Source organism: Pseudomonas oligotrophica, from assembly GCF_021726475.1.
Classification (GTDB): domain Bacteria; phylum Pseudomonadota; class Gammaproteobacteria; order Pseudomonadales; family Pseudomonadaceae; genus Stutzerimonas; species Stutzerimonas oligotrophica.
On the sequence record NZ_JAKJRU010000002.1, the window covers coordinates 612,249 to 653,857 of the forward strand.

Genomic DNA, 41,609 nt, shown 5'->3' on the forward strand with positions numbered 1-41,609 from the left:
AATGCTCTTCCACGATCGAATAGACCAGCGCAAGGCCCAGGCCGGTGCCTTCGCCGGGATCCTTGGTGGTGAAGAACGGCTCGAACAGGCGGTCCTGGATGGCCTTGGGAATCCCGCAGCCCTCGTCCTCGACGATCAGGTAGACGGTCTGCTCGGCCTGCTCGCTGCTGACGCGAATGGTGCCGCCGGCGGCGGAGGCGTCGCGGGCGTTGGACAGCAGGTTGATCACCACCTGGGCCAGGCGCTGGGCATCGCCCTCGGCCAGGTGCCCGGCGTCGCAGAGGTTGACGAAGTTGACCTCGGTGCGCTCGCGGTTGAGCGAGAGCAGGGCGATGGCTTCCTGGGTGATGTCGCGCAGGCTCACCGGGTACAGGCTCTGCTGGCGCCCGCCGGCATGGGCGAAGCTCATCAGCGATTGCACGATGCGCGAGACGCGCTTGGTCTGCTCGATGATCTGGCTGCTGATCTCGGTGATCTCGCCGTCGTCCTCGCGCTCTTCACGCAGGTTCTGCGCCAGGCAGGCGATGCCGGTGATCGGATTGCCGATCTCGTGGGCGACCCCGGCCGCCAGCCGGCCGATGCTGGCCAGGCGCTCGGAGTGCACCAGGCGGTCCTCCAGCTCCTGGGTTTCGGTGAGGTCCTCGACCAGCAGCACCAGGCCGCTGTTGCCCGGCGCCAGGGGCTCGGCGATCGCCGCCTTGTGCAGGTTCAGGCAGCGCCGCGCGCCGTCGAGCGAGAGGCGCTTCTTGTGCAGGTGCTCGTCGGGCTGGTCGATGAAGTCGGCCAGCAGGCTGCGCCAGGGTTCGGCGATAGTCGGCAGGCGCGAGCCCACCACCTGCAGCGCAGGAATGCCGGTCAATTCTTCCAGCGCGCGGTTCCACATGAGGATTTCCTGGTCCTTGGCCAGCGAGCAGACGCCCATCGGCAGCTCCTGCAGGGTCTGGCGATGGTAGCGGCGCAGGGCGTCGAGTTCGGCGGCCAGGCCGGTGAGGCGCGAGTGGTAGTCCTCCAGGCGGCTCTCGATGAAGTGGATGTCCTCGGTGACGTAGCCCTCGGCGCCGTTCTTGTAGGGCAGGAAGGTCTCGACGAGGTCCTGGGCGACGCTGGGGCCCATCAGGCCCGAGAGGTTGGCCTCGAGGCGGTCGCGCAGGCGACGCAGGGCGTAGGGGCGATGTTCGTCGAAGGGCATCTGCAGGTCGCGCAACGCCTGCTCCACCTCGCGCTGGGCGATCTTGGCCCCCAGCGGCTTGGCCAGCTGGGCGGCGAACTCCTGCGGCGAGGCGGCCATCAGTTCGCGGCGCTGCGGACGACGCAGGTTCTCCACGGCGCAGGCTTCGGCGGCGCTCTGTTCCTCCGTGCTGCTGTCGGTGAACAGCGAGACCAGGGTGAAGGCCAGCACGTTGACCGCCAGCGAGGCGATCGCTGCCAGGTGCCAGCTGGTGTCGTCGAGCACGTAGACCAGGTTGAACAGCGGGATGTAGAAGCCGTCCAGGTTGCCCACCAGCGGCAGCAGCATGGTGGTGATCCAGACGCCGATCCCGGCCACCAGCCCGGCGATGAAGCCGCGGCGGTTGGCGGTCGGCCAGTAGAGCACCGAGAGCACGCCGGGAAGGAACTGCAAGGTGGCGACGAAGGCGACGATGCCCAGGTTGGAGAGGTCCTGCTCGGCGCCGAGCAGCAGGTAGAAGCCGTAGCCGGCGAGGATGATCGCCAGGATCAGGCTGCGCCGCGTCCACTTCAGCCAGCGGTAGATGTTACCTTCGGAGGAGGGCTGGTAAAGCGGCAGCACCAGGTGGTTGAGCGCCATGCCCGAAAGCGCCAGGGTGCTGACGATGATCAGCCCGCTGGAGGCCGACAGGCCGCCGACAAAGGCGAGCAGGGCCAGGGTCTCGTTGCCGGCGGCGATGCCCAGGCCGAGGGTGAAGTATTCCGGATTGGTGCTCACGCCCAGCTTCAGGCCGGCCCAGAGGATCAGCGGCACGGCCAGGCTCATCAGCAGCAGGTACAACGGCAGGCCCCAGCTGGCGCTGACCAGCGCCCGCGGGTTGAGGTTCTCGGCGAAGGTCATGTGGAACATGTGCGGCATGACGATCGCCGAGGCGAAGAACACCAGCAGCAGCGTGCGCCAGGGGCCTTCCTGCAGCGGTGTGTGCAGCGCCTGCAGCGCCGACTGGTTCTGCAGCAGCCAGAGCTCGAGCTGGTGCGGGCCGCCGAACACCACATACAGCGAGTAGAGGCCGATGGCACCGAAGGTGGCCAGCTTGACCACCGATTCGAAGGCGATGGCGAACACCAGGCCCTGGTGCTTCTCGCGGGCGGCGATGTGGCGCGCGCCGAAGAGCACGGTGAACAGCATGATCAGCGCGCAGTAGCCGAGCGCGACCCGTTCCTGCATCGGCTCCAGGGTGAGGATGCCGATGGCGTCGGCCACCGCCTGGATCTGCAGGGCGAGCAGCGGCAGCATGCCGATCAGCATGACCACGGTGGTCAGTGCGCCGGCCCAGGTGCTGCGGAAGCGGAAGGCAAAGAGGTCGGCCAGCGAGGCCAGCTGGTAGGTGCGGGTGATGCGCAGGATCGGGTAGAGCAGCACCGGCGCCAGGAGGAAGGCGCCGCATACGCCGAGGTAGGTGGCAAGGAAGCCGTAGCCGTACTGGTAGGCCAGCCCGACCGTGCCGTAGAAGGCCCAGGCGCTGGCATAGACGCCCAGCGAGAGCGTGTAGGTCAGCGGGTGGCGGATGATCGCCCGCGGGATCAGGCCGCGCTCGCTGAACCAGGCGACGCCGAACAGGGCCAGCAGGTAGGCGGCGCTGATCAGCACCAGGTGGCTGAGGCTAAAGTTCGTCGGCATCGCGCTGGCTCTGCAGGATGAAGGTGACCACGATGAGGATCAGCCATAGCAGGTACGGCCGGTACCAGGCGCCGTCGGGGTCGATCCACCAGTCCATGATGGCCGGGGAGAACAGGTAGATGCCCACCACCAGGAGCAGTACCAGTCGGTAGATGTACATACGCGCGACAAGCCTCAAGCAGCAAGCTGCCAGTTATAAGCGCTGCGTCGCTGCTTGGCGAGTCTTGACCGCGTCAGCGCAATTGCGCTTCGGCCAGCGTCAGGCTGTGCGGGATGCGCGCGGCATCCCAATGGGCGATGCCCCAGGCCAGCACTTCGCCGGGAGCCGCGCCGGCCAGTTCGGCCGCCGGTTGTTGCCCCAGGGCACGCAATGCGCGTAACAGCAGCGGGCCGGCCTGGTCCGCGGCGAGTGGCGGCGAGCGGTAGGACTTGCCCAGCTTGTGGCCGTCCGGCTGGATGATCAGCGGCACGTGCAGGTAGCGCGGTTGCGGCAGTCCGAGCACCTCCTGCAGGTACAGCTGGCGCGGCGTCGAGTCGAGCAGGTCGGCGCCGCGCACCACGTCGGTGATGCCCTGCCAGGCGTCGTCGAGCACCACCGCCAGCTGGTAGGCGATCAGTCCGTCGCGCCGGCGAATGACGAAATCGCCCACCTCGCGGCCCAGCTGCTGGCGAAACTCGCCCTGTACGCGGTCGCTGAAGGCGTATACCCGCTCGGGGACGCGCAGGCGGATCGCGGCGCCTTCCAGGGGCAGGCCGGCGTTGCGGCAGAACCCGGGATAGACGCCGGCATGGCCCTGCAGCTTCTTGCGCGAGCAGTGGCACGGGTAGGCCAGGCCGCGCTCGAGCAGGCGCTCGATCACCCTGTTGTACGTGTCCAGCCGTTCGCTCTGGCGCACCACCGGGCCGTCCCATTCGAAGCCGTAGCGCTCCAGCGTCTGCAGGATGGCCTGTTGCGCACCGGGCATCTCGCGCGGCGGATCGAGGTCTTCCATGCGCAGCAGCCAGCGGCCGGCGACGGCGCGTGCATCGAGGTAGGAGGCCAGGGCGGCGACCAGCGAGCCGAAGTGCAGGTAGCCGCTGGGGGTCGGTGCGAAGCGCCCGACATAAGGCTGGGAGGAGAGTGGGGTGGGCGCGGACATGACGGCCGGGAAGGCGTATCAGGCGGGAAAACAAGCGGGGCGCCTAGGCGCCCCGTTGGGATCAGGAACCGAGTTGCTTTTCCTTGATCTCGGCCAGCGTCTTGCAGTCGATGCACAGCGTGGCGGTCGGGCGGGCTTCGAGGCGGCGGATGCCAATCTCCACGCCGCAGGACTCGCACCAGCCGTACTCGTTGTCCTCGATCAGCTGCAGGGTTTCGTCGATCTTCTTGATCAGCTTGCGCTCGCGGTCGCGGGCACGCAGCTCCAGGCTGAATTCCTCTTCCTGGCTGGCGCGGTCGGCCGGATCCGGGAAGTTGGCAGCCTCGTCCTGCATGTGGTGCACGGTGCGATCGACTTCCTCCATCAGCTCCTGCTTCCACTTGTTCAGGATGCCGGTGAAATGAGCGCGCATCTTGTCGCTCATGTACTCCTCGCCGGGGGATTCCTTGTACGGCTCGAAGGCGCGAATCAGTTGACTGCTAGTCGGTGTCGCTTTGGTAATGGGCATGGATGAACGCCTCTCGCTATGTCCATTGCGCAGATGATGTGTCCCCGCCGGCTCGTGCCGGCCCTGCGGCTGCAAGCGGGCGAACTTACCAGATCGGCTCGGGGTGCGCTACTCCCGAAGCGATGTGTCTTCTGGCGTGACGGGGCCTTGGGTAGAATCCTCGTTTTGACCGCTCAGGTGGGCCCGATGACCGCGTCTTTCAGCGCACGCAGCCGTGCGATCGAACCCTTCCATGTCATGGCGCTGTTGGACCGGGCCAACCAGCTGCAGGTTCAGGGCCATGATGTCATCCATCTGGAGATCGGCGAGCCGGACTTCACCACCGCCGCGCCCATCGTCGCTGCCGGGCAGGCTGCGCTGGCCGCCGGGCACACTCGCTACACCGCTGCCCGCGGGTTGCCGCAACTGCGCGAGGCGATCGCCACCTTTTATAGCCAGCGCTACCGTCTGACCATAGACCCCGAACGCATCCTTATTACTCCCGGTGGCTCCGGTGCGCTGCTGCTGGCCAGCAGCCTGCTGGTCGATCCGGGACGCCACTGGCTGCTGGCCGACCCGGGCTACCCGTGCAACCGGCACTTCCTGCGCCTGGTCGAGGGCGCGGCGCAACTGGTGCCGGTCGGGCCGGAGAGCCAGTATCAGCTGACGCCGGAGCTGGTGGCGCGGCACTGGGACCAGGCCAGCGTCGGCGCGCTGGTAGCCTCGCCGGCCAACCCCACCGGCACCCTGTTGGAGCGGGCGCAGCTGGCCGCACTGTCCGCGGCGCTGAAGGAGCGCGGCGGGCATCTGGTGGTGGACGAGATCTACCACGGCCTGACCTACGGCGTGGACGCGGCCAGCGTGCTGGAGGTCGACGACCAGGCCTTCGTGCTCAACAGTTTCTCCAAGTACTTCGGCATGACCGGCTGGCGGCTCGGCTGGCTGGTGGCGCCGGCAGCCGCCGTGGCGGAGCTGGAAAAGCTCGCGCAGAACCTCTACATCAGCGCGCCGAGCATGGCCCAGCATGCCGCGCTGGCCTGCTTCGAGGCGCCGACACTGGAGATTCTCGAGGCGCGTCGCGCCGAGTTCCGCAAGCGTCGCGACTTCCTCCTGCCGGCGCTGCGCGAGCTGGGCTTCGGCATCGCTGTCGAGCCGCAGGGCGCCTTCTACCTGTACGCCGACATCAGCGCCTTCGGCGGCGACGCCTACCGCTTCTGCCAGCACATGCTGGAGACCGAGTTTGTCGCCATCACCCCGGGGCTGGATTTCGGCCGGCACCAGGCCGGCCACCATGTGCGGTTTGCCTATACCCAGGCGTTGCCGGTGCTCGAGCAGGCCGTCGCGCGCATCGCCCGCGGCCTGCAGAGCTGGCGGCCCTGATGCGTTTCGCACAGCCCCTGGAAGCGGCCCGGCTGGTGCGCCGCTACAAGCGCTTTCTCGCCGACGTGGTGACCGAGCAGGGCGAGCCGCTGTGCATCCACTGCCCCAATACCGGCTCGATGCTCAACTGCATGGCCGAGGGTGCGCGGGTCTGGTTCGCCCGCAACGACGATCCCAGGCGCAAGCTGCCCGGTACCTGGGAGCTGGTGGAGACGCCGCAGGGTCGCCTGGCCTGCATCAACACCGCGCGGGCCAACCGGCTGGTGGAGGAAGCGCTGCTCGACGGCGTCATCGCCGAGCTGGACGGCTTCACCCGACTGCGCCGCGAAGTCGCCTACGGACAGGAGAACAGCCGGGTGGACTTCTGCCTGAGCTATCCGGGCAGCGAGGTGCATGTCGAGGTGAAGAGCGTGACCCTGGGCTTTGCCGACGATGCGGTGGCGGCCTTTCCCGATGCGGTGACCAGCCGTGGTGCGCGGCACCTGCGCGAACTGGCCGCGCTGGCGCGTAGCGGGCAGCGGGCGGTGCTGCTGTATTGCGTGAACCTGTCTGGAGTCGAGGGCGTGCGCCCGGCGCGCGAGATCGATCCGCTGTATGCTGCCGCGCTGCAGGATGCCATGGCCGCCGGCGTCGAGGTGCTCGCCTACGCGGCCGAGCTTTCTGCCGAGGAGATTCGCCTGGCGCGGCGGATACCGGTACTGCCGTGAACGGGGCGACGAAAGTTGTAGCTGAATGATACGGCTGCGGAACAAACGCGTTTTTTTTGGGCCTCAAGGTCGCTGTGCTCATGGGCGAGCGGCCCTGGCGCGAGGCGTCGGCGCCGATCGGCGCGTCTGAGGGCAGTCAGCTCCGGCTGGAGCTGGTTCAAGCGGCCGCCACAGAAGGCGGCCAGGATTATCCAGAACGCCACCCGTGGTGGGGCGTTTCGACGAGGCAACAAACGATGCGGATTCTCGTGTGTGGCGCGAATGGCCAGGTCGGTCGCGAACTGGTCGAGCGGGCTGCGAACTTTGGCCTGACGGCGATAGGAAGAGACCGGCAGCAGCTCGATATCACCCGCTCCGAGCAGATCGAACGAGATCTTCAGCAGTTCCAGCCGCAGATGATCATCAATGCGGCAGCCTATACCCATGTCGACAATGCCGAGAAGGACGAGCAGCAGGCCTATGCGATCAATCGCGACGGGCCGCGCAACCTGGCGGCGGCCGCGGCGCGGGCTGGCGTACCGCTGCTGCATCTGTCCACCGACTATGTGTTCTGCGGCGAGGGCGACCGGCCCTGCCGCGAGGATGATCACACTGCGCCCACCGGCGTCTACGGTGCCAGCAAGCTGGCGGGCGAGCAGGCCATCGCCGAGCAGCTGCCCGAACACCTGATCCTGCGCACCAGCTGGGTCTACGGCCTGCACGGGCACAACTTCGTCAAGACCATGCTGCGCCTGGGCGCCGAGCGCGACAGCCTGGGCGTGGTGAGCGACCAGGTCGGCGGCCCCACCGAGGCCGGCAATATCGCCGGCGTGCTGCTCTGGCTGGCGCGCCACTATGCCCGCGAGGGTTCGCTGGCCTGGGGGCTCTACCACTACAGCGGCGCACCGGCGTGCAGCTGGTACGACTTCGCCGAGGAAATCTTCCGCCAGGCCGAGGCGCTCGGCCTGCTTGCCCGCCGGCCGCAGGTCAGGCCGATCGCCACCAGCGACTACCCGACGCCGGCGCGCCGGCCGGCCTGGTCGGTGCTCGACTGCAGCCGCCTGCACGCGCAGTACGGCATCAGCCAGCGCGACTGGCGCCGTGATCTGGCCGACGTGCTGGAGCGTCTGGCGCGCCACGAGCAACCGGCGGCGCGGGCCTCGCTGGCCTGAGCGACGCAATCCGGGGGTGCAGGGGCCGCTCTGGGCCGATATTCTTGAGGCTTTTCGCCAGCCCGGCGACTAGCCTCGGGAGTGTCGTTGCATGGTAGCGGTTCAGGCGATTGCGCCGATCTTTGCGCTGATTGCGCTCGGGCTTGTGCTGGGCCGGCGCCAGTGGCTGACCGAGCAGGGGGCGGCCGGACTGGCGGCGCTGACCTTCAAGCTGTTCATGCCGGCGGTGCTGTTCAACGGCATCGCCCGCGCCGAGCTCAGCCAGGGCATGTCGCCGATGCTGCTGCTGGCCTATTTCGCGCCGGTCCTGCTGGTGTTCTTCACGGTCAACCTGGTGGTGCACCGGCTGCGTGGCCGACCCTCGGCGCTGGGCCTGGCGGCGGCCTATTCGAACAACGTGCTGGTCGGCATCCCGCTGGTGAGCACGCTGCTGGGCAGCGAAAGCCTGGTCTACGTGTTCGCCATCCTGGTGTTCCACAGCCTGATCCTGTTCTCGCTGCAGAGCTTCTACGTGGCGCTGGGTTCGGGCGAGCGCGTCAGTCTGCCGGCACTGGCCAAGAACCTGGCCAACCCGCTGATCGTCGGGTTGCTGGCCGGGGCGCTGCTCAACCTGTCCGGGCTCGAGCTGCCCGAGCCGTTCTGGCGGCTGGCCGGCTGGCTGGCCCAGGCGGCGCTGCCCTGTGCGCTGCTGGTGCTGGGCCTGAGCCTGGCGCGCTACCGCCTGCGTCCCAGTGGCACGGCGGTGCTGCTGACGGCGATCAAGCTCGGCCTGTTCCCGGCGCTGGTCTGGTGGCTGGCGGGCTGGCTGCCGGGGCTCGGCCACGAGGCGCGCAGCGTGCTGGTGCTGCTCGCCGCCTGCCCGAGCGGGGTGAACGTGCTGGCCTTCGTGCGCGATGCCGACGACACCCGCCCGGTCGGCTCGGCGGTGTTCCTCTCCACCCTGGTGGCGGCGATCAGCCTGCCGCTGTGGATGCTGTCGCTCTCCGGCTGAGGCAACCGACGAACGTCGCCGGCCCCTGCGCTGTCCACCGAATGACGATAACGGAGGAGGAACATCCCATGCTGAAGTTCATCGGTGGTACCGCGGGCATCATTTTCATCATTGGCCTGATCGTGGTGATCGGGCTGTTCAAGCTGGTGTTCTAGTGGCGCTTGCGCCCCTCACTTGCGTGCGCTGCGCTCGTGGGGGGCGTGCATGATCTCGTCCAGCGACAGCCCGGTCAGGTCATGGATGGTGCGCCAGAGGTAGTAGAGGATGGCCATCATCATCAGCATGCTGGGGATGGCGATCATCGGGTAGCTGAGCAGGGTCATGCGCCCCAGCTCGGCGTTGAACGCCTCGGTGCCGGCCGGGCTGTGCACGATCCACTTGGCCAGCACGTAGTTCATCACCGACGAGAAGAAGAAGGTGCCGCTCAGCCAATAGGTGGCGCGCTGCAGGCGTCGCTCGAAGGAGGCGGTCAGGCCCTTGTGCTCGAGTTGCTCGTGGACCTTGTCGACGTTGATCACCTTGGGGTTGTAGAGCATGGTGCGGATCAGCGGGTAGCGCGTGCGCGTGGACAGCAGCACGGCGATGCCGATCATCCCGGGCACGGCGGCTTCCTTGATCGCCAGCCACTGGGTATCGAGCTGCAGCAGGCCGATGCCGCCGGTCAGCAGCACGCTGACCAGGCCGAGCAGGGCGATCCAGTTGAACTTGCGATAGCGGACCAGCTCCCACAGCCCCCAGCCAAGCGGGAAGGCCAGCGCCAGCACCAGCGCGCCGTTGGCGCCGAGGCGCTGTTCGCCGCTGAGCTTCATCAGGATGAGCGAGGGAATGACGATGCTGACCGCCATGTCGATCAGCGGGCGGGGCTGGTGTTCGGTCTGCAGCTGGGTATCGGTCATGTCGGTTGGATCGCGTTCGGGGGCGTCATGATCGCCTGAGTGGCGCTCGCCTGCCAGCGCCGGCTGGCGTTATTGCGCATCAGCTTCGCTGCTTCCGGCGTTCGGCCCATTGTCCGGTCTCGAACCCCAGCACGATGAAGATCGCCAGGGCGAAGGGCAGCAGCAGGTACAGCGCGCGGAAGACGATCAGCGCGGCCAGCACGTCGGCGGTGTCCAGCTCCGGCAGCGCGGCGAGGAAGGTCACCTCCAGCACGCCCAGCCCGCCCGGTGCGTGGGACAGCAGCGCCAGGGAAAAGGAGGCGAGGAACACGCCAAGCACCGTCAGGTAGCCGGGGTTCTGTTCCGGCGGCAGGGCGAAGTAGATGATCGCCGCGGCGCAGAGCAGTTCGAGCGGGCCGGCCAGCAGCTGGCGCGCGACGATGCGCAGGCGCGGGTACTCGATGTGCCACTTGCCGAACTTCCACGGCTGGAACTGGCGCCACGAGCCGAGCACGTAGAGCGCCACCAGCCCCAGCAGCAGCGAGCCCAGGCCGACGGTGACCCAGGGGTCGATCTCGACCATGCGGTCGAGCACCGACGGCTTGAGGACCAGCACCGCGCCGCCGGCCAGCAGCGTGCCGAGGCCGAAGGTCAGCGAGCAGAACACGATCAGGATGCCGATCTCCTGCGGCGTCAGCCCCTTGCTGCGGTAGGCGCGGTAGCGCACCACCGCGCCGGAGAACACCGAGGCGCCGATGTTGTGGGCCAGGGCGTAGGTGGTGAACGAACACAGGGTGATGAACCACCAGGAGATGCGCTTGCCCAGGTGCAGCATGGCGATGCGGTCGTACCAGGCCAGCGCGCAGTAGGCGCCAAGCGTGGCCAGCGCCGCCGCGATCCAGTGGCCGCTGGCGATGGCCAGGAGGCTGTCGGTCAGCTCGGCGAGAGAGATGTTGCGAACCTCTTCGTACAGCAGATAGCCGGACAGCAGCACCGCCACGAGCCCGATCAGGGTCCAGGCGATATCGCTTCGTCTCGTCATCGATCGGGCTCCTCGCTGCGGCGGGGGCAGGTAGCTGGATTGGGCACGGTGTGCGGCAGGGCGCAAAGCATGCACTGCCGCACGGGATTCGGCCAGTACTGCCTTAATCGGCAGCGGCAGGCCGGATTTGTTCAGTGTCGTGCACGCCTGTCATGTCGTGGCAGCACTCGGTGCACTGCCGTACCGCGGTGTGGTCAGCATGGGAAAGCCTGGATGTGTACCGATGAGCGAGATTCCACACGACGACAGCATCGAAGGTTCGCTGGCCCTGCTCAGGGAGGGTAATGGCTTTATCCGTAACCGCTGCCGGCGGCTGGGCAGCGACGTCTTCGCGGTGCGCCTGCTGCTGCAGGACACCCTGTGCATCAGCGGCGAGGAGGCGGCGCGGTTGTTCTACGACGAGGAGCGGTTCGAGCGCGCCGGGGCTGCGCCGCGGCTGCTGCAGAGGACCCTGTTTGGCAAGGGGGGCGTGCAGGGGCTCGATGGCCCGGCCCATCGCCAGCGCAAGCAGCTGTTTCTCGACCTGCTGGGCCCCGAGCGGCTCTGGCAGCTGGTGGCGCTGTTCGAGGAGCGCTGGCGGGCGGCCATGCCGCGCTGGACGGCGTCCGGCACGATCGAGCTGTTGCCGGCCGTCGAGCAGGTGCTCACCGACAGCGTATGCGCCTGGGCCGGCATCGCGCTCGGCCCCGGCGAACTGGAGCGGCGCTGCGCGCAGTTGGTCGCGCTGTTCGACGGGGCCGGCGGTATTGGTCCGCGACATTGGCAGGCGCGCCGAGCGCGCCGCGAGGCCGAGGCCTGGGCTGCCGCGTTGCTCGACCAGGCGCGGCGCGGGTTCGCCCCTGCCGATTCTCCGCTGGCCTGGGTCGCCGGCCATCGCGAGCTGGACGGCACGCAACTGCCGCTGCATACGGCCGCGGTCGAACTGCTCAACCTGCTGCGCCCGACGGTCGCGGTGGCGCGCTTCGTGGTGTTCGCCGCGCTGGAACTGGAGCGTCACCCGCAATGGCGGGAGCGCCTGCATGACGATCGCCTGTGCGAAGCCTTTGCCCAGGAGGTTCGCCGGCTGCACGCATTCTTCCCGTTCACCGCGGCGCGGGTGCGCATGACGTTCCACTGGCAGGGCTACCGCTTCGCCAAGGGCACGCGCGTGTTGCTGGATCTGTACGGCACCAACCGTGATCCGCGGACCTGGCACGAGGCGGAGGCGTTCCGCCCCGAACGCTTCGTCGACTGCCGGCCGGGGCCCTATCGCCTCGTCACTCAGGGTGGCGGCGACGCGGCGCAGGGCCATCGCTGTCCGGGCGAGCGCCCGGCGATCGAGTTGCTCAAGGCGGCGCTGCGCCTGCTGACCCGCGGGATGCAGTACCGCTTGCCCGAGCAGGATCTGCGCATCGACGAGACGCGCATGCCCTCGCGGCCGGCCAGCGGGCTGCTCATCAGCGATATCGTCGCGCATGCTGAGGGTTAGCGTCGGTGCGCCGGTCGGTGTGGGCCGGGGATCGAGTGCTCGGCGAGGCGTGGGGCCGCAGTCGGCCGCCTGGCAGGCTCAGGATGGCGGGCGCGCCGCCTTGACCTGGACCCAGTGCTCGACCTGATCGCGCAGCTGCGAGAGTTCGACGGGCTTGGCCATGTGTGCATCCATCCCGGCCTCGCGCGCACGGTCCCGGTGTTCGCTGAGGATGTGCGCGGTCAGCGCCACCACGGGCGTGTGCGGGCGACCTTCGCGGGCTTCCCATTCACGCAGGCGGCGGGTCGCCTCGAAGCCGTCCATGACCGGCATTTCGCAGTCCATCAGCACCAGGTCGTAGGGCTGCGCCATGATCGCCAGCAGCGCCTGCTCGCCGTTGCTGGCGGTATCGGGATCGAGCTTCAGCTTGTTGAGCATGCCGCGGATGACCTTGGTCGAGATGCCGTTGTCCTCGGCCACCAGGATGCGGAAGTCCTGCGGTACCTGCGCCGGCAGAGCCGCGGCCGGTGGCGGCGTGCGCTCCTCGCGCTGACGCAGCGCCAGCTCCTCGGCCAGCGTCGTGCGCAGCGTGTAGCCGGCCACCGGCTTGGCCAGGATGCGCTTGATGCCGGCGTTGCGCGCCTCGACCTTGGTCGGCGCACTGCTCATGCCGGTAAGCATGACCAGCAGGATGTCGTGGGTCAGGCTGTAGTCTTCGCGAATCTTGCTGGCCAGCTGGATACCGCTCATGCCGGGCATGTCCTGATCGAGCAGCACGGCATCGAAATAGTCGCCGAGCAGGGCGCGGGTACGCAGCAACGCCAGCGCCTCGCGACCCGAGCCGACGGCACTGACCTCCATGCCCCAGCTGCCGCACTGCTGCACGAGCACCTTGCGGCAGGTCTCGTTGTCGTCCACCACCAGCAGCCGCGCGCCGTGCAGCGAGCGCTCCAGTTCCGGGCTCGCCGGCGGCAGGCCCTCGTGCGGCAGCGGCAGGACGAGCCAGACGGTGTTGCCGTGCTCGTCGCTGTGTATGCCCAGGTCGCCGCCCATCAGCTGCATCAGCTGGCGGGCGATGACCAGGCCCAGGCGCCCGCCGTGGGACGAGGCCGCCAGCGGGTCCTGGCCGTCGCTGCCGGGGTTGAGCAGCGAGTCGCGCTCGTGCCGCTGCAGCGGCTTGCCGTGGTCCTGCATGCTGATGCGCAGCCGCGGCTGGCCGGCCGCAGTCTCGACCACCGCGCTGAGCAGCAGGTCGCCGCCCTCGTTGTGCTTGAAGGCGTTGTCCAAGAGGTTGAGCAGTGCCTGGCGCAGGCGCCCCGGGTCGCCGCTGATGATCTGCGGCAGTTGCGGCTGGATGTCGCTGACCAGCTCGACGTGCTGCTGCTCGGCCTTCGGTCGGAAGATGCTCAGGCAGTCCTCGATCAGGGCACTGACGTCGAACTGCACGTCTTCCAGTTCGATGTGGCCGCTCTCCAGGCGGGAAATGTCGAGGATCTTGTTGATCAGGTTGAGCAGCTCGTTGCCGGAGCTATGGATGGTCTGCACGTAGTCGCGCTGCTTGGCCGACAGCGAGGTGCCGAGCAGCAGTTCGCTCATGCCGAGCACACCGTTCATCGGCGTGCGGATTTCATGGCTGACCCGGGCCAGGAAGTCGGCCTTGGTGCGCAGCTCGGCGCTGAGCACCGCCTGCGCGGTGTGCTGCGTGCGGCTGTCGGCCAGCGACAGGCGCTGGCGCTCGAGCAGGGCGAAGCTCATCAGCAGGCCCGCGACCAGCGCCGAGCTGAACAGCCCGCCGGTGAGCAGGCCCGGGCGGAACTGCTCGAGCCCCAGCAGCGCCGGGACGAAGAACAGGTAGGCACCGCCGAACAGCAGCAGGCCGGCGACCAGCAGGCGCGCCGGGCGATAGCCGGCACGCCAGTGCCAGGCGGCCACGATGAGGCAGGCCAGGATCACCAGCGCGACCGTCAGGTAGACCAGCCAGGTGTTCCACAGCCAGGGCCCGAGCATGATGGCCCCGGCCAGCGCCAGGCAAAGGTTGAACAGCAGGCCCAGCAGCCAGTTGCACCAGGGCCGGCGGCGCGGCTGGAAGAAGGCGAGGGTCAGGCCCAGCAGGGCGAGGCAGCCGACCAGGGTCGAGGCATCGGCGATCAGCGGCTGGCTGTACACCAGGCGCGGGGCCCAGGTCGCCAGCAGGCCGAGGTTGGCGATCGCGCAGGCGAGCATCGCGCCGAGCACCCCGGCCAGCCAGATGTGGCTGTAGCTGAAGGTGTAGGCGAAGCGCAGCAGGTTGTAGACCATCAGCAGGGCGATGGCGCCGAACAGCGCGCCGAACAGGTAGGCCGGATTGGCCTGCTGCACCAGCCCGGCTTGGTCGATCAGGCTGAACCAGGCCATCATCGGATGGCTCGACTGCAGGCGGATATAGGCCGTGCGGGCCTGGCCATCGTCGGGGACGGCGAATAGGTAGGCGCGGTCGGGCAGTGGGCGCGAAGCGAGCGGGCGCAGTTCGCCGGTGGCGACGTGCCGCTCCAGCGTACTGTCGCGCAGCAGGTAGAAGTCCACGTACTGCATGCGCGGTGCATACAGCCTTAACCAGTGCGGTGTCGCCGCAGGCGGCAGCTTGATCTGCAGCCAGACGGCCTGGTCGCTCGCCGGGGCGCTGAAGGCGAGCTTGTCCAGGCGCTGGAACAGTGGGCGTTGGGCGACGACTTCTTCGAAGGTCAGGCGCACCGAGCGATCGATGAGCAGGCGCCAGCTCTGGCCGTCGTCGACGGCGGGCTCGAGTGACGGTGCGGAAAGCGCGTCATGGCCCGTCAGCAAGCCGAACATCAACGCGATGACAATCCAGAGCCGTCGCACGACCGAAGTCCCTTCACGAGTGTGACGGCGGATTATAGCCACGCCGCTGCCGGGCTGAAATCGCGCGATGGCGCCCCGGCAGCGCCATCGCCGGGTTTTGCGAAGAACGCCCGGTCAGTGCCCGGAGCGCTCCCGCTCGATGGCGCGGTAGCCGATGTCCTTGCGGTAGAACATGCCGTTCCAGCGGATCTTCTCCGCCAGCCGGTAGGCCTGCTGCTGGGCATCCTCCACGCTGCGGCCGATGGCCGTGGCGCAGAGCACTCGCCCACCGGCGGTCACCGCGCGGCCCTCGGCGTCGAGTGCGGTACCGGCATGGAAGACCTTGCCGTCCAGCTGTGCCGCTTCGTCCAGGCCCTCGATCACATCGCCCTTGGCGTAGTCGCCCGGGTAGCCGCCGGCCGCCAGCACCACGCCGAGGGTGGGACGCGGGTCCCAGGTCGCCTCGACCTTGTTCAACGCCTTGGCCAGCGCGGCCTCGACCAGCAGCACCAGCGAGGACTCCAGGCGGCACATGATCGGCTGGGTCTCCGGGTCGCCGAAGCGGCAGTTGAACTCGATGACCTTGGGCGCGCCGCTCTTGTCGATCATCAGGCCGGCGTAGAGGAAGCCGGTGTAGACGTTGCCCTCGGCCGCCATGCCGCGCACGGTCGGGTAGATGATCTCGTCCATCACCCGCTGGTGCACCGCGGGGGTGACCACCGGGGCCGGCGAGTAGGCGCCCATGCCGCCGGTGTTCGGGCCGCTGTCGCCGTCGCCGACGCGCTTGTGGTCCTGGCTGGTGGCCATCGGCAGCACGTGCTCGCCGTCGACCATGACGATGAAGCTGGCCTCTTCGCCATCGAGGAATTCCTCGATCACCACGCGCGCGCCGGCGTCGCCGAAGGCGTTGCCGGAGAGCATGTCGCGCACCGCTGCCTCGGCTTCGGCCAGGGTCATGGCGACGATCACGCCCTTGCCGGCGGCCAGGCCGTCGGCCTTGATCACGATGGGGGCGCCCTGCTCGCGCAGGTAGGCCAGCGCCGGCTCGACCTCGGTGAAGTTCCGGTAGGCCGCGGTGGGAATCGCGTGGCGGGCGAGGAAGTCCTTGGTGAAGGCCTTGGAGCCCTCCAGCTGGGCGGCAGCGGCGGTGGGGCCGAAGATCGACAGGCCGCGCGAGCGGAACAGGTCGACCACGCCCTTCACCAGCGGCGCCTCGGGGCCGACGATGGTCAGCTGCACGTTGGCGGAGGCGAAGTCGGCCAGCTGCTCGATGGCCAGCACGTCGATGGCGACGTTCTCGCACTTGGCTTCCAGCGCGGTGCCGGCGTTGCCCGGTGCGACGAAGACCTTCTCGACCCGCGCATCCTGCGCGACCTTCCAGGCCAGGGCGTGCTCGCGGCCACCGCTGCCGATGATCAGTACGTTCATTGCTGTCTCCTAGAGAGGGAGGCAAGGGCCGTTGGCCCATTCGGTGGAAAACGCTGCGCGGTTTCCCACCCTACGAAAAAGGCGACTGGGTGCGAGGTCGCAATGGAGCCGGTAGATGCAAGGCGCCCCGGGCTTCGACTGGCGCAGTTGCCTGTTGGCAATGGGCATTGGCGAAGTCCGGGGCAACGCAGCAGGTGCTGGCTACAGTGCGGCCGGAATCAATGCCTGAAGTGGCGCATGCCGGTGAACACCATGGCGATATTCGCCTCGTCGGCCGCAGCGATCACTTCCTCGTCGCGCATCGAGCCACCCGGCTGGATCACTGCGGTGATACCGGCCTTGGCGGCGTTGTCGATGCCGTCGCGGAAGGGGAAGAAGGCGTCGGAGGCCATCACCGCGCCGGCGACCTGCAGGCCGGCGTGCTCGGCCTTGATCGCGGCGATGCGTGCGGAGTTGACGCGGCTCATCTGGCCGGCGCCGACGCCGACGGTCTGGCGGTTCTTGGCGTAGACGATGGCGTTGGACTTGACGAACTTGGCCACCTTCCAGGCGAAGATCAGGTCATGGATCTCCTGCTCGGTGGGGGCGCGCTTGGTCACCAGCTTGAGGTCGGCCTCGCCGATCATCGCGATATCGCGGCTCTGTACCAGCAGGCCGCCGTTGACCCGCTTGAAGTCCCAGCCCGGGGCGCGCTCGGCCGGCCACTGGCCGCACTCGAGCAGGCGCACGTTGGCCTTGGCGGCCACCACTTCGCGGGCCCCGGCCGAAACGCTGGGCGCGATGATCACCTCGACGAACTGCCGCTCGACGATGGCGCGCGCGGTCTCGGCGTCCAGCTCGCGGTTGAAGGCGATGATGCCGCCGAAGGCCGACTCGCTGTCGGTGGCGTAGGCCAGGTCGTAGGCCTTGCGGATGCCGCCTTCGTCTTCCGGCACCACGGCGACGCCGCAGGGGTTGGCGTGCTTGACGATCACGCAGGCCGGCTTGACGAAGCTCTTCACGCATTCCAGCGCAGCGTCGGTATCGGCCACGTTGTTGAACGACAGTTCCTTGCCCTGCAGCTGGCGCGCGGTGGCCACGCAGGCCTCGTCGGCATGCTCGACGTAGAAGGCGGCGATCTGGTGCGGGTTCTCGCCGTAGCGCATGTCCTGCGCCTTGACGAACTGGGTGGTGAAGGTGCGGGGCAGCTGGCTGCGGTTCTCGGTCGAGAGGGTCGCCGCGGCCTGGTCGATGGTGCCCAGGTAGTTGGCGATCATGCCGTCATAGGCGGCGGTGTGCTCGAACGCCTTGAGCGCCAGGTCGAAGCGCTGGGCGTAGGTCAGGCCGCCGCTTTTCAGGCTGTCGACCACCGCGGTGTAGTCGGAGGCGTTGACCACGATGGCGACGTCCTTGTGGTTCTTCGCCGCGCTACGGACCATGGTCGGGCCGCCGATGTCGATGTTCTCGATCGCATCCGGCAGGGTGCAGCCCGGCTTGGCGACGGTCGCGGCGAACGGATAGAGGTTGACCGCCACCAGGTCGATGGGCGCGATGCCGTGCTCGGCCATCACCGCGCCGTCGAGGTCGCGGCGGCCGAGGATGCCGCCGTGGATCTTCGGATGCAGCGTCTTCACGCGGCCGTCCATCATCTCCGGGAAGCCGGTGTAGTCGGCCACTTCCACTGCGTCCACGCCGTTTTCGCGCAGCAGCTTGAAGGTGCCGCCGGTGGAGAGGATCTCGACACCCAGCGCGCTGAGTTCACGGGCGAAGTCGACGACGCCGGTCTTGTCGGAAACGCTGATCAGCGCGCGGCGAACGGGTAGGCGGGTGGTTTGGTCGGTCATAGCGATTCCATCAGGGTTTTAGCTGCAGGCTACACGCCGCAAGCCATGACAACGGCCTCGATTCGAGGCGTGTGGCTTGCAGCTTGTGGCCTAAAGAAGGTCGTACTGCTTGAGTTTCTTGCGCAGGGTGCCGCGGTTCAGTCCGAGCAGCTCGGAGGCCTTGGTCTGGTTGCCCTTGACGTAGTTCATCACGGTTTCCAGCAGCGGCGCCTCGACCTCGGAAAGCACCAGGTTGTACACGTCCGTGACGTCGGCCCCCTCGAGGCGGGCGAAGTAGTTGTGCAGCGCGATCTCGACGCTGCCGCGCAGGGTCTGGCCTGCATCGCTCGGCGTACTCAGATGCTGCTTAAGGTTCAGGTTGTCGCTCACGGATGTTGTTCCAGTTACCAAGGTTTCGTTCAACAGCGTCATGCGGCTTCCCCCTGTCCATCTTCCGCTGCCGGCTCCGCGCTTCGCGCGGCGAAGAAGGCCTCGATGGCGAGCCGCTGCGCCAGCCGGTCGTCCAGGCAGTTGAACCGGGCACGAAACTCGCGAGCGCCCGGCAAGGATTCGAGATACCAGCTGACGTGCTTGCGGGCGATGCGGCTGCCCATCACGTCGCCGTAGAAAGCGTGCAGGGCATCGAGGTGTTCTAGCAGAACGCTCTGCATTTCCTCGAGGCCGATCGTCGGCAGCAGCGTACCGCTGTCGAGAAAGTGATTGATTTCACGAAAGATCCACGGCCGACCCTGGGCGGCGCGGCCGATCAGCAGGCCGTCGGCGCCGGTCTGGGCCAGCACCGCGCGGGCCTTGTGCGGCGAGTCGATGTCGCCGTTGGCGAACACCGGGATGCCGACCGCGCGCTTGATCGCGGCGATGGTGTCGTATTCGGCTTCGCCGGTGTAGAGGTCGGCGCGGGTGCGCCCGTGCACGGCCAAGGCGGCGATACCGGATTGCTCGGCGATGCGCGCCACGTTCAGGCCGTTGCGGTTGTCGCGGTCCCAGCCGGTGCGGATCTTCAGGGTGACCGGCACCTCGACCGCGCCTACCACGGCCTCGAGGATCTGCGCGACCAGTGCCTCGTCACGCATCAGCGCCGAGCCGGCGGCCTTGTTGCAGACCTTCTTGGCCGGGCAGCCCATGTTGATGTCGATGATCTGCGCACCCATGTCCACGTTGCGCCGCGCCGCCTCGGCGAGCATCTGCGGGTCGCCGCCGGCGATCTGCACCGAACGCGGCTCCGGTTCGCCGGCGTGCTGCAGGCGCAGGCGCGACTTGCGGCTGTTCCACAGGCGTACGTCGCTGGTGAGCATCTCGGATACCACCATGCCGGCGCCGAAGCGCCGGCACAGGCGGCGGAACGGCTGATCGGTCACGCCGGCCATGGGCGCGAGAATCAGACGATTCGGTAAGGTGTAGGGGCCGATGCGTACCGCTGACATGAAGATTCCCTGCCTGGAGCCTGCTTGTTAGGTCGATCGGGGACTGCAAAAAAGGGTGGGCATGATACCCGCTCCGGATGACGGGTAAAAGGTTGACTTGAACAAATTCTGAGCAGCTGCGGGCTTATCGCCAGAAGTTGTTTCAGGCGCCCTGGCGCCGGTTTTCTATTCCGGAGACTGGAAGCTGAGGCTGTAATTCACGGCCTTGGCGCCGGGGTCGAGGATGTCCAGGGCGATGTGGATCGGCACCTGCGGCGGCATCTCGGTCTGCCCGGCCAGTTCGCCGGCCAGGTACTCGCCCGGCTTGAAGCTGCGACTGGCGACCAGCTTGCCGGCCAGGTCGGCGAAGCGCAGTTCGAGCAGCGGGAAGGGCTGGGAGAAGGCAGCGCGGTTGTAGAGGATGGCGTCGACCACCAGCGCACCCTCGAACTCCGGATGGCTGCGCACCACCAGGTTGCTGCTGCGGATCTGGCTGATGTCCACCCGCGACGGCAGCTCGCAGCCCAGCGTGGGGCAGAGCTGCTCGAACCACGGGCGGTAGCGGTCCTGGCGGGCCAGTTCGTCGAAGTTGTACGCCAGGTACTGGGCGACCAGGCCGCCGGCGGCCAGCAGGTTGAGCAGGCCCCAGCCCAGCCAGCGCCCCCACGGCTTGCGCCGTTCGCGCCAGTCCAGTTGCAGCGGTTCGTCTTCGAGCTCGAACAGGCCGTTGCCGGGCAGCTCCGGATCCTGGCGCGGAGGGGTGGTGAGGGGCGCCCCGGTGCGGTCGTCCGCTGCAGCGCTGAGCGCCGGCTCGATGCGCGGGCTGCGCGGCGCCGGCGTCTCGGCCGGTTGCGGCGGGGCGTCCTGCGGACGGGTCAGCGGTGGCGGGGGCGTTGCACTGAGCGGGTCGACCTGCACCAGGTCACCCGACGCCAGCTGCGCCGCCAGCGACTGGCGGGGCGTCGCGGAGGGCTCGCGCTCGCCTTCGAGCAGAGCCTCGGCCCAGGCTTCGTCGTCGCCGGGCCCGGTGGCCGGCCCGGCCGGTGGCGTGGCACGGCGCGCCAGGGTTTCGTAGTCCTGGGCCAGCGCACGCTCCTGGGCCTCGAGCTTGGCCAGTTCCTCGTCGAGGTCGAGGCTGTCCAGGTCGAGGTCGTCATGGATCCATAGCGGCTCGGTCGGTTGCGCGGCGGGGGCTGGCGCCGCCGCGGCCTGGCTGGCTGCTGGCGCGGGTGCGTGCGCCGTTGCGGGCAACGGCGCGACGGGCGCCGCAGGATCCCGGGTCAGCGCGCGTGCGGCATTGAACACCTCGAGGCAGGCGCCACAGCGCACCATGCCGCGTGCGGCGGTCAGCTGGCTGCTGCCGACGCGAAAGCTGGTGCTGCAATGGGGGCATCGGGTGATGAAGCTGGTCATGCGCGATTCCGCAGGGAAATGCCGGCTAGTCTAGCGCAAGGGGCGGCCGCTTCGTCAGCCACTCCTTGCCTGGTCGGGCTAGCGTTTGACGCCGCTGATGCGCACCCAGCCGTCCTTCTCGGCGGTGGGGGCGAGATCGAAGGCATCGGCGTAGGCGGCACGCACGTCCTCGGCCTGTTCGGCGAGGATGCCGGACAGCGCCAGGCGGCCGCCCGGCTTGACCAGCGCGGTGATGGTCGGCGCCAACTGCACCAGCGGGCCGGCGAGGATGTTGGCGACCACCACCTCGACCGCCTGCTGCGGCAGGTCGGCCGGCAGGTAGACCGGGAACGCCTCGGCCGGCAGGCCGTTGCGCCCGGCGTTATCGCGCGAGGCGTCCAGCGCCTGCGGGTCGATGTCGGTACCCAGCGCCGACTCGGCGCCGAGCAGCAGTGCAGCGATGCCGAGGATCCCCGAGCCGCAGCCGAAGTCGAGCACCCGGCAGCCGGCCAGGTCCTGGCCGTCCAGCCACTCCAGGCACAGCGCGGTGGTCGGGTGGGTGCCGGTGCCGAACGCCAGGCCGGGGTCGAGCAGCAGGTTGACCGCTCCGGGATCGGGCGCCTGATGCCAGCTCGGCACGATCCACAGGCGGCGGCCGAAGCGCATCGGCTGGAAGTTGTCCATCCAGCTGCGTTCCCAGTCCTGATCCTCGATGCGCTCGACCTGGTGCTCGGGCAGCTCGCCGCCACGCAGCAGTTGCAGGTGTGCGAGCACCGCGTCGGCGTCGGTGCCGTCCTCGAACAGGGCGAGCAGGTGGGTGTGGGTCCACAGCGGCGTGGTGCCGAGGTCCGGCTCGAAGATCGGCTGGTCCTCGGCGTCCATGAAGGTCACCGAGACGGCGCCCAGCTCCAGCAACTGGTCCTCCAGCATGCCGGCCTGGTCGGGGGTGATAGCGAGTCGGACTTGCAGCCAGGGCATGGGTGGAACCTCTTCAGCGGGCAGGGTTGCGAATGGCCGGCAAGCTTACTGGAGGGCGCAAGGCGCGGCCAGCCTAGGGCTGCCGTGCCGCGCAAATGCGGCTGTCTCCGGTGCGCATGGCGCCACTGTTCGGCGATCCGGGCCGGTTGGCCGGGCGGCGGCTGGCGTAGGCTGCGGCGAGCACACCGGGACGTTTGCGCCTCTGCCGGAAACGACAGAGGCCGCCCGAAGGCGGCCTCTGCGTGCAGCACCAGGCTTGTGGCTCAGTGCTTGTCCATACCCAGTTTCTTTTCCAGGTAGTGGATGTTGACGCCGCCCTTGCAGAAGCCTGCATCGCGGGTCAGCTCGCGGTGCAGCGGGGCGTTGGTCTTGATGCCGTCGACGATCAGCTCGTCCAGGGCATTGCGCATGCGGCCCATGGCCTCGTCGCGGCTGCCACCGAAGGTGATCAGCTTGGCGATCAGCGAGTCGTAGTTCGGCGGAACCGCATAGCCGTCGTACAGGTGCGAATCGACGCGTACGCCATTGCCGCCGGGGGCGTGGAAGTGCTTGACCTTGCCCGGGCTCGGCATGAAGGTGCGCGGGTCCTCGGCGTTGATCCGGCACTCGATGGCATGGCCGCGGATCACCACGTCTTCCTGCTTGATCGACAGCTTCTGGCCGCCGCCGATCAGCAGCATTTCCTTGACGATGTCCACGCCGGTGACCATTTCGGTGACCGGGTGCTCGACCTGGACGCGGGTGTTCATCTCGATGAAGTAGAAGTTGCCGTCTTCATAGAGGAACTCGAAGGTGCCGGCGCCGCGGTAGCCGATGTCGAGGCAGGCCTGCACGCAATGGGCCTGGACCTTGCGGCGAGCCTCTTCGTCGATCAGTGGCGCAGGAGCTTCCTCGATCACCTTCTGGTGGCGGCGCTGCAGCGAGCAGTCGCGGTCGCCCAGGTGGATGGCGTTGCCCTGGCCGTCGGCAAGTACCTGGATCTCCACGTGACGCGGATTGACCAGAAACTTCTCGAGGTAAACCATCGGGTTACCGAAGGCAGCGCCCGCTTCGTTACGGGTGAGCTTGGCCGAGGCGATCAGGTCCTCTTCCTTGTGCACCACGCGCATGCCGCGACCACCGCCGCCGCCTGCGGCCTTGATGATCACCGGATAGCCCACTTCGCGGGCGATCTTCAGCGCTTCTTCCTCGTCTTCCGGCAGTGGGCCGTCGGAGCCCGGCACCGTCGGTACGCCGGCCTTCTTCATCGCATCCTTGGCCGAGACCTTGTCGCCCATCAGGCGAATGACGTCGGCGGTCGGGCCGATGAAGGTGAAGCCGGACTTTTCCACCTGTTCGGCGAAGTCGGCGTTCTCGGCAAGGAAGCCGTAGCCGGGGTGGATGCCGTCGGCGCCGGTCACTTCGGCGGCCGCGATGATGGCCGGAATGCTCAGGTAGGATTTGGCGGAGGCCGCCGGGCCGATGCACACCGACTCGTCGGCCAGCGAGACGTGCATCAGATCACGGTCGGCGGTGGAGTACACCGCGACGGTCTTGATGCCCAGCTCCTTGCAGGCGCGCAGTACGCGCAGCGCAATTTCGCCGCGGTTGGCGATCAGTACTTTTTCCAACATCGTTGGCTCCCGGCGGTTCAAACGATGGTGAACAGCGGCTGATCGAACTCAACCGGATGGCCATTTTCCACCAGGACGGATTCGATGGTGCCGCTGGTCTCGGCCTCGATGTGGTTCATCATCTTCATGGCTTCGACGATGCAGAGGATGTCGCCCTTCTTGACGGTCTGGCCGACATCGACGAACGGCTTGGCGTCCGGCGAGGAGGCGCGGTAGAAGGTACCGACCATCGGCGAGCGGACCACGGTGCCGTTGAGCTTGGGAGCGGCCGGGGCGGCGTCGGCCGGAGCGGCGGCTGCCGGGGCCGGGGCGGCTACCGGCGCGGCCGGTGCCTGGGCGTAGATCGGCTGCTGGACGGCCATCTGCTTGCTGTGGCGGCTGATGCGCACCGATTCTTCACCTTCGTGAATTTCCAGCTCGTCGATACCCGACTCTTCCAGCAGTTCGATCAGTTTTTTGACTTTGCGAATATCCATGAAGCATTGACTCCCAGGCTTAAAGTTCAGAGGGCATTGCGTTCACTACCGTGAGGCCGTGCGCTGCGCAGCGTCACGCGGTAGCGATGTGTTCCAGGGCCGCGTCCAGGGCCAGGCGGTAGCCGCTGGCGCCGAGGCCGCAGATCACTCCCACCGCTACGTCGGAAAAATAGGAGTGATGGCGGAAGGGTTCCCGTTTGTGCACGTTGGACAGGTGCACTTCGATGAATGGGATGCTCACCGCAAGCAGCGCGTCACGCAATGCGACGCTGGTATGGGTGAAAGCGGCAGGGTTGATGAGGATGAAGTCCACCCCTTCGCTGCGTGCGGCATGAATGCGCTCGATCAATTCGTACTCGGCATTCGATTGCAGGTGCAGCAGATGGTGGCCGGCCGCGCGGGCGCGCTGCTCGAGGTCCTGGTTGATCTGGGCCAGGGTCACGGCGCCGTAGACGCCGGGTTCGCGGGTGCCGAGCAGGTTGAGGTTCGGGCCGTGGAGGACCAGGAAAGTGGCCATGGCGGTTCCTTGTTCTTTTCGTTGGCGGGACGCGCGGCGCGGCGGCATCCGGAAAAGGCCAAGACTATGCCCGAACGTCGTGCTGACTGTCCAGTCATGAGGCGATCGCGGTAAATGCCCGCAATATGTCCGTAGTTAGCCGCTCAAATCACAGCGCGCCGGCGGCGTCGTCGAGCTTGCCGGCGAAGGCCCTGGCATCGACTTCGCCGACCACCCGCGCGGCGTCGATTTCCTTGCCCTGGCGATCGAAGAACAGCACCGCCGGCGGGCCGAACAGGCGATAGCGGTCGAGCAGCGCGCGCTGGGCGGCGTTGCTCTCGGTGATATCGAAACGCACCAGGCGGTACTCGCTCAGGCGCGGCGCGATCCCGGCGTCGCGGAACACCTCGCGCTCGATGACCTTGCAACTGATGCACCAGTCGGCGTACCAGTCCAGCAGCAGCGGCTGGCCGGCCTGCTTCGCCGCCAGGAACTGCTGCTGCAGCTGCGCCGGTGTCGACACCGTCTGCCATTGCTCGCTGTCGCTCGCGATCGCCCCGGCCAGCGGCCGCGACAGCGGGCGCAGCGGGTCATCGGCGCCCTGCAGTGCGCCGATCCAGGCGCTGAGGGCGTACACCAGCAGGCCAAGGCCGGCCAGTTGGGCCAGCTTGCGCGGCGTGCTCTTGGGCACGAACTCCAAGGCACCGAGGAAGATCGCCGTGCCGGCGGCCAGCGTGCCCCACAGCGCCAGGGCCAGCGGGCCGGGCAGGATGCGCTCGAGCATCCAGACCGCCACTGCCAGCAGCAACACGCCGAAGGCGTTGCGCACCTGGACCATCCAGGCGCCGCCTTTGGGCAGCAGGGCGCTGCCGCCGGTGGCGAACAGCACCAGCGGCGAGCCCATGCCCAGGCCGAGGGCGAACAGCTTCAAGCCGCCGCCCAGGGCGTCGCCGCTGGCGCTGATGTAGAGCAGCGCACCGGCCAGGGGCGCCGAGACGCAAGGCGAGACGAGCAGGCTGGATACCGTGCCGAGCAGCGCGGCGCCGGCGATCGATCCGCCGCGCGCGCGGTTGGCGAGGCGATCGAGCCGGCTGCTGAGTGCCTGTGGCAGGCGCAGGTCGAACAGGCCGAACATGGCCAGGGCGAAGACCACGAAGAACAGCGCGAAAGGCACCAGCACCCAGGGCGACTGCAGGCGGGCCTGCAGGTTGAGTTCGGCGCCGAACTGCCCCATCAGGGCGCCGAGCACGGCGAAGCCCGCGGCCATCGGCAGCACGTAGGCCAGCGACAGTACCAGGCTGCGGCCGGTACTGGTCTGCCCGCGCAGCACCACGCCGGACAGGATCGGCAGCATCGGCAGCACGCAGGGGGTGAAGGTCAGGCCGAGGCCGGCGAGGAAGAACAGCGCGATCGAGCGCAAGGAAACGCTTTCGCCGCCGGTCGCCGCGTCGTCGCCCGGGGCGCCGGATGTGACAGGCGCATCGCCGATGGCCAGCGTCTCGGTCTCCGGTGGGTAGCACAGGCCCTTGTCGGCACAGCCCTGGTAGGTCACGCGCAGGCTGAACGGAAGGTCGTCCGGGTTGCTGACCGGCAACTCGACGTCGAGCACGCCGTAGTAGACCTCGACCTCGCCGAAGTAGTCGTCGGTCTTCTGTTCGCCGGCCGGCAGCTGCGCCTCGCCGAGGCTGACCCCGCTGGTCGCGGTATTGAACTGGAAGCGGTGGCGGTAGAGGTAGTAGCCGGGGGCGGCGACGAAGCGCAGCTTCAGCTGGGTTGGCGTGCTCTGCACCAGGCTCAGCCGGAAGGCCTCGCGCACCGGCAGGAAGTCGCCGCTGTTGTTCAGCGTGCCAAGCGCGGCGGGCTGCCGGTCGAACAGGCCGGCCTGGGCCGTCGGCAGCAGGAGCAGTGCGAAAAGCAGGATCAGCACGGGGCGCATGGTCGGTCTACCTGAAGCATTGGCCGGCATGATACCGGAGCCGGGCGGGCACTGCCCGCGGTCAGTCGTCATCCTCGGTCGGTGCGGCCAGGGCGATCCAGCCATCCGCTTCCTGGTGCGGCAGGGCGCGCAGGGACCGGCCTTCGCAGGGGCCGGCGACGCAGAGGCCGGTCTCGATGAGAAACAGCGCGCCGTGGCTGGCGCACTGCAGCAGGCTGCCGCTTTCGTCGAGGAAACGATCGGGCTGCCATTCCAGCGGCAGGCCGCGATGCGGGCAGCGGTTCTCGTAGAGATGGACCTGGCCGTTGCGGCGGATCGCCACGACCTGCAGCCCGTCGAGCTGGAAACCGCGGCTCTGGCCTTCGGCGAGCGCACTGCTGGGGCAAAGGGGAGTCATCGAAGCATCCGGAGCGAAAGCCGGCATTATCCTCGCTGCGGGTGTGGCTGCAAGCGTGGCGGCGATGGGCTGCCGGTGCGTCTCGTGCGATATTCGGCGAACTCCGTCTGCGCTTTCTTGCGAGGTCTTGCCATGCGCCACTGTCTTGTCCTGATGCTGGTTGCCCTGCTCGGGGCCTGCAGCGCGCTGCCACCGCTGCCGCAATGGCAGGCGAGCGAAGGGCTCGACCATCCTGCGCTCGGGCAGATCCGCGACCTGCACAGCGGGCAACTCCTCGAGCCGCGACAGCTGGTGCGCCGGCTGGCGGCAGCCGAGCGGGTGCTGATCGGCGAGCGGCATGACAATCCCGACCACCACGCCCTGCAGCTCTGGTTGCTGCAGGCCATGGCGCAGCAGCGTCGGCAGGGCAGCCTGCTCCTGGAGATGCTGGTGCCGGCACAGCAGCCGCTGGTCGACCAGGCGCGCGCGGCGATTGCCGACGGTCAGCGGCCGGCCGAGCTGCCGGCGCGGCTGGACTGGTCCGATGGCTGGCCGTGGTCGCTTTACGGCCCGCTGGCCGAGTACGGGCTGCGCCAGCCCGGCCCGCTGCTGGCGGCCAACCTCGATCGCGACGAGATCGGGCGCCTGTATCGCCAACCCGTGGCGCTGTCCGGCGCGCGTTCGACGCATCCTGCGGTGCGCGACGCGCTGGGCGCGCAGATCCGCGCGTCGCATTGCGGCATGTTGCCCGAGTCGCAGGTGCCGGCGATGGTCGCCATCCAGCAGCAGCGTGACCGGCGCATGGCCGAGCGGCTGCTGGCCGCGCCGGCGCCGGCGCTGCTGCTGGCCGGCGGCTTCCACGTGCGGCGCGACCTGGGCGTGCCGCAGCACCTGGTCGACCTGGGGGGCGCGGCGCAGGTGCTGCTGCTGGCCGAGGTCGGCCAGGCGATCGACGCCCGCCAGGCCGATTTCGTCTGGTTCACCCCGGCCCAGCCGCAGGAAGACCCCTGCGCCACCTTCGGCAAGGGCAGGCGATGATTTGCTGCGGGCAAAAAAAGACCCGGCGGGTGCCGGGTCGAAAACCGTGATTAGCCTGATGAGGAGATAACCTGAAGACCGACTGCCTGGGCTTCCTGTTACCGGCTGATCTCGCGATCAGTTAAGAGAATAATAACAATTCTCATTAGTGAGTCAAGTGTTTTGCGAATCAATCTCATGCCGGCGTGGCATGCCTGAGCTGGGTCAGCTCCTTGTTCAGCAGATCGATCCGCCGCGCCATGCTTTCGATCAGGCTGTGGGCGATCCGCGGGTTGCTCTGGGTCAGGCCGATGAACTGCTCCTTGGGGATCACCATGACCGTGCAGGGCTCGCAGGCGACCACGCTGGCGCTGCGCTTTTCGCGGGTGAACACCGCCATCGCACCGAAGATCTCGTCCTTCTGCACGTCGCCCACCTTGTGCCCGTTGACCATGGCTTCGGCGCGACCTTCGATGATGACGAACACGTTGTCGGCCTCGTCGCCCTCGTGGATCAGTTCCTCGCCGGCGGCGAAGTGCTGGAAGCCGGTGGTCGGGCGCAGCTCCGGTTGCTTGAGGCGGGCCAGGGCGTCGGACAGCAGGGCGGTCTGGCCGACCAGATACTGGATGAACAGCTCCTGGCGCTCGGTCGTGGCGTGGATGTGGGCCAGCGCCGCGTCGCGCGGATAGGGCACCAGCAGCAGCGGCTCGTCGCTGCGGTAACGGCACGCCGGCAGGTCGGCGCCCTGGCGCAGGCCGAGCAGGTCGCCCTCGTGCAGGTAATAGAGGGGCTTGTCGTCGATCAGCGCATGCAGCAGGCCGGTTTCGATGACATACAGCTGCTGCGCTGCCAGCTCGACCTCCAGATCCTCGGTGCGCGGGCATTCGATGGCGGGGCCGGCCGGCGCGAGCCCTTCGAGCAGCTGCGTCGGAATGCCTTGCAGGCGCTGGGCCAGGCGGTCCGCATAGGCGGGTTGGTCGCCGAGTAGATACATGTCGACAATCCTTGAGATCGGGGGCGGAACGAGCGATTCGAAGGGCGAACGATAGGCGCGGGCCGGGGGTGAGTAAACGCCGCGCATCGGAGGATGTGAGCTAGCTCCGATTGCGCAATGCCGCCTCCGCACGCGCGTTGAGCTCGGCTTTGACGCCGGCGGGCAGTTCCTGCCAATGAAGGTCACGCAAGGCGCCTTCGATGGCATACAGCAGGACCCGCGAGGCACCGAAGCCGCGTGCCTTGACCGCCGCGTAGCTGGCCACGGCGCCGCGCCTGCGCAGTTCTTCGGCGCTGTGGATGCCGCAGGCATGCAGCCACTGCACGGAGGTCTTGCCGAGGTTGCGCAGATGCAGGAGTTCATCGTGCATGCGTCAATTCGCTCCGTGGCGATGGCCGGGCGCAGGCGGGCGGGCCAGGCCGGTGCATGATGCGCGCTCCGCGGCGCTGAACGGGGCTCGGGGCTGGGGCGTCATGGGCGGGGCACCGTGGGACGATGCCCCGAGTATAGGTGGCGCTGCCGGCGGCTGCCCGGCAGCGCCTTGGCCCTACAGGCCCGGCAGGTGCTGGCGGATGGTCCCGACCAGGCCGTCGAGGCTGGCGGCATCGTTGGTATCCACGCGGCGGGCAACCAGCTGCTCCTGCTCGTCCAGTGGCTCGCGCTGGGCCTGCTGGGCGCGGATGACGTCGAGGTCGGCGTCGGACGGATCGCCGCCCTCGGCCTGGCGCTGGGCGAGCCAGAGCTCGATGACCGCGTCCGGTGCGTGGCAGTCGAGGATGACGAAGGGCACGCCGGTGTCCTCGGCGATGGCCGCGGCCGCCTTGCGCTGGGACTGTCGCAGGTAGGTCGCGTCGATCACCACCGAAAAGCCGGCGCGCAGGCCTGATTGGGCCAGTTGGTGCAGGCGGGCATAGGTGGCCTCGCTGGCGCTCTCGCTGTAGATGCCGGCGGCGAGTTCGCCGCACTGCGCCGTGGGTTGCTCGCCGAGCAGGCGCTTGCGCTCGACGTCCGAGCGCAAGCGGATGGCGCCCAGCGCCTCGACCAGGCGCAGCGCGACGTGGCTCTTGCCGACCGCGGAGACGCCGTGGGTGATGGCCAGGAAGCGCGAGGGAATGGCGCTGTAGCTCTCGGCCAGGTTCGCGTAGCCGCGGTACTGGCGCAGGATGACCTTGCGCTGCACCGGATCCTGTTCCTGGAAGAGGCGGAACAGGCTGACCTTGGCCCGCACCAGGGCGCGATAGGCCTTATAAAGATTGAGCAGCTCCAGCGCTGCGTAGTCGCCGGTCTGCTCCAGCCAGCCGTTGATGAAGCGCCGTGCCTGGCATTTCAGGCCGCGGTCCTCCAGGTCCATGGCCAGGAAGGCGGCATCCGAGGCGATGTCGATCAGGCGGAAGGGGTCGTTGAACTCGATGCAGTCGAACAGCACGACGCGGCCGTCGATCAGCGTCGCGTTGCCCAGGTGCAGGTCGCCGTGGCACTCGCGGATCAGGCCCTGGTCGCAGCGCGCCTGCAGCAGAGGCTGCAGGCGCTCGATGCTGGTTTCGGTCCACTGCTCGAGGCTGTCCAGCTGGGCCAGGTCGCCTGCCTCGCCGAGCAGCGGGCGGATCTGCTCGAAGTTCTGCCGCATCGGCGCGACGATCGCCTGCGGCGTGTTGAGCGGATGGTCCGGCGCGATATGCGGCGTGTTCATGTGGAAGCTGGCGATGCGCGCGGCCAACTGGTCGATATGCGCGTCGGTGAGCTCGCCGCGCGCCTGCAGTTCGGCCAGCAGCTGGCTCTGCGGGAATTCGCGCATCTGCAGGGCGTACTCGAAGGGCGCGTCGGCCTCGCCCAGGCGCGGGGCTTCGGGTGTTCCACCGATCGGCAGCACCTGCAGGTAGAGATCACCCGCCATGCGCTGGTTCAGGCGCAGCTCCTCCTCGCAGAAGTGCTTGCGGGCAGCCAGTTCGGTGAAATCGAGAAAGCCGAAGTCGACCGGCTTCTTGATCTTGTAGGCATAGGGGCCGGTGAGGATGACCCAGGAAATATGGGTCTCGATCACCCGGAACGCCTCGACCGGGTGCGGATAGAGGGCCGGGTTCTGCAACGCGGCGATCAATGCGTGGCTCACGGTCATTCCTTGCTTGAAAGTGGGCATCAGGCGGGCCGGCAGACGCAGGCTGCGCCACGAGGAAAACGCCGGCATTATCACCGCTCGATACGCCGCTGCAAACCGTCGAGAGGCGCGCGGACCTGGTCGGCAAAGCTGCGTATAATGCGCCGCCATGACCAAGTCCCGCTCCCCTCGCAATCGTTCCAGACGCCGCTCCGGCGCGGCCCGGCCGTGGCTGGGCTGGATCGTCAAGCTGTCCATCGTCGGCCTGGTGATCCTCGCCGGCTTCGCCATGTACCTCGATGCCATCGTCCAGGAAAAGTTTTCCGGCAAGCGCTGGACCATCCCGGCGAAGGTCTACGCCAGGCCGCTCGAGCTGTTCACCGGGCAGAAACTGGCCAAGGACGACTTCCTCGCCGAGCTCGGCGCGCTCGGCTACCGGCGCGAACAGGCCGTGTCCGGCCCGGGTGGCCTGTCGGTGGCCGGCAACAATATCGAACTGCACACCCGAGGCTTCCAGTTCTACGAAGGCGCCGAGCAGCCGCGCCACCTGCGGGTGCGCTTCTCCGGCGATTTCGTCGCCGGGCTGAGCGCGGCCGACGGCTCGAGCCTGGCCGTGGCCCGGCTCGAGCCGGTGCTGATCGGCGGGCTGTACCCGGCGCACAACGAGGATCGCATCCTGATCAAGCTGGACCAGGTGCCGCCGTACCTGGTCGAGACGCTGGTGGCAGTGGAGGACCGCGAGTATTTCGAGCATTTCGGCGTGTCGCCCAAGTCCATCGCCCGTGCGGTCTGGGTCAACCTCACCGCCGGCGCCGTGCGCCAGGGCGGCAGCACGCTCACCCAGCAGTTGGTGAAGAACTTCTACCTGACCAGCGAGCGCAGCCTGAGCCGCAAGTTCAACGAGGCGATGATGGCGGTGCTGCTGGAGCTGCACTACGACAAGCAGGAGATTCTCGAGGCCTATCTCAACGAGGTGTTCCTCGGCCAGGACGGCCGCCGCGCGATCCACGGCTTCGGCCTGGCCAGCCAGTATTTCTTCGGCCAGCCGCTGGCCGAGCTGAAGCTGCACCAGGTGGCGCTGCTGGTCGGCATGGTCAAGGGGCCGACCTACTACAACCCGCGACGCAACCCGGAGCGCGCGCTGGAGCGCCGCAACCTGGTGCTCGATCTCCTGGCCGAGCAGCAGGTCGTCAGCCCGGCCGAGGCCGAGGCGGCGAAACAGCGGCCATTGGGCGTCACCCAGCGCGGCAGCCTGGCCGACAGCTCGTATCCGGCGTTTCTCGACTTGGTCAAGCGCCAGCTACGCGAGGACTACCGCGAGGAAGATCTCACCGAGGAGGGCCTGCGGGTCTTCACCAGCTTCGATCCGATCCTGCAGCTCAAGGCCGAGCAGGCGATGAGCGACACGCTCAAGCGGCTGGGCAAGGGCGCCGAGCAGATCGAGGGCGCCATGCTGGTGACCAACCCGGAAACCGGCGAGCTGCAGGCGATGCTCGGCAGCCGGCAACCCGGCTACGCCGGGTTCAACCGGGCGCTGGACGCGGTCCGCCCGATTGGCTCGCTGATCAAGCCGGCCATCTACCTGACCGCGCTCGAGCGCCCGAGCCAGTACACCCTGACCAGCCTGCTGGATGACGAGCCGTTCTCGGTGAAAGGAGGCGACGGGCAGGTCTGGCGGCCGCAGAACTACGATCGCAAGGCCCACGGCCCGGTGTACCTGTACCAGGCGCTGGCCAATTCCTACAACCTGTCCACCGCGCGGCTCGGCCTGGACCTGGGCGTGCCCAATGTGCTCAAGACCCTGCAGCGCCTGGGCGTCTCGGTCGACTGGCCGGCCTATCCGTCGATGCTGCTGGGGGCCGGCGGGCTCAAGCCCATCGAAGTGGCGGATATGTACCAGACCCTGGCCAATGGCGGCTTCAACACGCCGCTGCGTGGCATTCGCAGCGTGCTCACCGCCGAGGGCGAACCGCTCAAGCGCTATCCGTTCCAGATCCAGCAGCGCTTCGATCCGGGGGCGATCTACCTGACCCAATATGCAATGCAGCGGGTCATGCACGAGGGCACCGGGCGTTCGGCCTACAGCCAGATGTCGCGTTCGCTCAACCTGGCCGGCAAGACCGGCACCACCAACGACATGCGCGACAGCTGGTTCGCCGGTTTCGGCCAGGACCTGCTGGCGGTGGTCTGGCTCGGCCGTGACGACAACGGCAAGACCTCGCTGACCGGTGCCACCGGTGCATTGCGGGTCTGGAGCGATTTCATGCGCCGTGCCGACCCCCTGCCGCTGAACATGCCGCTGCCGGATAATGTCGTGCAGGCCTGGGTGGACTCGCGCACCGGGCAGGTCACCGACGAGCGCTGCCCTGGCGCGGTGCAGATGCCCTATATCCGCGGCAGCGAGCCGCCACCCGGGCCGGGCTGCGGCATCCAGGCGCCGGCCGAGTCGGTCATGGACTGGGTCCGGGGCTGGCTGCAATAACAGTGTCGATCCGCCACCGTATTGGTTCGAGAGGTAACAGGTGAACAAGCAAATGATGGCCCTGCTGGCGGTTGCTGCCGTGGTTCAGGGCTGCGCCAGCGTCAATCGTGGCGCCATTCCGGTGGTCGACTCCGGTGCGCCGGTTTCCGAGCAGACCACTGCGCGCCAGGCCTACAGGGCGCCGAGCGGTACCGCGGCGCCGGCGGTCGAGGCGCAGGATTCGGGGGTGACGGTGATGGTGCCGCCGGGTGGCTCGGCACCGCTGCAGACCTACGCCGCGCCCGATCGCGGCATCGTCGGCTCGGTCGACAGCGGTGCGGCGCCCATGCAACAGCCCCTGCAGTCGCAGTGGGAGCCGGGCCCGGCAGCGCCGGTCTCGCCCGGCAGCGGCGTGGCGCCGTCGCGGACGCCTAGCGGCGTGCCGTCGGCGGGTGCGCTGGCGGCCGACGAGCAGCTCGACGGGCCGGTGCTGGCGTTGTTGACCACGGCGCGCCAGCAGCAGGGCGGCGGCGACCTCAACGGCGCGGCATCCAGTCTCGAGCGCGCCCAGCGCATCGCTCCGCGCGAGCCGCAGGTGCTCTATCGCCTGGCGCAGGTGCGTCTGGATCAGGGCGATGCGGTGCAGGCCGAGCAGCTTTCCCGGCGTGCGCTCAGCTACGCCAGTGGCCGGCCGGCACTGCAGGCGAGCCTGTGGGAGCTCATCGCCCAGGCGCGCGAACAGCAGGGCGATGCGGCCGGTGCAGCGGTGGCGCGCGAGCGCGCCAAGGTCAGCCTGTGATGGATGCCCGCGTGCCGGAACTGGCCGATACGCTGCTGCTCATCGAGCGTGAGCTGCGGATGGCCGGGCTCTGGTCGGATTCGGCGCCTTCGGCGCAGGCGTTGGCCAGCTGCGAGCCTTTCTGCGTCGACACCCTGGCGTTCGAGCAGTGGCTGCAGTGGGTGCTGCTGCCGCGCATGAAGGCGATCCTCGAGGGCGATCGCCCGCTGCCGCAGGTCTCCGGGATCAGTCCGATGGCCGAGGTGGCCTTTGTCGAGCGCCCGGTCGGCGGCCTGCTGGCGGCGCTACAGCGCTTCGATCGTTTGCTCAGCGGGGGCTGACGTCGCATTCCTCGGCGATCAGCTTCCGTGCCTCGGCGATCCGCGCCTGGCGTTCCTCCTCGCCGATACGGCGCATCTCGTCGCCTTCCTTGACCCGCACCCGTGGGTTGTTCTGTAGTTGCGCAAGGTTGGTGCGCATCGTCTCGCAGTAGTCCTTGCGCCGGCTGGCCTGCTCGGCCACCTCGCGGCGGACCTTCTCGTCGATCGCGGCCTGCGGGTCTTCTTCGGCTGCCCTCGGGGCTGCGGGTGGCGCCGCCGGCGCCGGCGCCGTCAGGGTGTTGATCGACTCGGCCGCCTGGCCTTGCGGCGGCTGGGCGCCGAAGTGCGTGGTTCCCTGGGCGTCGACCCATTTGTATACCTGGGCGGCCCAGGTCGGGTTGCTCAGGGTGGCCAAGAGGCTGGCGGCGACGAGCATGGCGCGCATCGGGAATCCTTCGTCGGGTTGCTGGAAGGCGCCACTATAACCAAGTCGCTGCAGCGCGCTTCTGCACCAGATCACAGCGCGGCGCCAAGCAGACGCAACGGCGGGCTTGACTTGGCTGCGTCTAATCCGAACAATCCGAGGCTTGCTGTCCTGAGCAGCTCGCCGCAAGCGGGTCTCCGCTCAGTCTGACAAGCATGAGGCGCTACCCGCGCCGACTCCGCATCACCCGCAACGCGTTACCTCGCGCTGGGTGGGACTCCCGCAACACTAGGGCCGTCCCGATACTGGCACGTCAGTGGCTGACGTAGTCGGCGACCACCGTCGCTCATGCCCTGCTCGGCAGTAAACCTATTCCTGGCTCTTCCAAGATGGATCAGCCGTCTGGCGTTTCAGAGGTGAACAACGTGGAACTGTTATCCGGCGCTGAAATGGTCGTCCGCTTCCTGCGTGACGAAGGCGTTAAGTACATTTACGGGTATCCGGGCGGAGCTCTGCTGCATATCTACGATGCCCTGTTCAAGGAGCCCGAGGTGACGCACATCCTGGTGCGCCACGAGCAGGCAGCCACCCACATGGCCGATGGCTATGCCCGCGCGACCGGCAAGGCCGGCGTCGTGCTGGTGACCTCCGGCCCGGGCGCGACCAACGCGATCACCGGGATCGCCACCGCATACATGGACTCGATCCCGATGGTGGTCATCTCCGGCCAGGTGCCGAGCAACATGGTCGGTACCGATGCCTTCCAGGAGACCGACATGATCGGTATCTCCCGCCCCATCGTTAAGCACAGCTTCATGATCAAGCATCCGTCCGAGATTCCGGAGGTCATGAAGAAGGCGTTCTACCTGGCCCAGTCCGGGCGTCCGGGGCCGGTGGTGGTCGATATCCCGAAGGATATGACCAACCCGGCGGAGAAGTTCGAGTACGTCTACCCGAAGAAGGTCAAGCTGCGCTCCTACAGCCCGGCCGTGCGCGGGCACTCGGGGCAGATCCGCAAGGCGGCCGAGCTGCTGCTGTCGGCCAAGCGCCCGATCATCTATTCCGGTGGCGGCGTGATCATGGGTGGGGCCTCGGCGCAGCTCACCGAGCTGGCCAAGATGCTCAACCTGCCGGTCACCAACACCCTGATGGGCCTCGGCGCCTTCCCCGGCACCGACCGCCAGTTCGTCGGCATGCTCGGCATGCACGGCAGCTACACCGCCAACCTGGCGATGCATCATTCCGATGTGATCCTCGCCGTCGGCGCTCGCTTCGATGATCGCGTGATCAACGGCGCGGCGAAGTTCTGCCCGAATGCCAAAATCATCCACATCGACATCGATCCGGCCTCGATCTCCAAGACCATCAAGGCGGATATCCCGATCGTCGGCCCGGTCGACAGCGTGCTGACCGAGATGGTCGCCATCGTCAAGGAAATCGGCCAGGCTCCGAACGTCGAATCGCTGGCCAGCTGGTGGAAGCAGATCGACGAGTGGCGCGGTGGCGGCCGGCTGTTCCCCTACAACGAAGGGGATGGCTCGATCATCAAGCCGCAGAAGGTCATCGAGACGCTCTGCGAGGTCACCGATGGCGACGCCTACATCGCTTCCGATGTCGGCCAGCACCAGATGTTTGCCTGCCAGTACTACAAGTTCAACAGGCCCAACCGCTGGCTCAACTCGGGTGGTCTGGGCACCATGGGCTTCGGGCTGCCGGCGGCCATGGGCGTCAAGCTGAGCTTCCCCGAGGCCGACGTCGCGGTGGTGACCGGCGAGGGCAGTATCCAGATGAACATCCAGGAGCTGTCGACCTGCCTGCAGTACGACCTGCCGGTGAAGATCGTCAACCTCAACAACGGCGCCCTGGGCATGGTTCGCCAATGGCAGGACATGCAGTACAACAGCCGCTACTCGCATTCCTACATGGAGTCGCTGCCTGACTTCGTCAAGCTCGCCGAATCCTACGGTCACGTCGGCATGCGCATCACCGATCTGAAGGACCTCAAGCCGATGATGGAAGAGGCCTTCGCCATGAAGAATCGCCTGGTATTCCTCGATATCGCGGTGGACACCAGCGAGCACGTCTACCCGATGCAGATTCGTGACGGTGCGATGCGTGACATGTGGCTGAGCAAGACGGAGCGGACCTGAGCATGAGACATATCATTTCGCTGCTGATGGAAAACGAGCCGGGCGCATTGTCCCGTGTGGTGGGTCTGTTCTCCCAGCGCAACTACAACATCGAAAGCCTGACGGTCGCGCCGACCGAGGATCCGACGCTGTCGCGCCTGACCCTGACCACCATCGGCCACGAGGACGTCATCGAGCAGATCACCAAGAACCTCAACAAGCTGGTCGAGGTGGTCAAGCTGGTGGATCTGTCCGAGAGCGCCCACATCGAGCGCGAGCTCATGCTGATCAAGGTCAAGGCCACCGGCGCCCAGCGTGCCGAGGTCAAGCGCACCACCGACATCTTCCGCGGGCAGATCGTGGATGTGACGCCGAGCGTCTACACCATCCAGCTTGCCGGAACCAGCGACAAGCTGGACAGCTTCATCCAGGCGATCGGTACCGCGGCTATCCTCGAGGTGGTCCGCAGTGGGGTCACCGGCATCTCGCGCGGTGACAAGGTACTGAGCATCTGACCCGCTGCATCGCGGCGTAGCGTTCAACCAAATTATTGAAGGGCCCACGAGGCCGGTAACAGGGGTAATACATGAAGGTTTCCTACGATAAGGATTGCGATCTTTCGATCATCCAGGGCAAGAAGGTCGCGATCATCGGTTATGGCTCCCAGGGCCACGCCCATGCCTGCAACCTGAAGGACTCGGGCGTCGACGTGGTGGTCGGTCTGCGCACCGGCTCGCCGTCGGTGGCCAAGGCCGAGGCCCATGGCCTGACCGTCAAGCCGGTGCAGGAAGCGGTCGCTTCCGCCGACCTGGTCATGATCCTGACGCCCGACGAATTCCAGGGCCGCCTGTACAAGGAAGAAATCGAGCCGAACCTGAAGCAGGGCGCGACCCTGGCCTTCGCCCACGGCTTCTCGATCCATTACAACCAGGTGGTTCCGCGTGCCGACCTCGACGTGATCATGATCGCGCCGAAGGCCCCGGGCCACACCGTGCGTTCCGAGTTCGTCCGTGGCGGTGGCATCCCCGACCTGATCGCCATCTACCAGGACGCTTCCGGCAATGCCCGCAACGTTGCCCTGTCCTACGCCAGCGGCGTCGGCGGTGGTCGTACCGGCATCATCGAGACCACCTTCAAGGACGAGACCGAAACCGACCTGTTCGGTGAGCAGGCCGTGCTTTGCGGTGGTTGCGTCGAGTTGGTCAAGGCCGGTTTCGAAACCCTGGTCGAAGCTGGCTATGCGCCGGAAATGGCCTACTTCGAGTGCCTGCACGAGCTGAAGCTGATCGTTGACCTCATGTTCGAAGGCGGCATCGCCAACATGAACTACTCGATCTCCAACAATGCCGAGTACGGCGAATACGTGACCGGCCCTGAGGTCATCAACGAAGAGTCGCGCAAGGCCATGCGCAATGCACTCAAGCGCATCCAGAATGGCGAATACGCCAAGATGTTCATCAGCGAAGGCGCTACCAACTACCCGTCGATGACTGCCTACCGCCGCAACAATGCGGCTCATGGCATCGAAGTCGTGGGTGAGAAGCTGCGCGCGATGATGCCGTGGATCGCGGCGAACAAGATCGTCGACAAGAGCAAGAACTGATCGTCAGTTCATGAAAGAACGCGGCTACGGCCGCGTTTTTTCGTTTCAGAAGGGCATTCTTGGTATAAAGCGCCTGGCAGGGCGCTGAACCGCCTCGGGGCGGTCCTGTCCATACTTTTCGAATCTGCAGTAAATGGTGATCGCGCATGACCGAACATCCTGACGAGCCGAATACGCTCAATGAGCCGGAAAGCTTGTTGCCCATCGACGAACATGTCGAGGAAACCCACGATCCCGACGGCCGCAAGGTCCGTCACCGCGGCATCTACCTGCTACCGAACCTGTTCACCACTGCCAACCTGTTCGCCGGCTTCTTTGCCATCATCAGCGCGATCAACGGCAACTTCCACGTCGCCGCGGCCACCGTATTCGTCGCCATGGTGCTCGACAGCCTGGACGGTCGCGTGGCACGCCTGACCAATACCCAGAGTGCCTTCGGGGCCGAGTACGATTCGCTGTCGGACATGGTCGCCTTCGGCCTGGCGCCGGCCGTACTGGCCTATGAATGGGCGCTCTCGGAGCTCGGCAACGTCGGCCTGACGGTCGCCTTCATCTATGTCGCCTGCGCCGCGCTGCGCCTGGCGCGCTTCAATACGCAGATCGGCAAGGTGGACAAGCGCTGGTTCATCGGTCTGGCCAGCCCGGCGGCGGCCGGCGTGGTCGCCGGCTGGGTGTGGGCCGTCTGGGCGCTCGATGAACCAGGCATACCGGGGGGCGAGCTGCCGCTGGTCGTGATCATGCTCTTCGCGCTGATCGTGGCGGCTGCGGGCCTGCTGATGGTGAGCAACATCAAGTACCACAGCTTCAAGGACCTGGATCTCAAGGGGCGCGTGCCTTTCGTCGCGATCCTGGTGGTGGTGCTGGTGTTCGCCGTGGTGTTCAGCGATCCGCCGCGCGTGCTGTTGCTGATCTTCCTCGCCTATGCCGTATCGGGCCCGGTGCAACACCTGGTCCAGCTCCGTCGGCGCCGGCACGTCGAGGGTTGATTTTTCGCCGGGCCGCGCGCTCCATGGTTGCAATCCTTGCCTTGGAGCGACGCGACCATGCTGATTCATCTCGGCGGCCCTTCTTGTCGGGAAAGTGAGGTTACTCCGGAGTCGATCTATTTCAGGCGTCGCGATCTGCTGCGTGCCGGCGCGGGTCTGGCGCTGGGTGCGATCGCGGCTCGCGCGCATGCGGGCGCGCCCTCGTATGAAGCGGATGGGCGGGCCGCTGCGGTGCCGCCGTGGCTGCAAGCGCGTCTCGGCTCGGTCCGTTGGCAGGCAGTGGTGGCGGAGAATGAGAGCATCACGCCGTTCGGCGATGCCTCCGGCTACAACAATTTCTATGAGTTCGGACCGGACAAGGATGACCCGGCACGCCATGCTGGAAAAATGAAGACCGAGCCCTGGTCGGTCGTCGTCGATGGAGAGGTTGGACGCCCCGGGCGCTTTGCCTTCGAGGATCTGCTGCCACGGCGCGGGCTGGAGGAGAGGATCTACCGCCTTCGCTGCGTCGAAGCATGGTCGATGGTGATTCCCTGGCTCGGCTTCCCGCTGGCTGAGCTGATCAAGCGTTTCGAACCACTGTCGTCGGCGCGGTATGTCCGCTTCGAGACGCTGCTGGCGCCGCAGGACATGCCAGGTGTCCGTTCCAGCTTCTCGCTGATCGACTGGCCCTATGTCGAGGGGTTGCGGATTGATGAGGCGATGCATCCGCTGACCTTCCTGGCCGTGGGCATGTACGGTCGTGAATTGCCCAATCAGAACGGCGCCCCGCTGAGATTGGTCGTCCCGTGGAAGTACGGCTTCAAAAGCATCAAGTCGATCGTTCGGATCAGCCTGGAGCGCGATCAACCGCGGACGAGCTGGCAGTCGATCGCTCCTTCCGAGTACGGCTTCTATGCCAACGTGAACCCGGAGGTTTCCCACCCGCGCTGGTCCCAGGCGAAGGAGCGCAGGTTGCCCAGCGGGTTGTTCAGTCCTGACATTCGCGAGACTCGGCTGTTCAATGGCTATGAGAGCGAAGTGGCGGATCTCTATCGCGGCATGGATCTGAGGCGCGACTATTGAGGCCGTTCGGACGACTGCGCGGCCTGATCTTCCTGGCTGCTGCGATGGTGCCCTTGTATTGGTTGTGGTTGGCCCTGACGGCCTCTCTGGGGCCGGATCCAGGCAAGGAACTGGTCGATCGGCTCGGGCAAGGAGCGTTGGTAATGCTGCTGCTCTGCCTCTCGATGACGCCCTTGCGCAGGCTGACCGGTTGGTCCGGCTGGATGGCATGCCGCCGGCAGCTTGGGCTTTGGAGCGCGTGTTACGGCACGCTTCACGCGACGGCCTATCTGGCCTTCCTGCTGGGCTGGGAGTTTGCAAGGCTGGCGACGGAGATCCCCGAGCGTCCCTATATCTTCGTCGGGCTGGCAGTGCTGCTGGGCATGGTGCCGTTGGTGGCGACATCCACCCAGGCGGCAAGGCGACGTCTCGGGTCTCGTTGGGTGCGGTTGCATCGAGGGGTATATCTACTGCTGGCGTTGGCTCTGTTGCACATGCTGTGGGTGGTGCGCTCCGATCTTGGTCTATGGGCGCTTTATGCTGCGGTCGGCGCGGGCCTGCTGCTGATGCGGCTGCCGCCGGTTGCAAGCACGTTGCAAAGGGCGCCCGGATTAATGACGCGGTTTCTCAAAAAAGGCTGTTGACGCCCTCCGAAACCCGCCTATAATGCGCACCACTTTCGCAGCGCACTTCGATGGAAAAGCCTGATAAATCAACAGGTTAGGAAGTCGAAAGGGGTTGCAAAGGCGGCGGATTCGAGTAGAATGCGCCGAGCTGGCAGGGTGAGGTTGAAGCGCTGTCGGTGTCTCGTTCGAAGCTCGGGTGGGGCGGTGAAAAAGGTGGTTGACAGCGTAAATTGACGCTGTATGATTCGCCTCCCGCTTCAAGAGGTTGAGAGATCGGCGAGGCGGCAAGCGATTGAGTAGAAAAGAAAA

General features: G+C 67.3%; 37 protein-coding genes (1 of these 37 only partly in view). 15 read left to right on the plus strand and 22 right to left on the minus strand.

The window, feature by feature from the left end; translation table 11 throughout:
- From L3N39_RS06795 to dksA, 4 genes are all read right to left on the minus strand, one after another.
- On the minus strand, positions 1–2,848 hold the 5' portion of the coding sequence (locus L3N39_RS06795) for a sensor histidine kinase (RefSeq protein ID WP_237256511.1). 107 nt of this gene lie to the left of the window's left edge; the window shows 2,848 of its 2,955 coding nt (coding positions 1–2,848); the start codon lies at positions 2,846–2,848; its stop codon lies beyond the left edge, outside the window.
- Positions 2,832–3,008, minus strand: a complete 177-nt coding sequence (locus L3N39_RS06800) for a hypothetical protein (RefSeq protein ID WP_016494744.1) — start codon at positions 3,006–3,008, stop codon at positions 2,832–2,834. The genes L3N39_RS06795 and L3N39_RS06800 overlap by 17 nt, the downstream gene beginning before the upstream one ends.
- Positions 3,009–3,081: 73 nt before the next feature.
- Positions 3,082–3,987, minus strand: a complete 906-nt coding sequence (gene gluQRS, locus L3N39_RS06805; RefSeq protein WP_237256512.1) for a tRNA glutamyl-Q(34) synthetase GluQRS — start codon at positions 3,985–3,987, stop codon at positions 3,082–3,084.
- Between the two features lie 61 nt (positions 3,988–4,048).
- Positions 4,049–4,495, minus strand: a complete 447-nt coding sequence (gene dksA / locus L3N39_RS06810; protein WP_237256513.1) for an RNA polymerase-binding protein DksA — start codon at positions 4,493–4,495, stop codon at positions 4,049–4,051.
- Between the two features lie 186 nt (positions 4,496–4,681).
- Between dksA and L3N39_RS06815 the strand changes: the two genes are divergently transcribed.
- The 4 genes from L3N39_RS06815 to L3N39_RS06830 all read left to right on the plus strand — a co-directional run bounded on the left by L3N39_RS06815 (position 4,682) and on the right by L3N39_RS06830 (position 8,703).
- Positions 4,682–5,854 (plus strand): pyridoxal phosphate-dependent aminotransferase, encoded by a 1,173-nt coding sequence (locus L3N39_RS06815; protein ID WP_237256514.1) that lies wholly within the window; start codon positions 4,682–4,684, stop codon positions 5,852–5,854.
- Positions 5,854–6,561: a DNA/RNA nuclease SfsA gene (sfsA, locus tag L3N39_RS06820; RefSeq protein ID WP_237256515.1), complete on the plus strand. Its 708-nt coding sequence runs from the start codon at positions 5,854–5,856 to the stop codon at positions 6,559–6,561. The genes L3N39_RS06815 and sfsA overlap by 1 nt, the downstream gene beginning before the upstream one ends.
- Positions 6,562–6,797: 236 nt before the next feature.
- On the plus strand, positions 6,798–7,712 hold the full coding sequence (rfbD, locus tag L3N39_RS06825; RefSeq protein WP_237256516.1) for a dTDP-4-dehydrorhamnose reductase: 915 nt from the start codon (positions 6,798–6,800) through the stop codon (positions 7,710–7,712).
- Positions 7,713–7,803: 91 nt separating this feature from the next.
- Positions 7,804–8,703: an AEC family transporter gene (locus L3N39_RS06830; RefSeq protein ID WP_237256517.1), complete on the plus strand. Its 900-nt coding sequence runs from the start codon at positions 7,804–7,806 to the stop codon at positions 8,701–8,703.
- Between the two features lie 170 nt (positions 8,704–8,873).
- Here the strand turns inward: L3N39_RS06830 and L3N39_RS06835 are convergent, their stop codons facing one another.
- Positions 8,874–9,599 (minus strand): VC0807 family protein, encoded by a 726-nt coding sequence (locus L3N39_RS06835; RefSeq protein ID WP_237256518.1) that lies wholly within the window; start codon positions 9,597–9,599, stop codon positions 8,874–8,876.
- Positions 9,600–9,678: 79 nt separating this feature from the next.
- Positions 9,679–10,620, minus strand: coding sequence for a lysylphosphatidylglycerol synthase transmembrane domain-containing protein (locus L3N39_RS06840; protein ID WP_237256519.1), 942 nt, complete (start codon positions 10,618–10,620; stop codon positions 9,679–9,681).
- Positions 10,621–10,843: 223 nt separating this feature from the next.
- Here L3N39_RS06840 and L3N39_RS06845 point away from each other — a divergent pair, with 223 nt between their 5' ends.
- Positions 10,844–12,088 carry a cytochrome P450 gene (locus L3N39_RS06845; RefSeq protein WP_237256520.1) on the plus strand — a complete coding sequence of 415 codons (1,245 nt, stop codon included), beginning with the start codon at positions 10,844–10,846 and terminating at the stop codon, positions 12,086–12,088.
- Between the two features lie 78 nt (positions 12,089–12,166).
- Here L3N39_RS06845 and L3N39_RS06850 read toward each other — a convergent pair whose 3' ends face one another.
- From L3N39_RS06850 to L3N39_RS06905, 12 genes are all read right to left on the minus strand, one after another.
- Positions 12,167–14,896, minus strand: coding sequence for a hybrid sensor histidine kinase/response regulator (locus L3N39_RS06850; protein WP_250646485.1), 2,730 nt, complete (start codon positions 14,894–14,896; stop codon positions 12,167–12,169).
- Between the two features lie 144 nt (positions 14,897–15,040).
- The gene (gene purD / locus L3N39_RS06855; RefSeq protein WP_237256522.1) at positions 15,041–16,333 is read right to left on the minus strand and encodes a phosphoribosylamine--glycine ligase; all 1,293 of its coding nucleotides are present in this window, start codon (positions 16,331–16,333) and stop codon (positions 15,041–15,043) included.
- Positions 16,334–16,551: 218 nt separating this feature from the next.
- Positions 16,552–18,156 carry a bifunctional phosphoribosylaminoimidazolecarboxamide formyltransferase/IMP cyclohydrolase gene (gene purH, locus L3N39_RS06860; RefSeq protein ID WP_237256523.1) on the minus strand — a complete coding sequence of 535 codons (1,605 nt, stop codon included), beginning with the start codon at positions 18,154–18,156 and terminating at the stop codon, positions 16,552–16,554.
- A 90-nt stretch (positions 18,157–18,246) separates the two neighbouring features.
- Complete coding sequence (gene fis / locus L3N39_RS06865; RefSeq protein WP_237256524.1) at positions 18,247–18,567, minus strand: DNA-binding transcriptional regulator Fis; 321 nt, start codon at positions 18,565–18,567, stop codon at positions 18,247–18,249.
- A complete protein-coding gene (gene dusB / locus L3N39_RS06870) occupies positions 18,564–19,577 on the minus strand; it encodes a tRNA dihydrouridine synthase DusB (protein WP_237256525.1) in 1,014 nt (337 codons plus the stop codon). The genes fis and dusB overlap by 4 nt, the downstream gene beginning before the upstream one ends.
- 165 nt (positions 19,578–19,742) lie before the next feature.
- Positions 19,743–20,969 carry a DUF3426 domain-containing protein gene (locus L3N39_RS06875; RefSeq protein WP_237256526.1) on the minus strand — a complete coding sequence of 409 codons (1,227 nt, stop codon included), beginning with the start codon at positions 20,967–20,969 and terminating at the stop codon, positions 19,743–19,745.
- A gap of 78 nt (positions 20,970–21,047) precedes the next feature.
- On the minus strand, positions 21,048–21,926 hold the full coding sequence (gene prmA / locus L3N39_RS06880; protein ID WP_237256529.1) for a 50S ribosomal protein L11 methyltransferase: 879 nt from the start codon (positions 21,924–21,926) through the stop codon (positions 21,048–21,050).
- A gap of 263 nt (positions 21,927–22,189) precedes the next feature.
- Positions 22,190–23,539, minus strand: coding sequence for an acetyl-CoA carboxylase biotin carboxylase subunit (gene accC / locus L3N39_RS06885; protein ID WP_237256531.1), 1,350 nt, complete (start codon positions 23,537–23,539; stop codon positions 22,190–22,192).
- A 17-nt stretch (positions 23,540–23,556) separates the two neighbouring features.
- A complete protein-coding gene (accB, locus tag L3N39_RS06890; RefSeq protein ID WP_237256533.1) occupies positions 23,557–24,015 on the minus strand; it encodes an acetyl-CoA carboxylase biotin carboxyl carrier protein in 459 nt (152 codons plus the stop codon).
- 73 nt (positions 24,016–24,088) lie between these two features.
- Positions 24,089–24,532: a type II 3-dehydroquinate dehydratase gene (gene aroQ, locus L3N39_RS06895; RefSeq protein WP_237256535.1), complete on the minus strand. Its 444-nt coding sequence runs from the start codon at positions 24,530–24,532 to the stop codon at positions 24,089–24,091.
- A gap of 148 nt (positions 24,533–24,680) precedes the next feature.
- Entirely contained in the window at positions 24,681–26,447 is a 1,767-nt protein-coding gene (locus L3N39_RS06900) for a protein-disulfide reductase DsbD (protein ID WP_237256538.1), read from the minus strand.
- Between the two features lie 61 nt (positions 26,448–26,508).
- A complete protein-coding gene (locus L3N39_RS06905) occupies positions 26,509–26,844 on the minus strand; it encodes a Rieske (2Fe-2S) protein (RefSeq protein WP_237256540.1) in 336 nt (111 codons plus the stop codon).
- Positions 26,845–26,976: 132 nt separating this feature from the next.
- Here L3N39_RS06905 and L3N39_RS06910 point away from each other — a divergent pair, with 132 nt between their 5' ends.
- The gene (locus L3N39_RS06910) at positions 26,977–27,861 is read left to right on the plus strand and encodes a ChaN family lipoprotein (protein ID WP_237256542.1); all 885 of its coding nucleotides are present in this window, start codon (positions 26,977–26,979) and stop codon (positions 27,859–27,861) included.
- Between the two features lie 175 nt (positions 27,862–28,036).
- Here the strand turns inward: L3N39_RS06910 and L3N39_RS06915 are convergent, their stop codons facing one another.
- From L3N39_RS06915 to L3N39_RS06925, 3 genes are all read right to left on the minus strand, one after another.
- On the minus strand, positions 28,037–28,834 hold the full coding sequence (locus L3N39_RS06915) for a Crp/Fnr family transcriptional regulator (protein ID WP_237256544.1): 798 nt from the start codon (positions 28,832–28,834) through the stop codon (positions 28,037–28,039).
- A 100-nt stretch (positions 28,835–28,934) separates the two neighbouring features.
- A complete protein-coding gene (locus L3N39_RS06920) occupies positions 28,935–29,204 on the minus strand; it encodes a TfoX/Sxy family protein (RefSeq protein ID WP_237256546.1) in 270 nt (89 codons plus the stop codon).
- A 177-nt stretch (positions 29,205–29,381) separates the two neighbouring features.
- Positions 29,382–30,944: a bifunctional aminoglycoside phosphotransferase/ATP-binding protein gene (locus tag L3N39_RS06925; protein WP_237256548.1), complete on the minus strand. Its 1,563-nt coding sequence runs from the start codon at positions 30,942–30,944 to the stop codon at positions 29,382–29,384.
- Between the two features lie 154 nt (positions 30,945–31,098).
- On the opposite strand from L3N39_RS06925, the gene mrcB reads away from it, so the two are divergent.
- The 3 genes from mrcB to L3N39_RS06940 are packed head-to-tail and all read left to right on the plus strand — an operon-like array spanning position 31,099 to position 34,509.
- A complete protein-coding gene (gene mrcB / locus L3N39_RS06930) occupies positions 31,099–33,411 on the plus strand; it encodes a penicillin-binding protein 1B (protein WP_237256550.1) in 2,313 nt (770 codons plus the stop codon).
- 55 nt (positions 33,412–33,466) lie between these two features.
- A complete protein-coding gene (locus tag L3N39_RS06935) occupies positions 33,467–34,189 on the plus strand; it encodes a tetratricopeptide repeat protein (RefSeq protein WP_284691928.1) in 723 nt (240 codons plus the stop codon).
- Positions 34,189–34,509 carry a YqcC family protein gene (locus L3N39_RS06940; RefSeq protein WP_237256552.1) on the plus strand — a complete coding sequence of 107 codons (321 nt, stop codon included), beginning with the start codon at positions 34,189–34,191 and terminating at the stop codon, positions 34,507–34,509. The genes L3N39_RS06935 and L3N39_RS06940 overlap by 1 nt, the downstream gene beginning before the upstream one ends.
- Here the strand turns inward: L3N39_RS06940 and L3N39_RS06945 are convergent.
- Entirely contained in the window at positions 34,496–34,933 is a 438-nt protein-coding gene (locus L3N39_RS06945; protein ID WP_237256554.1) for a DUF4124 domain-containing protein, read from the minus strand. The two genes, L3N39_RS06940 and L3N39_RS06945, sit on opposite strands and share 14 nt — an antisense overlap.
- A 404-nt stretch (positions 34,934–35,337) precedes the next feature.
- On the opposite strand from L3N39_RS06945, the gene L3N39_RS06950 reads away from it, so the two are divergent.
- From L3N39_RS06950 to L3N39_RS06975, 6 genes are all read left to right on the plus strand, one after another.
- Positions 35,338–37,062 (plus strand): acetolactate synthase 3 large subunit, encoded by a 1,725-nt coding sequence (locus L3N39_RS06950; RefSeq protein ID WP_237256556.1) that lies wholly within the window; start codon positions 35,338–35,340, stop codon positions 37,060–37,062.
- A gap of 2 nt (positions 37,063–37,064) precedes the next feature.
- Positions 37,065–37,556, plus strand: coding sequence for an acetolactate synthase small subunit (gene ilvN, locus L3N39_RS06955; RefSeq protein ID WP_041111129.1), 492 nt, complete (start codon positions 37,065–37,067; stop codon positions 37,554–37,556).
- 71 nt (positions 37,557–37,627) lie between these two features.
- Positions 37,628–38,644, plus strand: a complete 1,017-nt coding sequence (ilvC, locus tag L3N39_RS06960; RefSeq protein WP_237256559.1) for a ketol-acid reductoisomerase — start codon at positions 37,628–37,630, stop codon at positions 38,642–38,644.
- Positions 38,645–38,790: 146 nt separating this feature from the next.
- A complete protein-coding gene (gene pssA, locus L3N39_RS06965; protein WP_237256561.1) occupies positions 38,791–39,630 on the plus strand; it encodes a CDP-diacylglycerol--serine O-phosphatidyltransferase in 840 nt (279 codons plus the stop codon).
- A 57-nt stretch (positions 39,631–39,687) separates the two neighbouring features.
- Positions 39,688–40,695, plus strand: a complete 1,008-nt coding sequence (gene msrP, locus L3N39_RS06970; RefSeq protein ID WP_237256563.1) for a protein-methionine-sulfoxide reductase catalytic subunit MsrP — start codon at positions 39,688–39,690, stop codon at positions 40,693–40,695.
- 44 nt (positions 40,696–40,739) lie between these two features.
- The gene (locus L3N39_RS06975; protein ID WP_237256606.1) at positions 40,740–41,318 is read left to right on the plus strand and encodes a protein-methionine-sulfoxide reductase heme-binding subunit MsrQ; all 579 of its coding nucleotides are present in this window, start codon (positions 40,740–40,742) and stop codon (positions 41,316–41,318) included.
- The last annotated feature ends 291 nt before the right edge of the window (positions 41,319–41,609 follow it).

Coding starts and splice junctions, on each gene's coding strand:
- L3N39_RS06920 (WP_237256546.1), bottom strand. CDS start 29,204: ATGCACGATGAACTCCTGCATCTGCGCAACCTCGGCAAGACCTCCGTG.
- fis (WP_237256524.1), bottom strand. CDS start 18,567: ATGACGCTGTTGAACGAAACCTTGGTAACTGGAACAACATCCGTGAGC.
- purD (WP_237256522.1), bottom strand. CDS start 16,333: ATGAACGTACTGATCATCGGCAGCGGTGGCCGCGAGCACGCCCTGGCC.
- L3N39_RS06945 (WP_237256554.1), bottom strand. CDS start 34,933: ATGCGCGCCATGCTCGTCGCCGCCAGCCTCTTGGCCACCCTGAGCAAC.
- dksA (WP_237256513.1), bottom strand. CDS start 4,495: ATGCCCATTACCAAAGCGACACCGACTAGCAGTCAACTGATTCGCGCC.
- L3N39_RS06940 (WP_237256552.1), top strand. CDS start 34,189: ATGGATGCCCGCGTGCCGGAACTGGCCGATACGCTGCTGCTCATCGAG.
- L3N39_RS06845 (WP_237256520.1), top strand. CDS start 10,844: ATGAGCGAGATTCCACACGACGACAGCATCGAAGGTTCGCTGGCCCTG.
- gluQRS (WP_237256512.1), bottom strand. CDS start 3,987: ATGTCCGCGCCCACCCCACTCTCCTCCCAGCCTTATGTCGGGCGCTTC.
- L3N39_RS06875 (WP_237256526.1), bottom strand. CDS start 20,969: ATGACCAGCTTCATCACCCGATGCCCCCATTGCAGCACCAGCTTTCGC.
- msrP (WP_237256563.1), top strand. CDS start 39,688: ATGCTGATTCATCTCGGCGGCCCTTCTTGTCGGGAAAGTGAGGTTACT.
- L3N39_RS06840 (WP_237256519.1), bottom strand. CDS start 10,620: ATGACGAGACGAAGCGATATCGCCTGGACCCTGATCGGGCTCGTGGCG.
- L3N39_RS06935 (WP_284691928.1), top strand. CDS start 33,467: ATGGCCCTGCTGGCGGTTGCTGCCGTGGTTCAGGGCTGCGCCAGCGTC.
- L3N39_RS06815 (WP_237256514.1), top strand. CDS start 4,682: ATGACCGCGTCTTTCAGCGCACGCAGCCGTGCGATCGAACCCTTCCAT.
- sfsA (WP_237256515.1), top strand. CDS start 5,854: ATGCGTTTCGCACAGCCCCTGGAAGCGGCCCGGCTGGTGCGCCGCTAC.
- accC (WP_237256531.1), bottom strand. CDS start 23,539: ATGTTGGAAAAAGTACTGATCGCCAACCGCGGCGAAATTGCGCTGCGC.
- L3N39_RS06905 (WP_237256540.1), bottom strand. CDS start 26,844: ATGACTCCCCTTTGCCCCAGCAGTGCGCTCGCCGAAGGCCAGAGCCGC.
- L3N39_RS06915 (WP_237256544.1), bottom strand. CDS start 28,834: ATGTATCTACTCGGCGACCAACCCGCCTATGCGGACCGCCTGGCCCAG.
- L3N39_RS06830 (WP_237256517.1), top strand. CDS start 7,804: ATGGTAGCGGTTCAGGCGATTGCGCCGATCTTTGCGCTGATTGCGCTC.
- ilvN (WP_041111129.1), top strand. CDS start 37,065: ATGAGACATATCATTTCGCTGCTGATGGAAAACGAGCCGGGCGCATTG.
- ilvC (WP_237256559.1), top strand. CDS start 37,628: ATGAAGGTTTCCTACGATAAGGATTGCGATCTTTCGATCATCCAGGGC.
- prmA (WP_237256529.1), bottom strand. CDS start 21,926: ATGCCCTGGCTGCAAGTCCGACTCGCTATCACCCCCGACCAGGCCGGC.
- rfbD (WP_237256516.1), top strand. CDS start 6,798: ATGCGGATTCTCGTGTGTGGCGCGAATGGCCAGGTCGGTCGCGAACTG.
- accB (WP_237256533.1), bottom strand. CDS start 24,015: ATGGATATTCGCAAAGTCAAAAAACTGATCGAACTGCTGGAAGAGTCG.
- aroQ (WP_237256535.1), bottom strand. CDS start 24,532: ATGGCCACTTTCCTGGTCCTCCACGGCCCGAACCTCAACCTGCTCGGC.
- L3N39_RS06975 (WP_237256606.1), top strand. CDS start 40,740: ATGGTGCCCTTGTATTGGTTGTGGTTGGCCCTGACGGCCTCTCTGGGG.
- L3N39_RS06910 (WP_237256542.1), top strand. CDS start 26,977: ATGCGCCACTGTCTTGTCCTGATGCTGGTTGCCCTGCTCGGGGCCTGC.
- L3N39_RS06900 (WP_237256538.1), bottom strand. CDS start 26,447: ATGCGCCCCGTGCTGATCCTGCTTTTCGCACTGCTCCTGCTGCCGACG.
- purH (WP_237256523.1), bottom strand. CDS start 18,156: ATGACCGACCAAACCACCCGCCTACCCGTTCGCCGCGCGCTGATCAGC.
- dusB (WP_237256525.1), bottom strand. CDS start 19,577: ATGTCAGCGGTACGCATCGGCCCCTACACCTTACCGAATCGTCTGATT.
- mrcB (WP_237256550.1), top strand. CDS start 31,099: ATGACCAAGTCCCGCTCCCCTCGCAATCGTTCCAGACGCCGCTCCGGC.
- pssA (WP_237256561.1), top strand. CDS start 38,791: ATGACCGAACATCCTGACGAGCCGAATACGCTCAATGAGCCGGAAAGC.
- L3N39_RS06835 (WP_237256518.1), bottom strand. CDS start 9,599: ATGACCGATACCCAGCTGCAGACCGAACACCAGCCCCGCCCGCTGATC.
- L3N39_RS06850 (WP_250646485.1), bottom strand. CDS start 14,896: ATGTTCGGCTTGCTGACGGGCCATGACGCGCTTTCCGCACCGTCACTC.
- L3N39_RS06800 (WP_016494744.1), bottom strand. CDS start 3,008: ATGTACATCTACCGACTGGTACTGCTCCTGGTGGTGGGCATCTACCTG.